General features: G+C 68.7%; 54 protein-coding genes, 3 tRNA genes and 1 riboswitch (1 of these 58 running past the window's edge). Of the genes, 22 read left to right on the forward strand and 35 right to left on the reverse strand.

Annotated elements, in window-relative coordinates; all coding sequences use genetic code 11:
• The 3 genes from SPI01S_RS04080 to SPI01S_RS04090 all read left to right on the forward strand — a co-directional run.
• A protein-coding gene (locus tag SPI01S_RS04080; RefSeq protein ID WP_066718495.1) for a serine hydrolase domain-containing protein crosses the window boundary here: on the forward strand, positions 1–188 show its 3' portion. 1213 nt of this gene lie to the left of the window's left edge; only the last 188 of its 1401 coding nucleotides appear in the window; its start codon lies beyond the left edge, outside the window; the stop codon is at positions 186–188.
• The gene (locus SPI01S_RS04085) at positions 185–826 is read left to right on the forward strand and encodes a hypothetical protein (RefSeq protein ID WP_066718498.1); all 642 of its coding nucleotides are present in this window, start codon (positions 185–187) and stop codon (positions 824–826) included. Before SPI01S_RS04080 ends, SPI01S_RS04085 begins: the two co-directional genes overlap by 4 nt.
• Before the next feature lie 82 nt (positions 827–908).
• On the forward strand, positions 909–2303 hold the full coding sequence (locus tag SPI01S_RS04090; protein ID WP_066718501.1) for a leucyl aminopeptidase family protein: 1395 nt from the start codon (positions 909–911) through the stop codon (positions 2301–2303).
• Here SPI01S_RS04090 and SPI01S_RS04095 read toward each other — a convergent pair.
• On the reverse strand, positions 2281–4149 hold the full coding sequence (locus SPI01S_RS04095; protein ID WP_245653461.1) for a putative bifunctional diguanylate cyclase/phosphodiesterase: 1869 nt from the start codon (positions 4147–4149) through the stop codon (positions 2281–2283). The two genes, SPI01S_RS04090 and SPI01S_RS04095, sit on opposite strands and share 23 nt — an antisense overlap.
• Positions 4150–4282: 133 nt before the next feature.
• On the reverse strand, positions 4283–5038 hold the full coding sequence (gene tpiA / locus SPI01S_RS04100) for a triose-phosphate isomerase (protein WP_066718504.1): 756 nt from the start codon (positions 5036–5038) through the stop codon (positions 4283–4285).
• A 118-nt stretch (positions 5039–5156) separates the two neighbouring features.
• On the opposite strand from tpiA, the gene SPI01S_RS04105 reads away from it, so the two are divergent.
• Together SPI01S_RS04105 and SPI01S_RS04110 are read left to right on the forward strand one after the other, a co-directional pair.
• Entirely contained in the window at positions 5157–7100 is a 1944-nt protein-coding gene (locus tag SPI01S_RS04105) for a peptidylprolyl isomerase (RefSeq protein WP_066718512.1), read from the forward strand.
• Complete coding sequence (locus tag SPI01S_RS04110; protein WP_066718515.1) at positions 7097–8584, forward strand: anthranilate synthase component I family protein; 1488 nt, start codon at positions 7097–7099, stop codon at positions 8582–8584. The genes SPI01S_RS04105 and SPI01S_RS04110 overlap by 4 nt, the downstream gene beginning before the upstream one ends.
• 164 nt (positions 8585–8748) lie before the next feature.
• On the opposite strand, the gene SPI01S_RS04115 is transcribed toward SPI01S_RS04110, so the two are convergent.
• Positions 8749–9159 (reverse strand): hypothetical protein, encoded by a 411-nt coding sequence (locus tag SPI01S_RS04115; protein ID WP_066718518.1) that lies wholly within the window; start codon positions 9157–9159, stop codon positions 8749–8751.
• Between the two features lie 113 nt (positions 9160–9272).
• Between SPI01S_RS04115 and SPI01S_RS04120 the strand changes: the two genes are divergently transcribed.
• The 11 genes from SPI01S_RS04120 (at position 9273) to SPI01S_RS04170 (ending at position 17622) form a co-directional block, all read left to right on the forward strand.
• Positions 9273–9857, forward strand: coding sequence for an anthranilate synthase component II (locus SPI01S_RS04120; protein WP_066718521.1), 585 nt, complete (start codon positions 9273–9275; stop codon positions 9855–9857).
• A 45-nt stretch (positions 9858–9902) separates the two neighbouring features.
• On the forward strand, positions 9903–10307 hold the full coding sequence (locus SPI01S_RS04125) for a hypothetical protein (RefSeq protein ID WP_066718524.1): 405 nt from the start codon (positions 9903–9905) through the stop codon (positions 10305–10307).
• Between the two features lie 55 nt (positions 10308–10362).
• Positions 10363–11358 carry an anthranilate phosphoribosyltransferase gene (trpD, locus tag SPI01S_RS04130; protein ID WP_066718526.1) on the forward strand — a complete coding sequence of 332 codons (996 nt, stop codon included), beginning with the start codon at positions 10363–10365 and terminating at the stop codon, positions 11356–11358.
• Complete coding sequence (trpC, locus tag SPI01S_RS04135; protein ID WP_066718528.1) at positions 11355–12125, forward strand: indole-3-glycerol phosphate synthase TrpC; 771 nt, start codon at positions 11355–11357, stop codon at positions 12123–12125. The genes trpD and trpC overlap by 4 nt, the downstream gene beginning before the upstream one ends.
• Positions 12122–12595 (forward strand): cyclic pyranopterin monophosphate synthase MoaC, encoded by a 474-nt coding sequence (gene moaC / locus SPI01S_RS04140; protein ID WP_066718529.1) that lies wholly within the window; start codon positions 12122–12124, stop codon positions 12593–12595. Before trpC ends, moaC begins: the two co-directional genes overlap by 4 nt.
• A gap of 77 nt (positions 12596–12672) precedes the next feature.
• A complete protein-coding gene (cobA, locus tag SPI01S_RS04145) occupies positions 12673–13470 on the forward strand; it encodes a uroporphyrinogen-III C-methyltransferase (protein WP_066718970.1) in 798 nt (265 codons plus the stop codon).
• Entirely contained in the window at positions 13467–13763 is a 297-nt protein-coding gene (locus tag SPI01S_RS04150; RefSeq protein ID WP_066718533.1) for a DUF2849 domain-containing protein, read from the forward strand. Before cobA ends, SPI01S_RS04150 begins: the two co-directional genes overlap by 4 nt.
• 3 nt (positions 13764–13766) lie before the next feature.
• On the forward strand, positions 13767–15401 hold the full coding sequence (locus SPI01S_RS04155; RefSeq protein ID WP_066718536.1) for a nitrite/sulfite reductase: 1635 nt from the start codon (positions 13767–13769) through the stop codon (positions 15399–15401).
• Positions 15394–15819, forward strand: coding sequence for a DUF934 domain-containing protein (locus SPI01S_RS04160; protein ID WP_066718539.1), 426 nt, complete (start codon positions 15394–15396; stop codon positions 15817–15819). Before SPI01S_RS04155 ends, SPI01S_RS04160 begins: the two co-directional genes overlap by 8 nt.
• Complete coding sequence (locus tag SPI01S_RS04165) at positions 15812–16576, forward strand: phosphoadenylyl-sulfate reductase (protein ID WP_066718549.1); 765 nt, start codon at positions 15812–15814, stop codon at positions 16574–16576. Before SPI01S_RS04160 ends, SPI01S_RS04165 begins: the two co-directional genes overlap by 8 nt.
• A gap of 242 nt (positions 16577–16818) precedes the next feature.
• Positions 16819–17622 (forward strand): fructosamine kinase family protein, encoded by an 804-nt coding sequence (locus tag SPI01S_RS04170; protein WP_066718550.1) that lies wholly within the window; start codon positions 16819–16821, stop codon positions 17620–17622.
• 1 nt (position 17623) lies between these two features.
• Here SPI01S_RS04170 and SPI01S_RS04175 read toward each other — a convergent pair whose 3' ends face one another.
• From SPI01S_RS04175 to SPI01S_RS04225, 11 genes are all read right to left on the reverse strand, one after another.
• A complete protein-coding gene (locus tag SPI01S_RS04175) occupies positions 17624–19516 on the reverse strand; it encodes an XrtA/PEP-CTERM system amidotransferase (protein ID WP_066718553.1) in 1893 nt (630 codons plus the stop codon).
• 33 nt (positions 19517–19549) lie between these two features.
• On the reverse strand, positions 19550–20806 hold the full coding sequence (locus tag SPI01S_RS04180) for a TIGR03087 family PEP-CTERM/XrtA system glycosyltransferase (protein ID WP_084253245.1): 1257 nt from the start codon (positions 20804–20806) through the stop codon (positions 19550–19552).
• Complete coding sequence (locus tag SPI01S_RS04185) at positions 20806–21855, reverse strand: FemAB family XrtA/PEP-CTERM system-associated protein (RefSeq protein ID WP_066718554.1); 1050 nt, start codon at positions 21853–21855, stop codon at positions 20806–20808. Before SPI01S_RS04185 ends, SPI01S_RS04180 begins: the two co-directional genes overlap by 1 nt.
• Positions 21852–22697, reverse strand: a complete 846-nt coding sequence (locus SPI01S_RS04190) for an XrtA system polysaccharide deacetylase (RefSeq protein ID WP_066718557.1) — start codon at positions 22695–22697, stop codon at positions 21852–21854. The genes SPI01S_RS04185 and SPI01S_RS04190 overlap by 4 nt, the downstream gene beginning before the upstream one ends.
• A gap of 3 nt (positions 22698–22700) precedes the next feature.
• Positions 22701–23771, reverse strand: a complete 1071-nt coding sequence (locus SPI01S_RS04195) for an AAA family ATPase (protein ID WP_066718560.1) — start codon at positions 23769–23771, stop codon at positions 22701–22703.
• 12 nt (positions 23772–23783) lie between these two features.
• Positions 23784–25370: a hypothetical protein gene (locus tag SPI01S_RS04200; RefSeq protein ID WP_066718562.1), complete on the reverse strand. Its 1587-nt coding sequence runs from the start codon at positions 25368–25370 to the stop codon at positions 23784–23786.
• Positions 25367–26221 carry an AAA family ATPase gene (locus SPI01S_RS04205; RefSeq protein WP_066718564.1) on the reverse strand — a complete coding sequence of 285 codons (855 nt, stop codon included), beginning with the start codon at positions 26219–26221 and terminating at the stop codon, positions 25367–25369. The genes SPI01S_RS04200 and SPI01S_RS04205 overlap by 4 nt, the downstream gene beginning before the upstream one ends.
• A gap of 3 nt (positions 26222–26224) precedes the next feature.
• Positions 26225–27745 carry an XrtA system polysaccharide chain length determinant gene (locus SPI01S_RS04210; protein ID WP_066718570.1) on the reverse strand — a complete coding sequence of 507 codons (1521 nt, stop codon included), beginning with the start codon at positions 27743–27745 and terminating at the stop codon, positions 26225–26227.
• The gene (locus SPI01S_RS04215; protein ID WP_157084559.1) at positions 27745–28341 is read right to left on the reverse strand and encodes an XrtA/PEP-CTERM system exopolysaccharide export protein; all 597 of its coding nucleotides are present in this window, start codon (positions 28339–28341) and stop codon (positions 27745–27747) included. Before SPI01S_RS04215 ends, SPI01S_RS04210 begins: the two co-directional genes overlap by 1 nt.
• Before the next feature lie 139 nt (positions 28342–28480).
• Positions 28481–29692: a pyridoxal-dependent decarboxylase, exosortase A system-associated gene (locus SPI01S_RS04220; protein WP_066718575.1), complete on the reverse strand. Its 1212-nt coding sequence runs from the start codon at positions 29690–29692 to the stop codon at positions 28481–28483.
• A complete protein-coding gene (locus SPI01S_RS04225) occupies positions 29689–31176 on the reverse strand; it encodes an acyl-CoA ligase (AMP-forming), exosortase A system-associated (protein ID WP_066718578.1) in 1488 nt (495 codons plus the stop codon). The genes SPI01S_RS04220 and SPI01S_RS04225 overlap by 4 nt, the downstream gene beginning before the upstream one ends.
• 88 nt (positions 31177–31264) lie before the next feature.
• Here SPI01S_RS04225 and SPI01S_RS04230 point away from each other — a divergent pair, with 88 nt between their 5' ends.
• The 3 genes from SPI01S_RS04230 to SPI01S_RS04240 are packed head-to-tail and all read left to right on the forward strand — an operon-like array spanning position 31265 to position 32894.
• Positions 31265–31522, forward strand: a complete 258-nt coding sequence (locus SPI01S_RS04230) for an acyl carrier protein (protein ID WP_157084549.1) — start codon at positions 31265–31267, stop codon at positions 31520–31522.
• Positions 31519–32160: a hypothetical protein gene (locus tag SPI01S_RS04235; RefSeq protein WP_066718590.1), complete on the forward strand. Its 642-nt coding sequence runs from the start codon at positions 31519–31521 to the stop codon at positions 32158–32160. Before SPI01S_RS04230 ends, SPI01S_RS04235 begins: the two co-directional genes overlap by 4 nt.
• Positions 32148–32894, forward strand: coding sequence for a serine aminopeptidase domain-containing protein (locus SPI01S_RS04240; protein ID WP_169804450.1), 747 nt, complete (start codon positions 32148–32150; stop codon positions 32892–32894). The genes SPI01S_RS04235 and SPI01S_RS04240 overlap by 13 nt, the downstream gene beginning before the upstream one ends.
• 8 nt (positions 32895–32902) lie before the next feature.
• On the opposite strand, the gene trxB is transcribed toward SPI01S_RS04240, so the two are convergent.
• The 7 genes from trxB to SPI01S_RS04270 all read right to left on the reverse strand — a co-directional run bounded on the left by trxB (position 32903) and on the right by SPI01S_RS04270 (position 39164).
• Positions 32903–33874: a thioredoxin-disulfide reductase gene (trxB, locus tag SPI01S_RS04245; protein ID WP_066718592.1), complete on the reverse strand. Its 972-nt coding sequence runs from the start codon at positions 33872–33874 to the stop codon at positions 32903–32905.
• 139 nt (positions 33875–34013) lie between these two features.
• The gene (locus SPI01S_RS22110) at positions 34014–34151 is read right to left on the reverse strand and encodes a hypothetical protein (protein ID WP_157084550.1); all 138 of its coding nucleotides are present in this window, start codon (positions 34149–34151) and stop codon (positions 34014–34016) included.
• Positions 34152–34233: 82 nt separating this feature from the next.
• The gene (locus SPI01S_RS04250) at positions 34234–35466 is read right to left on the reverse strand and encodes an HD-GYP domain-containing protein (RefSeq protein ID WP_084253246.1); all 1233 of its coding nucleotides are present in this window, start codon (positions 35464–35466) and stop codon (positions 34234–34236) included.
• Positions 35467–35953: 487 nt separating this feature from the next.
• Positions 35954–36030 (reverse strand) — tRNA-Met (locus SPI01S_RS04255).
• A 42-nt stretch (positions 36031–36072) separates the two neighbouring features.
• Positions 36073–36576 carry a 2'-5' RNA ligase family protein gene (locus tag SPI01S_RS04260; protein WP_066718975.1) on the reverse strand — a complete coding sequence of 168 codons (504 nt, stop codon included), beginning with the start codon at positions 36574–36576 and terminating at the stop codon, positions 36073–36075.
• 17 nt (positions 36577–36593) lie between these two features.
• Positions 36594–38525, reverse strand: a complete 1932-nt coding sequence (locus tag SPI01S_RS04265) for a potassium transporter Kup (protein ID WP_066718977.1) — start codon at positions 38523–38525, stop codon at positions 36594–36596.
• A gap of 168 nt (positions 38526–38693) precedes the next feature.
• Positions 38694–39164 carry an Lrp/AsnC family transcriptional regulator gene (locus SPI01S_RS04270; protein ID WP_066718597.1) on the reverse strand — a complete coding sequence of 157 codons (471 nt, stop codon included), beginning with the start codon at positions 39162–39164 and terminating at the stop codon, positions 38694–38696.
• A gap of 134 nt (positions 39165–39298) precedes the next feature.
• Between SPI01S_RS04270 and ald the strand changes: the two genes are divergently transcribed.
• The gene (ald, locus tag SPI01S_RS04275; RefSeq protein ID WP_066718599.1) at positions 39299–40405 is read left to right on the forward strand and encodes an alanine dehydrogenase; all 1107 of its coding nucleotides are present in this window, start codon (positions 39299–39301) and stop codon (positions 40403–40405) included.
• 237 nt (positions 40406–40642) lie between these two features.
• Here ald and SPI01S_RS04280 read toward each other — a convergent pair whose 3' ends face one another.
• From SPI01S_RS04280 to ccmC, 7 genes are read right to left on the reverse strand one after another with little or no spacing between them, the layout of a single operon-like run.
• Entirely contained in the window at positions 40643–41311 is a 669-nt protein-coding gene (locus SPI01S_RS04280; protein WP_066718605.1) for a tetratricopeptide repeat protein, read from the reverse strand.
• Positions 41308–41715, reverse strand: a complete 408-nt coding sequence (locus tag SPI01S_RS04285; RefSeq protein WP_066718608.1) for a cytochrome c-type biogenesis protein — start codon at positions 41713–41715, stop codon at positions 41308–41310. Before SPI01S_RS04285 ends, SPI01S_RS04280 begins: the two co-directional genes overlap by 4 nt.
• The gene (locus tag SPI01S_RS04290; protein WP_066718979.1) at positions 41712–42239 is read right to left on the reverse strand and encodes a redoxin family protein; all 528 of its coding nucleotides are present in this window, start codon (positions 42237–42239) and stop codon (positions 41712–41714) included. The genes SPI01S_RS04285 and SPI01S_RS04290 overlap by 4 nt, the downstream gene beginning before the upstream one ends.
• Positions 42236–44164 carry a heme lyase CcmF/NrfE family subunit gene (locus tag SPI01S_RS04295; protein ID WP_066718610.1) on the reverse strand — a complete coding sequence of 643 codons (1929 nt, stop codon included), beginning with the start codon at positions 44162–44164 and terminating at the stop codon, positions 42236–42238. The genes SPI01S_RS04290 and SPI01S_RS04295 overlap by 4 nt, the downstream gene beginning before the upstream one ends.
• On the reverse strand, positions 44161–44595 hold the full coding sequence (gene ccmE / locus SPI01S_RS04300; protein WP_066718611.1) for a cytochrome c maturation protein CcmE: 435 nt from the start codon (positions 44593–44595) through the stop codon (positions 44161–44163). Before ccmE ends, SPI01S_RS04295 begins: the two co-directional genes overlap by 4 nt.
• Complete coding sequence (locus tag SPI01S_RS23210; protein WP_281179420.1) at positions 44592–44723, reverse strand: hypothetical protein; 132 nt, start codon at positions 44721–44723, stop codon at positions 44592–44594. The genes ccmE and SPI01S_RS23210 overlap by 4 nt, the downstream gene beginning before the upstream one ends.
• Positions 44720–45439: a heme ABC transporter permease CcmC gene (gene ccmC, locus SPI01S_RS04305; protein ID WP_174539071.1), complete on the reverse strand. Its 720-nt coding sequence runs from the start codon at positions 45437–45439 to the stop codon at positions 44720–44722. The genes SPI01S_RS23210 and ccmC overlap by 4 nt, the downstream gene beginning before the upstream one ends.
• 111 nt (positions 45440–45550) lie before the next feature.
• A riboswitch (yybP-ykoY riboswitch) is annotated at positions 45551–45734 on the forward strand.
• A gap of 10 nt (positions 45735–45744) precedes the next feature.
• On the opposite strand from ccmC, the gene SPI01S_RS04310 reads away from it, so the two are divergent.
• Entirely contained in the window at positions 45745–46317 is a 573-nt protein-coding gene (locus tag SPI01S_RS04310; RefSeq protein WP_066718613.1) for a TMEM165/GDT1 family protein, read from the forward strand.
• Positions 46318–46500: 183 nt separating this feature from the next.
• Here SPI01S_RS04310 and SPI01S_RS04315 read toward each other — a convergent pair whose 3' ends face one another.
• The 3 genes from SPI01S_RS04315 to SPI01S_RS04325 form a co-directional block, all read right to left on the reverse strand.
• Positions 46501–47550 carry a Glu/Leu/Phe/Val family dehydrogenase gene (locus SPI01S_RS04315; protein WP_066718614.1) on the reverse strand — a complete coding sequence of 350 codons (1050 nt, stop codon included), beginning with the start codon at positions 47548–47550 and terminating at the stop codon, positions 46501–46503.
• A gap of 36 nt (positions 47551–47586) precedes the next feature.
• A tRNA-His gene (locus SPI01S_RS04320) sits at positions 47587–47663 on the reverse strand.
• A gap of 55 nt (positions 47664–47718) precedes the next feature.
• Positions 47719–48891, reverse strand: coding sequence for an ATPase, T2SS/T4P/T4SS family (locus tag SPI01S_RS04325; RefSeq protein WP_066718617.1), 1173 nt, complete (start codon positions 48889–48891; stop codon positions 47719–47721).
• A gap of 121 nt (positions 48892–49012) precedes the next feature.
• Between SPI01S_RS04325 and SPI01S_RS04330 the strand changes: the two genes are divergently transcribed.
• Positions 49013–49678, forward strand: a complete 666-nt coding sequence (locus SPI01S_RS04330; protein ID WP_066718620.1) for a prolyl hydroxylase family protein — start codon at positions 49013–49015, stop codon at positions 49676–49678.
• A gap of 49 nt (positions 49679–49727) precedes the next feature.
• Here SPI01S_RS04330 and SPI01S_RS04335 read toward each other — a convergent pair whose 3' ends face one another.
• The 4 genes from SPI01S_RS04335 to SPI01S_RS04350 all read right to left on the reverse strand — a co-directional run bounded on the left by SPI01S_RS04335 (position 49728) and on the right by SPI01S_RS04350 (position 55479).
• The gene (locus SPI01S_RS04335) at positions 49728–52505 is read right to left on the reverse strand and encodes a TonB-dependent receptor domain-containing protein (RefSeq protein WP_066718621.1); all 2778 of its coding nucleotides are present in this window, start codon (positions 52503–52505) and stop codon (positions 49728–49730) included.
• Between the two features lie 86 nt (positions 52506–52591).
• Positions 52592–54193, reverse strand: coding sequence for a beta-helix domain-containing protein (locus tag SPI01S_RS04340; RefSeq protein ID WP_066718624.1), 1602 nt, complete (start codon positions 54191–54193; stop codon positions 52592–52594).
• A 186-nt stretch (positions 54194–54379) separates the two neighbouring features.
• The gene (locus SPI01S_RS04345; protein WP_066718628.1) at positions 54380–55270 is read right to left on the reverse strand and encodes a DMT family transporter; all 891 of its coding nucleotides are present in this window, start codon (positions 55268–55270) and stop codon (positions 54380–54382) included.
• 134 nt (positions 55271–55404) lie between these two features.
• Positions 55405–55479, reverse strand: a tRNA-Val gene (locus SPI01S_RS04350).
• Positions 55480–55499: the final 20 nt, after the last annotated feature.

The following is a 55499-nucleotide window of genomic DNA, read 5'->3' on the forward strand; positions in this document are numbered from 1 at the left end:
ATCGCGCCAGCCTTGCCCCGCTCGGCGAGCCGCTGGCGTTCGAGCCTCTGGGCAAGGCGCGGCTGCGCGGCGGCTTCGTCAACCGCAATTACCGGATCCGCTACCAGGGACGCCAGCTGATCGCGGTGACCTATGCCGAGCCCGGCGCCGACGGCAAGTTCGAGCAGTTCCTGGTGATGCCGCGATGAGTGACGAAGCCGACAGCCGCGCCAAGGAACGCGCCGAAGCCGCAAAGGTGCGGCGTCGCTGGGTCACGCTCGGCGAAGTCCTGGGCGTCGCCGCCGTGCTGATCTCCGGCCTGACGCTCTGGAACAACTGGAGCGATCGGCAGGAAACCAAGGCAGAACAGGCGGCGACGGAGCAGCGTGCGTCGGCAAAGGCCGCGAAGCTGGTGCTGGTGGCGACCGGTGGCGGCAAGCAGACGCTCACGCTCAAGCCCGCCGCATCCGAGCAGTCGGTGCAAAGCCAGACGATCCTGTTTCCGAGCGCACTGGGCGTTTCGCCCGCCGCTACCACGGGAGAGCCACGCATCGAAGGCGCCTGGTTCGACCATGCATTGGTCAAGGCGCGCGAAGCTGCCGGCATGCCCGACAATAGCCGCGGCGACGAACGGATGCCGGTGGTGATCATCACCCAGTTCCTCGCAGATGGCAGCCCGCACGAGGATGTAGCGCTGTACGACGTGGGCTACACGATCTCGGGCAAGTTCCTCGCCGGCCACAGCATCGGCCTGCGCGGCATCTCGCTCGTCGCGAAGGTGCAGCGCGCCCAGGCACAGGCGAAGCTCGACGCGCGGTGGAAGACGCGGCTGCCCGCGGCCAAGTGACCGCGCCGGCCAAGGCCCCTGCCCAAAAATCCATGCTGCGGCGGACTAGGCGCGGGCGCTCGCGCGTCCTAGATCAAGAGCTATGACGGATCTCAACACGCTCGTTCAGCCCGATCGCGGCCAAGCCGCTCGCACCATCCACCTGATCGACGCCAAGGGCTATGACGCCTGGCTCGCTGCACAGCCGCCGCGCCACCGCGCCGCCGCCGCCGCGCAGAAGCTCAGCGGCTCGGCCAACTCGAGCGCGATTCTGCCCGGCGATGCGCCCGAGGACTGGTCCGTCGTCAGCGTCGTCGCCAATGTCGAGAAGCTCACCCCCTGGTGCATCGCCAAGCTGGCCGAGACGCTGCCCGAGGGCAGCTATCGCGTGGAAGGCGTCGAGCCCGGCAAGGCGATCTATGGCTGGCTCGTCGCGCAGTACAAGTTCGACCGCTATCGCAAGGCCGATCCCAAGGCGCAGGGCCCGCGCGTGCTGCTCACCGGCGATCCGGTGAAGATGGAAGAGGCGGTGCGCATGGCCGCCGTTACCTTCAAGCTGCGCGACCGGATCAACACCGGCGCGAACGACATGAGCCCGGCCGATCTCGAAACGGCCGGTGCGGACCTCGCCAAGGCGTACAGCGCCACCTTCTCGGTGGTGAAGGGCGATGAACTCGCGCAGGGCTATGGCCTGCTCCACGCCGTCGGCCAGGCCGCCGGCAAGGGCCGCGAGCCGCGCCTGATCGAACTCGAATGGGGCAACCCCGAGCATCCGCGCATCGCCATCATCGGCAAGGGCGTTTGCTTCGACAGCGGCGGGCTCGACATCAAGCCGGCCAGCGGCATGCGGCTGATGAAGAAGGACATGGGCGGCGCCGCCCACGCCCTCGCGCTCGCCGAACTGGTGATGCAGAACAAGCTGCCGGTGCGGCTGCACATGCTCGTCCCCGCGGTCGAGAACTCGATCTCTGGTGAGGCGACTCGGCCGGGCGACGTGATGATCTCGCGCAAGGGCATCACCGTCGAGAACAGCAACACCGACGCCGAGGGCCGGCTGATCCTGGCCGACGCACTGACCAAGGCCGAGGAGAAGAACCCCGAGCTGGTCTTCGACTTCGCGACGCTCACCGGCGCCGCGCGCGTCGCGCTGGGCGCCGACCTGCAGGCGCTGTTCGCCAATGACGACACGCTGGCGGCCGAAATCCTGGCCGCGGGCGAGGAAGAGGCCGACCCGATCTGGCGGATGCCCCTCTACGATCCGTACAAGGATCTGCTGAAGTCCGACGTGGCGGACATGGTCAACGCGGCCGAGGGTCCGTTCGGCGGCGCGATCACGGCGGCCCTGTTCCTCAAGGAATTCGTGTCGAGCAAGGCCCAGTGGGCGCATTTCGACATCTTCTGCTGGAACGGCAGCGCCAAGCCGGGCCGCCCCAAGGGCGCCGAGGCGGTAAGCCTGCGCGCCACCTGGAAGGTGCTCAAGGACCGGTACGGCGGATAAGCGCTGCGGCCGCCGGCGGCATCACGCCGTCGGCGAGCCAGCGCTCGACTTCTTCCTTGTCCATGGGACGACCGAACAGATAGCCCTGCCCCTGCGCGCAGCCCAGCGCGCGGAGCATCTCGGCCGTCTCGAGCGTCTCGATGCCCTCGGCGACGACCGGTAGCTCCAGCGTGCTGGCCAAACCCAGGATCGCACGAACGATGCGCAGCTTCTCTGCGCTCTCGCTCAGCGATTCGACGAACGAGCGATCGATCTTGATCTTGTCGAACGGCAGCATGCGGAGATGCTGGATCGAGGCATAGCCGGTGCCGAAATCGTCGAGCGCCAGCTGCACCCCCTGGTTCTTCAGCGACTCGATGGCGTGGTGCGCCTTCTCGGCATCGACGATCAGCGCATTCTCGGTGATCTCCACCGTCAGCCGCTGCGGCTGAAAGCCGGTGCGCGCGAGCACCGACAGGATCTTGTGGCTCAGCCACTCGTCACGCAGCTGGCCGGGCGAGATGTTGATTGCGATGCTGGCCGGCACCGGCCAGTCGCGCGTCTCCGAACAGGCACGATCGAGCAGGTCGAGCATCAGCGTGTTGAGCAGGCCGCACTCTTCCGCGATCGGAATGAACTGGTCGGGCCCGATCTCGGCATCCTCGCGCCGCCAGCGGGCGAGCAGTTCGAAGCCGGTGACGCGACCGGTGCGGAGATCGACGATCGGCTGGTAGCGCGGGTAGAACAGGCCCTGGGTCAGCCCGTCGCGCATTTCCGCCTCGATGGTCGAGCGACGGCGGATCTCGGCGTCCATCTGGGTTGCGAAGGCGCAGTAGCAGCCGCGCCCCGCTTCCTTGGCCTGGTACAGCGCGACGTCGGCGCGACGCATCAGCGTATCGGCGTCGAGTGCGTCCTCGGGATAGAGGGCAATGCCTACGCTGGCGCCGATATGGTGCATCCGCTCGTCGATCAGGAAGGGCCGCGCCACTTCGCGGACGATCGCATGGGCCACGCTGCGCACCCGATCGAGGGCGTCGCCGTCGAACGGCAGGGTGATGGCGAATTCGTCGCCGCCCAGCCGGTAGCTGCGGCCGGCTTCGCCCACCACCCAGCTCAACCTGCCGGCGACCGCGCGGAGCAGCTGGTCGCCGATGGGATGGCCGTGCACGTCGTTGATCGACTTGAAACGATCGAGATCGACCAGCATCAGCCCGAAGCGGTGCGGTTCGGCGCTCCGCAGATATTCGGTGAGGGCGCGACGGTTGGGCAGTCCGGTCAACGGGTCGTGATAGGCGAGCTGGTGGGCGCGCTGCTCGGCAAGGCGGGCGCGGCGTTGTCCCGCCGCCATTTCCGCCCGCGAGGCAAGCACCTCGACGAACCCCGCATGGGTCGCCCCGAACATCCGCAGCACCACCGCAGAGACGAGGATGATGTTGATCCCCAGCCCGATCAGAAACCGGTCGCCCGACACGATCAGGCAGACGATCACCGGTGATGCGCCGCAAGCCATCACCAGCCATGCCGCGATCGGGAAGGTCTGCAGGCAGTAGCAGCAGGTAATCGCGCCGATGAAGATATACAGCGCGATGCAGGTGCGCCGCGCCAGGTCCGCCTCGACGAACAGTGCCAGTGCCCAACCGCCGAATGCCAGGCTAAGTACTGCCGCCGCGACGATCGTCCCGACAAGATACCCTCGTATCCGCCGGAGGCTGGGGACGACGTCGCTTCGGCGAGTGACCCAAAGGAGACTGCGAATCGCGGCCGCGATACCGAGCAGGATCGGCGCGATGACGCTGAGTTCGACCGAAACCGAACCGTAGGAAGCAAAGCCGAGGAACACGGCGTCCAGGAAGACGAGCGTGTACATCAACGGAATCTGCTGACCCAGCACCCTATACTGTTCGGTCAGGATTGCTCGGTCGAGCTTGGTCCTTCCCGAACGTACGAGGTGAATCCGCTGCAGCATGGGAGCCTTGTAGCGCGAGACCCCCGACAACAGGTTAATCCGCTAGTGCAATCTTGGCCGCAGCTTCGATGATCGGCACGAACTTCTCCGCGGTGAGGCTCGCTCCGCCGACCAGCGCACCGTCGACATCGTCCACCGCGAGGATCGCCTCGGCATTGGCGCCGCTCACCGAGCCGCCGTACAGGATGCGCATGTCGTTGGCAGAGGGGCCGATCATGCCCCGCAGCTTGGCACGCAAGATCGCGTGCATCGTGGCGATCTCGTCGAGAGTCGGCGTCTTGCCGGTGCCGATCGCCCAGCGCGGTTCATAGGCGATGGTCAGCCAATCGGGGGCGGCACCATCCGGCAGCGACTTCTCGATCTGGGATTGGACGATGCGTTCGGCGCGACCCGCATCATGCTCGGCCTCGGTTTCGCCGCAGCACAGGATCACGTTCAGCCCCTGGCGGCGAGCGGCGGCGGCCTTGGCCCAGGCGTGGTGGCTGGTCTCGGCCTGATCGGCACGGCGCTCCGAATGACCGACGATCACGACCTTCGCTCCCGCCTCCACCAGCATCGGCGCTGAGACGTTGCCTGTGTGTGCGCCATAGTCGTTCTCGTGCACGTCCTGCGCGCCGATGGTGAAGTCCGGCGCAATCTCCGCGGCTGCGGCGATCAGCGTAAAGGGTACGCAGAGCAGCGCATCGATTTGCGGATGCGCCTTGGCAGCGGCGGCGATTGCCGACACCTCGCGAAGGTGCGACCGCATGCCGTGCATCTTCCAGTTTCCTGCGACCAGCTTCCGGCGCATTCATCACTCCCCTTTGGTTTCGGCACAGTCGATACCGATTGCGTCGCGCGGCACAAGCTTGAAGGCGCGCCATACCGGCCCTAAAGCGGGCCCAAATTCCTCGAACGAACGGCTCTCCATGCTCAACGCCTTCCGGAACTTCACCAAGTCGCGCTACGGCCTGATCATCGTCTTCATCTTCCTGGGCCTGCTCGCGATCGCCTTTGCGGCGAGTGACGTCACCGGCATGCGCCAGGGGATCAGCGGCGCGAACAGCGGCACGCTGGCGACGGTGGCCGGCAAGGACGTGACGGAGCGCCACGTCCGCGAGACGCTGGAGCGCTATATTCGCGCCGCGCAGGCGCAGGGCCAGAACATCACCATGGCGCAAGTGCTCGCGCAGGGCGGGTTCGAGGCCGCGCTGAACGACGCCGTCAACACCGCCGCGATCGAGGCGTTCGCCAATCAGAACGGCATGGCGGTCGGCAAGAAGCTGGTCGATACCGACATCGTCAACAATCCGCAGTTCGCCGGCATGGACGGCAAGTTCAGCCAGCAGACCTTCGAGCAGCTGCTCGCGCAGAATCGACTGACCCCGGCGCAGTTCCGCGAAGGCATGACCACCCAGCGCTACGCCGCATGGCTGGTCGGCCCGGTTGCACTGCGCGCCCCCGCCCCCGCCGGCGTGGTGACGCCGTATGTCGCGACGCTGCTGGAGCGCCGCACCGGCATCGTCGGCTTCGTCCAGTCGCTGGCCATGGATCCGGGCCCGGCGCCGGACGCCAACACGCTCGCCGGCTATTATGCGCAGAACCGCAGCCGCTATCAGGTGCCGGAGCGCCGCATCGTGCGCTACGCCCTTGCCCAGCCCGACGCGCTGAAGGCCCAGGCGACGCCGACCGACGCCGAGATCGCCGCTGCCTACAAGAAGGATGCCGCCAAGTACGCCGCCAGCGAGAAGCGCGGCGTAGAGCTGGTCCAGGCGATCAGCCAGTCGGTCGCCGCCAAGGTGGCTGCCGCCGCCAAGGGCGGGGACCTGACCGGCGCCGCCAAGGCAGCCGGCCTCGAGGCCCGCGTGATCGATGCAAGCGACAAGGCCGCGCTCGGCAAGCAGGTTTCCGCCGCCTTCGCCGATGCCGCCTTCGCCGCGCCGGCGACCGGGCTGCAGGGCCCCGTCCAGCTCGGCGGCGCCTGGTTCGTCTACCGCGTGAGCAAGGTCGAGAAGATCGCCGCACGCACGCTGGAGCAGGTCCGCGCCGAGCTCCTCGAGGAAGCGAGCAAGCGCAAGCTCGCCGCACTGCTGGCGGATTCGCGCCAGGCGATCGAAGATGCCATCGGCGACGGCTCGACCTTCGACGAAGCAGTGGCCAAGGCGAAGCTGACCGCGGTGCGTAGCCCGGCGCTGATCGCCAACGGCACGGATCCGGACAACGCCGCCTACCAGCCCGACGCCACCGCCACCGCGGTAATGAAGGCCGGCTTCGGCTTCGAACAGGCCGGCGACGAGCCGCAGGTGATCCCGATCGGGCAGGACGGCAGCTTCGCACTCGTCTCGCTGGAAAAGATCGTGCCGGCGGCCCCGCGCCCGCTCGCCCAGATCACCGAGAAGGTAAAGGCCGACTATCTGCTCGACCAGGCGCTCGCCAAGGCGCGCACCGCCGCCACGGCGATGCTGCCCAAGCTGCAGAAGGGCATGCCGATGGCGCAGGCGCTGGCCGAAGCCGGTGCGACCAAGGGCGCCCCGCCCAAGCCGTTCGACTTCAAGCGCAGCGAACTGCGCGGCAAGGAGAACTTCATCCAGATGGCGTTCGACATGCCGGCCAAGACCGCCCGCCTGGTCGAGGCGCCGAACCGCGCCGGCTATTATGTGGTCTATGTCGACACCATCCAGGCGGGGACCATCGCGGGGGATCCGCAGGGCCCGCAGATGCTGCAGTCGATCACCCAGGCGTTGGGGCAGATGGGTGCGCAGGAATATGAGCGGCAGTTCGCCGCCTCGCTGGTGAGTGCGCTCAAGGTCCGCCGCAACGAAGCCGCGATCGCCCGCCTCCGCGCCGACCTGCAGCGCAACGGCGCCCAGTGATCCAAGGTATCGATGCCGCTCGCGCCGCGCTGGCCGAAGGCCGCCCGGCCCTGCTGTGGTGCCGGCAGGTCGCGGATACGGAAACGCCGGTCGCGGCCGCGCTCAAGCTGATCGAGGCGGGGCGGGGCGATTTCCTGCTGGAGTCGGTCGAGGGTGGGTCGGTCCGCGGCCGGCACAGCCTGATCGGCCTCGCACCGGACCTGGTGTTCCGCGCGACCGGCACGGAGGCAGAGCTCAACCGCCACTGGCTGACCGACCGCGACGCGTTCGAGCCGCTTTCCGACGATCCGCTGGCGGCGCTGCGTGCGCTCGTCGCCGATTGCCGGATGGAGGTGCCGGCGGAACTGCCGCGCGCGCTTGCCTGCCTGGTCGGCTATTTCAGCTACGAGACGGTGGGCCTTGTCGAGAGACTGCCCCGACCGCCGCAGAGCCCGCTCGGCGTGCCGGACATGATCTTCGTGCGGCCGACGGTGCTGCTGGTCTTCGACCGGCTGGCCGATACACTGTTCTTCGTCGCCCCGGTGTGGCCCGGTGCCGATCCGGAAGCGGCGGCCGAGCGCATCGATGCAGTCGCCGCGCAACTCGCCAGCGCCCCGCTGCCCGCGCCGGTACGCGCCGATCCGCTCGCGATCCAGCCGACGCCGGTGCTGCGGCAAGGCCGCTATGGCGAGATGGTCGCGGCCGCGAAGGAATATATTGCGGCGGGGGACATCTTCCAGGTGGTGCTCGCCCAGCGCTTCAGCGCCCCCTTCCCGCTGCCGCCGTTCGAGCTGTATCGCGCGCTGCGGCGGATCAACCCTTCGCCTTTCCTCTACCATCTCGACCTGCCGGGCTTCGCGCTCACCGGATCGAGTCCGGAGATCCTGGTACGGGCGCGCGACGGCGAGATCACCATTCGCCCGATCGCCGGCACCCGCCCGCGCGGCCGCACCGCTGCCGAGGACGAGGCCAATCGCACGTCGCTGCTCGCCGACCCCAAGGAGCGGGCCGAGCATCTGATGCTGCTCGACCTCGGTCGCAACGATGTCGGCCGTGCCGCCGCACCCGGCAGCGTGCGGGTGACGGACAGCTATACCGTGGAATTCTACAGCCACGTGATGCACATCGTGTCGAACGTGGTCGGCCGGCTGCGCGACGATGCCGATGCGATCGACGCACTGTTCGCCGGCTTCCCTGCCGGCACGGTGAGCGGCGCGCCGAAGGTGCGCGCTTGCGAGATCATCGCCGAGCTGGAGGCAGAAACGCGCGGGCCCTATGCCGGGGGCGTCGGCTATTTCTCGCCCGATGGTTCGATGGATTCGTGCATCGTCCTGCGCACCGCGCTGGTGAAGGACGGGGTGATGCACGTGCAGGCAGGCGCCGGCATCGTCGCCGATTCCGACCCTGCCTATGAGCAGCGTGAATGCGAAGCCAAGTCGGGCGCCTTGTTCGCCGCTGCGCGCGAGGCGATCGCGCGGGCCAGCGAGGCGGGCTTCGGCCAATAGGCCGGCCCGCTTACCCTCCGCAGATTCCCTCGATCCTGATCGTCATCCCGGCGAAAGCCGGGATCCAGCCGCCTCTCGGCCGCAGCAAGAGCCGCAACAGAGACCCCAATGGATTCCGGCTTTCGCCGGGATGACGAATGAGGGAGCGGTACGGCCCCCGACAATCAGGGAACCCGCGCGCCCTTCACTTCGCGGTCGAGCTTGTCCTGATACCATTGCTGGAGCAGCTGCCGGCTGCAGCCGGTCTGGCCGCCGGTGCCCACCGCGGAGCAGCTGTTGGGCATGCCGGCGCGGTTGAAATCCTCCACCACTTCCATCCGGCGGGACCAGCTGGTCGAGGGCGCGTCTTCCTTGGGCTGGTCGCGGAAGCGCTTGGGGATGCGATAGGGCGAATCACCCGCGTTCGAGCAGACGACGATCTCGTCGGGGTTCGCCGGCTTCGGGCAGCTTTCCTGGCCATAGAGCAGGATGCTGCGGACGCGCTTGGGCGGCCCGTCCGGCGTGGGCTGGTCCTGGCTGTGGGCAAGCGCCGGCGCGGCGAGCAGGGCGGTGGCGATCATCAAGCGGGCAAGCATCCGGTAAACTCCTTGGGTGATACGACGTCCCTGCCCTGCCAGCGGTGCCGCTGCACTGTGGCCGTCGCATGGCCGGATTGTGCTGGCACGCGGGAGCGCCTAGGTCTGCGGCCATGATCCTCGTTCTCGACAATTACGACAGCTTTACCTGGAACCTCGTCCATTACCTGATGGAGCTGGGCGTGGAGGTGCAGGTGGTGCGCAACGATGCACTGACGGCGAACGAGGCGATCGCCAGCAATGCGCAGGGCTTCCTGATCTCGCCCGGCCCGTGCACACCGAACGAGGCCGGGATCAGCCTAGATCTCGTCGCCGCCTGCGCCGATCTCGGCAAGCCGCTGCTTGGCGTATGCCTGGGGCATCAGTCCATCGGCCAGCATTTCGGCGGCAGCGTGGTGCGCGGCGGGCTGATGCATGGAAAAACGTCGCCGGTGTCGCATGATGGTACCGGGCTGTTCGCCGAACTCCCCTCGCCCTTCACCGCCACGCGCTACCACTCGCTGATCGTGACGGACATTCCCGACAGCCTGGTGGTCAACGCGACGGCTGAAGACGGATCTGTGATGGGCTTCCGCCACCGGACTCTGCCCATTCACAGCGTGCAGTTCCACCCGGAAAGCATCGCCACCGAACATGGCCACGCCATGCTTGCCAATTTCCTGCGGCTCGCCGGGATCGAGGCCAAGGCTACGGCCTGACCCTCTTCAGCCTCGGTTCATCGCAGCATCTGTAGGAGGAATGCCATGAAACCGATCTTCGTCACCCTGCTCGCCGGCGCCGCGCTGCTCGCGGCCCCCATTGCCAATGCGCGCGACCGGGATACGCCCGAGCAGCAGCTCGCAAAGCTGCTCAAGGGCCGAGTCGCCGGCAAGCCGGTCGATTGCATCAGCCTTGTCCGGACGGGCTCGAGCCAGATCATCGAGGGCAAGGCGATCGTCTATTCCGACGGCAATACCCTCTATGTGAACGAGCCCCGCGGCGGCGCCGAGCAGCTCGACGACAACTCCATCCTGGTGACCAATACCTTCGGCTCGCAGCTGTGCAGCATCGATGCGGTGCGACTGATCGACCGCAGCTCGTTCTTCCCGCGTGGTTTCGTGTCGCTGGGCCAGTTCGTGCCCTACGCCAAGCCGAAGAAGAGCAACTGAGGCGCCCAAGCAGGATTTGCTCGACAGGCTGGCCGCGCCCCGGAATAGAGGCGGCGTGACCAGCCTAAGCCTGCTTCCCGATCCGTCCTCCCCGCTTGCCCGCGAAACCGCCGCGCAGGCCTTTGCCGACATCCTGGACGGCACCGCGCCGGAATCGGAGATCGAGGCGTTCCTGATCGCGCTTTCCGTGCGCGGCGAGACCAGCATCGAGATTGCCGAGGCCGCCCGCGCGCTGCGGGCACGGCTGATCCCCGTCACCGCGCCCGAAGGGGCAATCGACGTCTGCGGCACCGGCGGCGACGGGCATCATACGCTCAACGTCTCGACGGCGGTCAGTCTGGTGGTGGCCGCTGCCGGCGTGCCGGTGGCGAAGCACGGCAACCGCGCTGCGTCGTCCAAGGCAGGCGCGGCGGACACGCTGGAAGCGCTGGGGCTCAATCTGGATCGTGCGGCCGCACGCGCCGAGGAGAGCCTGCACGAGATCGGCATCGCCTTCCTCTACGCGCAGCACCATCATCCGTCACTGGGCCGCATCGCGCCGATCCGGCGGCGGATCGGGCGGCGGACGATCTTCAACCTGATGGGGCCGCTCGCCAACCCCGCCCATGTCCGCCACCAGCTGATCGGCATCGCGCGGCCCGATTATGCGCCGGTCTATGCCGAGGCGCTGGAGCAGCTTGGCGTCGAAGCCGCCGCCGTCGTCTCCGGGGAGGATGCGCTGGACGAGCTTTCCACCGAAACGGCGAGCATCGTCGTGAATGTCGGCCGCGCGAGGCTGCCGACCCGTATCACGCCTGAGGATGCCGGGCTCCCCCGCCATCCGCTGGCCGCGATCCGCGGCGGCGATCCTGCGTACAACGCGCTCGCGCTGCGCCGCCTGCTGCAGGGGGAGGAAGGCGCCTATCGCGACGCGGTGCTGCTCAACGCCGCCGCCGCGCTCATGGTCGCGGGCCGCGCCGATGACCTGCGGGACGGGGTGGAGGAAGCCGCCGAAATGCTCGACAACGGGCTTGCAAACGCCCTTCTCGACTGCTGGATCGCCTTCGCATGAGCACCATCCTCGACACCATCCTCGAAACCAAGCGCGCCGAAGTCGCGGCGCGCAAGGCCGCCCCGCGCGCCTGGCCGACCCCCACGGCGCCGCGCGGCTTCAAGGCGGCGCTCGATGCGCGCGCGGCAGCCGGCGGCTATGGCCTGATCGCCGAGATCAAGAAGGCGAGCCCGTCCAAGGGCCTGATCCGTGCCGATTTCGATCCCCCCGCCCATGCCCGCGCCTATGCCGCCGGCGGTGCGGCGTGCCTGTCGGTGCTGACCGACCATGACTATTTCCAGGGCCATGAAGACTATTTCGTCGCCGCCCGCGCGGCCTGCGACCTCCCCGCGATCCGCAAGGACTTCCTGATCGACCCCTGGCAGGTCGCGGAATCGCGGGCAATGGGCGCGGATGCGATCCTGATCATCGTATCGGCGCTCGACGACGGCCAGATGGCCGAGATCGAAGCCGCCGCGATCGAGCACGACATGGACGCGCTGGTCGAGGTTCACGATGCCGACGAGCTGGAGCGCGCGCTCAAGCTCAAATCGCGGCTGATCGGGGTGAACAACCGCAATCTCAAGACGTTCGAGGTCGACGTACAGAAGACCTACGAACTCGTCGCCCACGCGCCCAAGGACTGCACCTTCGTCGCCGAATCCGGCCTCAACACCCGCGCGGACCTCGACGCGATGGCCGCGCACGACATTCGCTGCTTTCTCATCGGCGAGTCGCTGATGCGCCAGGCGGATGTGGAAGCCGCGACGCGCGCGCTGGTCGGATGAGCGGGCTCACCCATCTCGACGAGACCGGCGCGGCGCACATGGTAGATGTCGGCGGCAAGGCGGTCACCGCGCGCGAGGCGGTGGCGCAGGGCCGCATCAACATGTCGGCGGAAGCCGCCACGGCGATCCGCGACGGCAGCGTAAAGAAGGGCGACGTGCTCGCCACCGCGCGCATCGCCGGCATTATGGCGGCAAAGAGGACGTCCGAGCTGATCCCGCTCTGCCACCCGCTGCCCCTCACCCGCGTCGCGATCGACCTCGATCTCGACGACAGCGGGGTCACCGCCACGGCGACCGCCGCGACCGAGGGCAAGACGGGCGTCGAGATGGAGGCGCTCACCGCGGTGTCGGTGACGCTGCTGACGCTGTACGACATGGCCAAGGCGCTGGATAAGGGCATGGTGCTTGGCGACATCCGCCTGCTGGCCAAGACCGGCGGCAAATCGGGCGACTGGCACGCCAAGGGCTGATCGCCCATAGTTTCCCTACCCCTAGGCCAAACGATCCTCCATTGCTCCGCCGCCGGCATCGGGCCATGTGCGGCACCATGGCATCGCTACTCGATCCCCTTTCGCGCGGCCGCGTGATCCTCGTCGGCGCCGGTCCCGGCGACCCCGGCCTCCTCACCGTCCGCGCCGTCGAGGCGCTCAAGGCGTGCGATGTGCTCGTCCATGACGGGCTGGTCGACGACCGCGTGCTCGACCTTGCGCCCCAGGCCCACCGCATCTCGGTCGCCAAGCGCCGATCGAAGCACACGCTGCCGCAGGAAGCGATCAACGCGCTGATCGTCGCGCATGTGAAGACCGGCGCGGTCGTCGTCCGCCTCAAGGGCGGCGATCCGTTCATCTTCGGGCGCGGCGGCGAGGAAGTCGAAGCGGTGCGCGAAGCCGGGCTGCCGGTGGAAGTGATCCCCGGCGTCTCCGCAGCACTCGGCGCCGCCGCCGAGGCGATGCTGCCGCTCACCCATCGCGACTGGTCGAGCGCGGTCAGCTTCGTCGCCGGCCAGTGCAAGGGGCTGACCGACCAGGACTGGTCGGGCCTCGCCGGCAAGGGCCGCACGCTGGTGATCTATATGGGCGTCGCCACCGCCTCCGCCATCGCCGACAAGCTGATGGCCGATGGCGTCGCACCCGACATGCCCGTCGCGGTGCTGGAACGCGCCACGCTGGAAGGCCACCGCGCGCTGCGCACGCTGCTCGCCGACCTGGGCCCGATGGTCGAGCAGGAAGACGTGAAGAGCCCGGCGATCATCGTCGTGGGCGAAGTGGTGCTGCTGGCCGATGCGCAGGACCGGCTGTCCCGCTGGGCGCGCACGGCCGAGATTTTGGGGGAAGAACAGGCATGAAGCTGCTGACAGGAAACGACCTTCCCACCGGCGATGTGGTCTGGTGGACCGGCGAGGGTTGGTCGCGCCATGTCGCCGAGGCGGCGGACGTGGGCGACAAGGGCGACCTGATCGCCGCGACCGAAGCCGCCGCGCGACGGGTGAACGTGCCCTATGTCATCGATGCCGAGGCCACGCCCGAGGGGCCCCGCCCCGCGCATATCAAGGACCGCATCCGCGCGCTCGGCCCCACCGTCCGCACGGACCTGACCCTCAAGCCCGCCGACCCGCAGGCCGGAAGCTGGGTGATCTGAACCATGTACAAGTACGACGAATATGACGCCTCGATCGTCGCAGCGCGCGTCGAGGAATTTCGCGACCAGGTGCAGCGCCGTCTCGCCGGCCACCTGACCGAGGACCAGTTCAAGCCGCTGCGGCTGATGAACGGGCTCTATCTGCAGCTGCACGCGTACATGCTGCGCGTCGCGGTGCCCTATGGCACGCTCGACAGCCGCCAGATGCACATGCTCGCCCACATCGCGCGCAAGTATGATCGCGGCTATGGCCATTTCACCACCCGCCAGAACCTCCAGTACAACTGGATCAAGCTGGAGGACGCACCCGACATCCTCGCCGAGCTGGCGACGGTGGAGATGCACGCGATCCAGACCAGCGGCAACTGCATCCGCAACATCAGCTCGGACCAGTTCGCCGGTGCTGCCGCCGACGAGATCACCGATCCGCGCCCCTGGGCCGAGCTGCTCCGCCAGTGGAGCAGCTTCCACCCGGAATTCAGCTACCTGCCGCGCAAGTTCAAGATCGCGGTGATCGCCAGCGACAGCGATCGCGCGGCGATGCGGCTGCACGACATCGGCATCCAGATCGTGCGTAACGACGCTGGCGAACTGGGCGCGCGCATCTATGCCGGCGGCGGCATGGGGCGCACCCCGATGATCGCGCATCTGATCAAGGACTTCGTGCCCTTCGCCGATTTCGTCAGCTATCTGGAGGCGTGCCTGCGCGTCTACAATCGCCACGGTCGGCGCGACAATATCTACAAGGCGCGGATCAAGATCCTCATCCATGCCCTTGGCGCAGAAGAATATGCGCGGCAGGTGGAGGAGGAGTTCCAGGCGGTGAAGGCGCTGGGCATCGATCCGCCCCAGGCAGAGTTCGACCGCATCGCCGCCTATTTCGCGCCGCCGCCGTTCGAGGCCGACGCCGTCGATACCGTGGACCGCAGCGACCCCGATTTCGCGGTCTGGCTCGACCAGAATGTCCACGCCCACAAGGCGCCGGGCTATGCGGTGGTCACGATCAGCCTCAAGCCGATCGGCGGCATCCCCGGCGATGCCTCGGCCGACCAGATCGACGCGATGGCCGATCTCGCCCAGCGCTACAGCTTCGACGAGCTGCGCGTCACCCATGCCCAGAACATCGTGCTGCCGCACGTCCGCAAGGCCGATCTCTACGCGGTCTGGACCGCGCTGCGCGAGGCGGGCCTCGCCGAGGCCAATCTCGACCTGATCAGCGACATCATCGCCTGCCCGGGCCTCGATTATTGCAGCCTCGCCAACGCCCGCTCGATCCCGCTGGCGCAGAAGATCAGCGAACGCTTCGGCGATCCGGCCCGCCAGCGCGACCTGGGCGAGCTCAAGCTCAAGATCTCGGGCTGCATCAACGCCTGCGGCCACCACCATGCCGGCCATATCGGCATCCTCGGCGTCGACCGGAAAGGCACCGAGAACTACCAGTTGCTGCTCGGCGGATCTGGCGCGGAGGATGTCAGCCTGGCCGATATCACCGGTCCCGGCTTCAGCGAGGACGGCGTGGTCGACGCGATCGAGCGCGCCACCGACGTATATGTCCGCGAGCGCACGCCCGGCGAGCGCTTCGTCGACACCTATCGCCGCATCGGCATGGCACCGTTCAAGGAGGCCATTTATGGTTGAGTTCCTGCGTTACCGCGACGACGAGGCGCATGACGAGCCGGCCGTCACGCTCGACAGCTTTTTCGGCCAGTCCAACGCCACCGCGGTTCGGATCGAATCGGGGGAGGATGCGCGCGCACTGCTTCCCTATCTCGATCGCATTGCGCTGGTGGAGGTGAGCTTCCCCAGCTTCCGCGACGGCCGCGGCTATTCCACCGCGCGTATCCTGCGCGAGGCGGGCTACCAGGGCGAGCTGCGCGCGCAGGGCGACGTGCTGGTCGACCAGATCCCGCTGATGCGCCGCTGCGGCTTCGACAGCTTCGCGCCGAACGCGCCGATCGACGAAGCAACGCTGGAGGCCGCGCTGAACCGCTACGACTTCCGCTATCAGGCGGCTGCCGACCCGATCGTGCCGGTGTGGAAGCTGCGGCATGGCTGAGCCCGCGCGCCATATCGACCGGATCGACGTGGCGCCGCGCTTCACCGAGGCCGATGCGGTGCAGCTCAACACCCGCTTTCTCGGCGTCCCCACGCTGGAGATGCTGCGCACCGTGCTGGCGGAGAAGCTGACGGGGGAAACCGCGATCGTCTCCTCCTTCGGTGCGGAGTCGGCGGCGCTGCTGCACCTCGTCGCCAGCGTCGATCCTTCGGTGCCGGTGCTGTTTCTCGATACCGGCAAGCACTTCCCCGAGACGCTCGCCTATCGCGACCTGCTCGTCGAGCGGCTCGGCCTCACCGATTTCCGCAACCTGCGCCCCAATGCCGCGCTGCTGGCCAAGCGCGACGCGACCGAGCTGCGCTGGTCCTATGATCCGGACGGCTGCTGCGAGATCCGCAAGGTTCTGCCATTGGAGGCGGGCCTGGCCGGCTTCGACGCGACGATCACCGGCCGGAAGGCGTTCCAGGCGAGCACCCGCGCCGCCCTCCCCCGCTTCGAACTCGATGGCGAGCGGCTGAAGATCAATCCGCTGGCGGATTGGACCAAGGCCGATCTCGACACCTATTTCGCGGCGCACGACCTGCCGGTGCATCCGCTGGTGGCGCAGGGCTATCCCTCGATCGGCTGCGCGCCGTGCACCAGCATGGTCAAGCCCGGCGAGGATCCGCGCGCCGGCCGCTGGCGCGGCTGGGACAAGACCGAGTGCGGCATTCACACGCCGACCAGCGACGACGACGCCAACCAGCCGGTGTTCTGAGCCGCCTCGGAATCCACCGTACAGCCGCAGCGCGCGCCGTCCAGGCCGATACTGGAGGGCGACCGCGCGGCAGCTGGCGTTGGCCTGCGGGGAGGCGCTCGACGGCTGCATCACCGAGGTGATGACAATCATATCTGCGAGCATATGCTCAAGGCGGATGCCGCCCCGACGGCCCCATGGTAGAGGCGACCGAACAACTGGTTGCCATCGTGCATCGCTATCTGACCTGAAGGGAACAGCCCATGCAGACCAGCCTTGCCGATCGCGCCACTGCGTTGCTCGGCACCCGCGTCTCGGCCGCCGCGGCCCTGTCGGGCGGGGACCTGTCCGCCGTGCATCGGCTGCGGCTGGAGAATGGCGGCAGCGCCATCGCCAAACAGGGACCGCTGGTCTCGGAGGAAGCCGAAATGCTCGCTGCGATCGCGGCGAGCGGCGCGCCGGCACCGCGGGTCCTCGCCGTGACCGAGGACCTTCTGCTGATGGAGGAGATGCCGAACGACGGCCATCTCGCCGCCAGCTGGGACAGCGTGGCGGCGGCACTTCGCACGCTCCACGCGTCCATTGGGCGCGCTTATGGCTGGCACGCGGACTACGCGTTCGGGCGCGTTGCCATTCCGAACGGCGCGAGCGCAGACTGGCCGGACTTCTGGGCCGAGCGTCGGCTGCGTTGCCATGTGCCGCACGTGCCCGCATCGCTCGCGCGGCGGCTGGAGCGGCTCGCCGCCCGCCTTCCGGAGCTGCTGCCGGCGCATCCGCCGCCGGCCCTGCTGCACGGCGACCTGTGGGGCGGCAATGTGCTGGTGGCGACGGGTCGGGTCACCGCGCTGATCGATCCCGCCTGCTACCACGGCGACCATGAGGTCGATGCTGCGATGCTGACGTTGTTCGACGCGCCCCCGGCCCGCTTCTTCGATTCGCTGGCGCTGGCGCCAGGCTGGCAGGCGCGGCAGCCCATCTATCGGCTGTGGCCGCTGCTCGTGCACCTGCGGCTGTTCGGCAGCAGCTATGCCGGGGCGGTGGAGACCGCGCTGGCGGCAGTGGAGTAGCTCAGCCGAACAACCGCGCGAGGCTGCGCTCCAGCATCACCAGCTGCCACAGCGTCCGACCGTGCTCGGCGCGACCGGCGCGATGCTCTTCGGCCAGGCGGGCAATGGTGCGCGGCTCGAACCAGCCGCTCTGAAGGAGCAACGGCGAGCGGGCGAGCGCCGCCGCCTCGTCGGCCAGCGCATGGCGGAACCAGGCGCTGATCGGCGTCACGAACCCCATTTTCGGGCGATAGAGGATCTCGCGCGGCAACCAGGGTTCGAGCGCCTTCTTCATCAGCCACTTGCCCTGCCCGCCCCGGATCCGCAGCGCGGGCGGCAGCGACGCTTCGAACTCCACCAGCCGGTGGTCGAGCAACGGTTCGCGCGCCTCCAGGCCCACCGCCATGCTGGTACGATCGACCTTGGTCAGGATGTCGCTCGGCAGCCAGTGGCGGATATCGGCATATTGCGCCCGATCGATCGGGTCCCGCGCCGGGGCGGCCCGCATCGTCGCGACATAGCGTGCCTCCGCCCGGTAGCCGTCGAGCGCAGCGCGGGCGGTGTCGCTGTAGAGCTGGTCGCGCAGCGCCGCCGTGGTAACGCCGACGGCCCTCGCATAGCCCTCCGCGCCATCCTCGGCGAGCGCGAGCAGCGTGGTCTTGGCGCGGAACGGGCGCGGCGCCCAGTCCGCCTTGGGATAGAGCGCCCCCAGCCGACCGAAGATCCGCGCGCGCAACGCCGGGGACAGCAGGCCGCGCACCCGCTCCTCCGCCGCGAAGAAGCGGTGGCGGCGATAGCCTGCCAGCGCTTCGTCCGCCCCGTCGCCGGACAGGGCAACGGTCACGCCCTCGCGCGCAAGCTGGCAGACGCGATAGGTCGGCAGGGCCGAGGCATCGCCAAAAGGCTCGTCAAAGGCGGCAACCAGCGTGTCGATCAGGCCATAATCCTGCGCACCGACCGTGCGGGTGCGATGGCTGGTGGCGAAACGCTCGGCCACCTTGGCGGCGTGGGCGGTTTCGTCCAAGCCGGCCTCGTCGAAGCCGATCGTGCAGGTCTTCACCGCGGCCTTGCTGCCCTCTGCCATCAGCGCGACCACCGCAGAGCTGTCGACACCGCCGGAGAGGAAGGCGCCCAGCGGCACGTCCGCGACCATGCGTGAGCGCACGGCGGTGCGCATCCGCTCGACCAGCTCCGCCTTCAGGTCGCGGGTGCTGCCGGCGGCGCGACGGCTGAAATCGATGTCCCACCAGCGCACCGGTTGCGGCACCGGCTGCCCGCGCCTGAGGCGCAGGAAATGCCCGGCCGGGAGTTTCCGGACGCCAGCGACGATGCAGGTGTCGTCGGGCACATAGCCCAGGCCCAGATAATCCTCGACCGCGTGGAAATCGGCGGCGCGGCGGAGCAGCGGATGGGCCAGCAGCCCCTTCAGTTCGGACGCGAAGGCGACCGCGCCGTCGGCCAGCTCGGCATAATGAAGCGGCTTCACGCCAAACCGGTCGCGCGCGAGAAACAGGCTCTGGGAAGCGGCATCGTAGAGCGCGAAGGCGAACATCCCGTTCAGCCGGGCGAGCAGGTCCGCCCCCCAGACGCGCCAGCCGTGCAGCAGCACTTCGGTGTCGCTGTCGGTCACGAAGCGGGCGCCGAGCGCCACCAGCTCCGCGCGGACCTCGCGGAAATTGTAGATTTCGCCGTTGAAGGTCACCGCGAGGCTCTGGTCCGGCAGCGCCATCGGCTGCACGCCGCCTTCGAGGTCGATGATCGCGAGCCGCCGATGGCCAAGTCCCACGCCGGCAACGCACCAGACGCCGGAGCCGTCGGGCCCGCGATGCGCCTGCGCATCGCTCATCGCGACAATCCGGGCGGGATCGATCGGCTTGGGGAGCCCGGGATAGAACAGGCCGGCGATGCCGCACATCAGCGCACGCCCTCTCGCTCGCCCATCGCTGCCCTATCTTCGCCGTTCATGATCCGCATCGTAGCGGCCCGGTACCAAGCGATCGTCCCGCACGCCACCCCGGCGGTGCCGGGGCGCTGCCAGCAGCGCGTCGAGCGGTGCCAGGCGTGCATCCCAGCTGTAGCGGGCGATCACCCGCTCGCGGGCTGCAGATCCCAGCGCGGCGCCGATCTCCGGTTCGGCGAGCAAGCTCAGTACGGCGTCGCCGAAGGCTTCTGGCCCATCTGCGACACGGAGCGTGCCGGCATGGTCGATGCCCTCCGCAGCGGCCGGGGAGGCGACGACCGGCCGCGCCATCGCCATGCCCTCCAGCACCTTGTTCTGGATCCCCCGCGCAAGCTGGAGCGGCGCCACCACCAGCGCGGCGGCGGCGAGCCAGTCGCGCACGTCCGGCACGGCGCCAGTGACGAGCACGCCCGGCCGCTCCGCAAGCGCCTGCACGGCCGCGGTCGGCGCTCGACCGACGATGGCGAAACGCGCCTCGGGGTGGTGTTGGCGGACGCGTGGGAACACGCGGTCGGCGAACCAGGTGACCGCCGCGACATTGGGGCGATAGTCCATCTGCCCGGTGAAGACGATCAGCGGGCCCGCGCCGGCCACGGGCTCGAACCGCTGCGCGGGATCGTAGAAGACCGTGTCGATGCCGTTCTCGATCGCATGGACGCGGGTCGCCGCGGTCCGCGCGCGAAACAGCGCCGCCTCCGCGTCGCTGACGAACAGGCTGGCGTCGGCGTCGCGGGCGACGCGCTGCTCGTGGCGGAGCAGCAGGGCTGCTTCCCGCCGATGGACCCACCCCATCGGCCCGCGCGCGTCCTCGGCATAGGCGGCGAACTTGGCCGAATCCATGTCGACAAAGTCCATGATCACTCGCTGCCGCGGTCGTGTCGGCAGGTACTGGGCCATCTGGCTGGAATAGAGGAAGAGCGTGTCGATAGGATGCGCATCGAGCAGCACGCCTACGGTGCGGCGGACGACAGGGTCGGCGAATGCGGCCAGTGACACCGGGCGGCGCTGCAGCACCGCGCGCAGGCCCGTCCATGCGGTGGGCGGCTTCCGCCAGAAGATTTCCCGCGTTGCCGTATAGGGGACGAGGCCGTCCTTGCGCTGCAGATCCGCCGGATCATCGGCAAACGCGACCAGGTGGACCCGGTGGGAACGAGCGAGATGGCGCAGCAGGTGATAGGCCCGGATCTTGTCGCCCCGGTCCGGCGGATAGGGGATCCGGTGTGCGAGGAACAGGATCTCGCCCATCAGCCTAGCCCCCGCGAAATCCACGGCCCGATGCGGTTGGCCGCCCAGAGCGGCAGGCGTTTCCACGCCGCGACCTGCAGCCGGTATTTGGGATCCAGCGGATTGATGCTGCGCGGTGCCGCTCCTTCGGCATGGCGGGAGAAATAGACCAGCGGCTCGGGTGCGAAGCCCCAGTTCTTCTTGAACGCCGCCGCACCGGTGCCGAGCTTCGAGCGCCCGAAATCAAACCGCGAACAGCCCCGGGTGCGCGCATGTGCCATCAGCGCGAAATACATCCGGTCGTTGGCGCGCAAGCTTCGCGCCGCTGCGGTGCCGCCGCCCCAATAGGGATAGACGGTACCGCGCCAGTAGAGGCTGAGGACGCTCGCGACGGCGCGGCCCTGGTGCCAAACGGTGAGGATGTCCGCCTCTGCCCCGAACGCCTCCAGCACCGCGCCGAACAGCGCCGCCGGGAAGACCGGCGTGCCGAGGTTGCGGACGCTTTCCGCGTAAACGGCGTGATGAGCGCGCCGCGCGACCCGGTCCGCCCCGATCTCGACCGCCAGATCGGCGGCAAGCGCCTTGCGCACTTCGGCGCGCTGCTTGCGGGGGATGGCGAGCAGTTCGGCCTCGTCGTCCGCAGCGAGGCGGCGAACGAAGCCGACATATGTCGCGTCGTCCCGGTGCCAGTCCTCGCCCGGGCAGGACCCGCCGCGCAGATCGAGGCTCGGGCAGCGCACGTCGATCGCGCGCTGCCAGGCCGCCTGTGCGAGCGCGGCGACCGCCCTCCCCTCCTGGGCGAGAATGCCGCCGGCGACGCCGAACCCGGTAGACACCAGCGCCCGGCCGAACAGCGGCGACGCGACTTCGGTGAGCGGCAGAATGCCGGCGATCCCGCTCTGCCCCTCTGCCACCAGATAGCGACTCCGCTGTCGGCAGCCCTTGGCCACCGCCATGCTCCACTCCGGCAGATGGAACGGCGTACTGTCGGGATGCCCGTCGACCCATGCCGCAAGACGCCCGCGCTCGGCCCTGTCCTGCAGGTCGGCGCACCGGACCGAGATCGTCACGCCAGCCGCTCCGCTGCCCGCGCGGCGACTGCATCCACCCGGCCCCAGGCATGCGCGGCGAGCAATGTCTGCAGCTTGCCCGTCATTGCGCCCAGCCGGGCATAGTGGCGCAGGCGGGACTTGAACGGGGCCGAGCGCACACGTGGCTGGCCGGGATCGATCTCCCATGGATGGAAGTAGAACATCGCGGCCTCTCCATTCGCATTGGCGGCCCGGATCGCGCGATCCGTCACCCCCTGCGGCAGCAGCCGGAAGAAGCCGCCGCCGGCGGTGACCTCGCGGCCGAGGACCCGCGCAATGGTGATCGGCAGCTCGACCAGCGCCGCATCGGGCAGCGGCCGGAACGGCGTGCGCGGCGCATCGGACCAGCCATAGTGGTCGTGCGCGATCGGGGCGATGCTCGAGGAATAGCAATAGCCCGCCTCCGCCAGCACCGCATGCGCCCAGGGCGTGCGGCGATCGATCGAGAAGCTCGGCGCGCGGTAGCCGTTGACCGCGACGCCCGCCGCATCCTCCAGCACGGCGCGGGCGCGGGCGAGGTCGGCGCGGAACTGGTCGGGCGTCAGCGTGAAGACGCGGGCGTGGTCCCAGCCATGGCTGGCGACTTCGTGCCCCGCCTCGGCGATGCGGCGGATCAGCTGCGGATGCCGCTCGGCCACCCAGCCGAGCGTGAAGAAGGTGCCTTTCGCCCCCGCCGCCTCGAACAGCGCGAGCACGCGATCGGTGTTCGCCTCGACGCGCCGCTCCAGCCCGTCCCAGTCGCCGCGCGCGATGGTGGTTTCGAACGCGCCGACCTGGAACCAGTCCTCCACATCGACCGACAGGCCGTTCCGCACGCCCATGGCTCAGGCCGCGCTGCCGCGCAGGGTATCCAGGTCGATGCCGCTGCGGCCATCGTCCTTCTCCACCCACTCGACCAGCAGCGAGAGCACGCGGCGCAGCGCATCCGATTGCGAGGCGACCTGCGCCTCCAGTTCCGCCACCCGCCGCTCCAGCGCGCGTGTCCCGGCGGCGCCGGCCGGCGCGGCACGCAGTTCCGCGACGCGGCTGGGCAGCACGCGCTCGGGTTCGAGCGCCGGCGCCTGCACCGGCGCCGGTTCGATCACGTCCTCCTGCTCGATATCCTCGATCACGGCGGCGATGTCGGGGGCGCCGAAATTCTCGATCTGCTCGACCGCGCCGTACAGCAGCACCCGGCTCGCCAGCTGGTTCAGCCGGCGCGGGATGCCGCCCGACCAGCGGTGCATCGCCGCCAGTGCATCGGCGGTGAAGCGCGGCCGCCCCTGCCAGCCGACAAGGGTCAGCCGGTGCATGAGGTAGGATTCTACCTCCTCCACCTCCATGGGTGCGAGGTGATGCATCGCGATCACCCGCTGGCGCAGTTGTTCGAAGGCGGGCTGCTGCAGCACCAGCCGGAACTCGGGCTGGCCGAGCAGGAAGATCTGCAGCAGCGGATAGCCGCCGGCCTGGAAGTTGGAGAGCATGCGCAGCTCGTCGAGGCTCTCGCCCGGCAGCGCCTGCGCTTCGTCCACCACCAGCAGCGTGCGACGCCCGGCGCGGGCGATGTCGTGCAGGCCGCGCTCGATCGCGAGCAGCAGCGAGGCCTTGGACAGGTCGTCCCCCGGCAGCCCCAGCCCCTGCGCCACCAGCCGCAGCAGATCGTCGGCGCGCAGATGGGTGGAGACGATCTTGATCACGTTCAGCCGCTCGCCGTCGAGCTCGGCGAGCAGATGGCCCAGTAGCGTGGTCTTGCCCGCGCCCGGATCGCCGGTGATCACGACAAAGCCCTCGCCCTGACTGAGGCCGTAGCCGAGATAGGCCATCGCCTTGCCGTGCGTGGCGGTATCGAACCAGAAGCGCGGATCGGGGGTCAGCTGGAACGGCCGGCCGCGCAGCCCGTAATGATCGTCCATCATGCGTGCAGTCTCTCAAAAACCATAGCGGGCCCCGATCAGCGCCTGTGCCGATGCCTGGTCGGCCCCATCGCGCAGCGATCCGTAGATGCCTGCCGTTGCGGTCAGGCTCAGCTGGCCGAGCCGGTGGGTGTAGGCGGCGTTCGCTCCCCAGCCGAACACCGCGGTGCTGCCGGGAATGTCGCCGTCATACTGGCTGGCGAGCAGGCTGACGCCGATCGTCCCGTCGCGGCCGGCGGCGAGCGCAGCGAAGGCCTGGGCGTAGAAGCTCTCGTCCCAGCTGCCGCCGGTGGCGTTGGCGCCGACCGGCGTGAGGAAATCGCGCCGCGCGAAGCCGCCGCCCACGCCGAGGCGCGTCGTTCCGCGGCTCCACACCGCATTGGCGGTCAGCCCGCGCCCGCGATAGGCCGCCGTCGCCGCCGAGGAGAAGGCGCCGGCGATGCACCCGCCGGCCGCCGCGCCGCTGGTGCCGTAGATGCAGGCACCGGCCTGGGCGCCGAACGGATCGGCGGTGGTGACGAAGCCTACCGGCAGCGCCGCGAGGCTGCCGCCGACCTGCTGGCCATAGGTCTCGACGGTGTCGTACACCGCCACCTGGATCCCGCTGCCGCTGCTCCGCTGGAAGGTGAAGCTGCCGGTGTAGCGCATTGCGCCGTAGCGACGCCCAATCCGCACCTCAAGCGCCGTCCGGCGGCTGGGCCGCCAGAGCACGCCGCCGTCCCAGAACAGCCCGTCGAAATCATAGGCGAGCCGCGCGGGCGAGGTCGGATCGGTGACATACCGCCCCGCCCCGTCAACCACCGGCTGGCCGCCGGCGGAAAGCAGCGGATCGCGCTGGCGCACGGTAATCCGCTCATAGCCCGCCCCGCCGACCAGCGCGACGGTGCGGCTGACCGGCATGATCGCATCGCCGCGGCCCGAGCTGCTGGCGAAGCGCTGGTCGAGCTGGCTGGCATTTTCGCGGACCAGCCCGGCGGTGACGCTCAGCCCGATCGGCAGCACCGCGCCCGGCTTGGCTCCGACGCTGGCGTTGACCGCGTGCGAGGTCGAATGATCGAACCGGTCGACCTGCGGCAGGGTTGGTGCGACGCCGGTCGCCCCTCCGTCGTCGACCTTGGTGAAGCCGAAGCGATAGGCACCCTGCACGAACAGCGCCGCGGCATGGGTGTCGAGCTTGGGGCCGACAGTGCCCGAATAGAGCTGGCTGAGGTTGCGGGCATTGGCGGCGTTGCTGGTCAGCGCATCGCCGCGGGCATCGGTGCGAGTCCGCGTCGCGACCGCGCCGGCTTCCAGCGTCAGCCCGCGCGCGGCGACGATGCGCGCTTGGGCGAGGCCGTTGTGGCTGTCGCCCGATTGCAGGCTGCCCTGCTCGGTGAAGCGATGCTGGTACTGATAGCTGACCTGGACCTGCATCCGGCGGGTGCGAATGCTGCCGTCCAGCCCGGCGCCGAGCTGCGAATAGGTCAGCGTCTCGCCGCCGTTCAGCTCGGCGGTGGCGACCTGGCTTAGCTCGATATAGGGGGTGACGGTCGCGCGGCGCTGGGCCGCCGCGGGCACGATCGCGGCGGCGCATAGGGCCAGCACGATCGCGCCACGGATCACCGGCCCGCCTGCGCGTAATAGCTGCCGAAGCGCCGGCCCGAGGGCTGGAACGACACCGCGTTGAGCACCAGCTGGATATGCTCGCACCCGTCGAGCGCGGCGACGGCGGCGCGGAGGTCCTCCTCGCTGGTGCGATCGGCGCGGACCACCATCATCGTCTGGCCGACGTGCAGCGCCAGCACCGAGGCGGGCGACGCGGCGAGCGCCGGGGGGGAATCGAAGATCACGATGCGACGCGGATTGGCCGCCGCGAGTCCGTCGAGCATCGCCCGCGCGCCGTCGCTGGCGAGCAGCTCGGTATCGCTCACGCTGCGGGTGCCGGCGGGGAGGATCGCCAGCTGCGCCACGTCGGTGTCTACGATGCAGGCCTCTACATCGATCTGGCCGGCCAGCGCGTCGAGCAGGCCAGGCCCGTCGCCCACGCCCAGCCGCTTCGACACGTCGGGCTTGGCGAAATCGGCATCGACCAGCAGGATCTCGACGTCCTTCTCGGCCGCCATCGAAAGCGCGAGGTTGATCGCGCAGAAGGTCTTGCCCTCGTCGGGCTGCGCCGAGCAGACCAGGATCATCCGCGCGCGATCGGCATCGACGCCCGCGAGGCCGCGCGCGGTGAGCAGCAGCTGCCGCTTCACCATGCGGAATTCCTCGGCGAGCGGCGTGATCGGGCCGCCGGGCACCAGCATGCCGGCGGCGGCCAGACGGCTGCGATCGATCGGCACCATCGGGCGATCACAGGCGGGCAGGTCCGCCGGCGCCTTTGAAGGGGCTTCCTCGGCCGGCAGCCCCGGCATCATCGCCACCGCCCGTTGGATCAGCGAGCCGGTGAAGCGCTTTGGGGTGTGTTCGTTCATCGCTCAGGCCCCCGCACCATGGTGGAGCATGCCGACCAGCAGGATCGCGGCATAGGCAGCCCCCAACCCCGCCGCGCCGCCGAGGAAATGCTGCAGCTGCCGGCGACGGCGCGCGCGCTGGCGGGGCGTGACCACCTCGCCGATCGAACCGATCACCGGCATGCCGCTGGCGCGTTCGAGCCGGGTCGCGGTGTCGAAGGTCGTGCGCAGCTTGGACAGCAGGAACGCCGCCGCCACGCCTGCGCCCAGCCCCGCGACCAGCACTGCGGTGAGCAGCATAGGCCGGTTGGGCGAACTGGGGGTGCGCGGCTGGGTCGGTGGATCGATGATGCTGAACTTCACCGCATCGGTCTGGCGCTGCGCCTGGCTGCTGATTTGCAGCTGCTCGCGGTCGGTAAGGAGCTTCGCGTACTGATCCTTCAGCACCTGATAGTCGCGGTCGATCTGCCCCTGTTCGGAGGCGGCCTGCGGCGCCTGGGTGAGCTTGGCGCTGATCGCGGCGAGATCGCCCTGGATCTGCGCGCGGCGCTGGCTGAGCGCGGCGACCTGCGCGGCCTTGTCCGCCTGCATCGCGCGCAGGCTGAGATAGAGCGGGTTGGCGAAACTGCCGCCGCCGCTGGCGCCGGTCGACTCGCGCGCCGCGGCCGCCTGGGCACCGGCGATCTGCCGCTTGAGCGCGACCACGTCCGGATGCGCCTCGGTAAAGCCGCGCGCGCGGGCATCGGAAAGCTGGCCCTGCAGGTCCGCGAGCCGCGCGCGTGCCGGCCCGGTGCCGCTCACGACGCCGCCTTGCCCGGCCACGCTCGCCGGCGTGCCCGCCATCTGCGCGTTGACGGCGCTGAGGCCGCTCTGCGCCGCCGCGAGGTCGCTTTCGATCTGCTGGAGCTGCTGCTGCGCCGCGCCGATCCGGTCGTCGAGCGAGCCGGTGCCCGGCAGGGCGCCCAGGAAGCGCGACTGGAAGTCGGCGCGCTTGGCCTCGGCCGCCTGCAGCGCCTGCTGGCGCTCGGCGAGTTGCTGGTCGAGAAAGGCGAGCGACTGGCTGCTTGCGTCGCGGCTGTCGGCAAGATTGTTGTCGCGGAACAGCGCAATCAGCTTCTCCACCACCTGGCGGCAGATCGCCGGATCGGCGCCGGTCACCGCGATCTCGAACAGATTGTCCTGCTGGGCGGTGAGCTTGATCGCCTTTTGCAGCCCCGCGATGCGCGCGGCCAGATCGGCGGGCTTGGTGATCGTCCTGGCGAGATCGGTGCCGCGGACCACCTTTTCGAGGTTCACCGCGCTGGTCAGCGTCTGGCGAATGCGGTCGATGTCCTGCTGCTGGCCCGCCGCGACGACGCCGCCGTCACTGGGGAGCATCTGGCGCAGCTCCACCAGCACCCGCGCCCTGGATTCATAGCTGTCGGGGATGCGCGACACGGCGACCCAGCCCAGCACACAGACCGCCCAGGCGATCGCCAGCGCCAGCGTGCGGCGCATCCATACCGCGTGGATGGCGCTGCGGAGCTCGTCGAACAGGCTCCCCATCAGAACATGCTCTGCGGTATGATGATCACGTCGCCCGGCTCCAGCCGGACATTGGCCGAGGTGTCGCCGTTCTTGAGCAGGTCGGCGAGGCGCAGCTTGTATTCGCGCTGCCTGCCGGTCTGCGGATCGTAGCGCACCAGCCGCGCGCGGTTGCCCGCCGCGAATTCGTTGAGGCCGCCCACCGCGATCATCGCATCGAGGATCGACATGCTGGCGCGATAGGGCAGCGAGGCCGGCTTCTCGGTCGCACCGACCACGCGCACCTGCTGGCTGAACGTCCCCGAGAAATTCTCGACGATCACCGAGACGATCGGGTCCTTGATATACTCGCTGAGCGCGAGCTTCAGGTCGTCGGCGAGCATCGCGGGCGTCTTGCCCACGGCGGGCATGTCGTTGATCAGCGGCGTGGTGATACGGCCGTCGGGGCGCACCTGGACCTTGGTGGAGATCTCCGGGTTCCGCCACACGAAGATGTTAAGCTGGTCGAGCGGGCCGATGACATATTCGTCGCTGGGCGCTTCCTTGGCGCCGACAAAGCCGGCGGCGGGCAGCTCGGGGCGCGGGCCGCCGCCGCCGCACGCCGATAGCTGCGCCATCAGCGCCAGCGTCGCCGCCGCCTTCACCCCGAACGAACCCGCCATTGCCGTGCCTCCAAGCGGCAGCAAGGCGGCGTTGTCGCGCGCCCGTGCCGGACGACCGGCTATGGCGCAGGACGCGTAAATTTAGCGTTAGGCGTCAGCTTCCTGCCAGAACCTCGCGGACCGGCGGGTGGCCGAGGAACGCCTGCGGGCTGGCGCTGGCGCCGTACGCCCCCGAAGCGAAGATGGCGATCAGGTCGCCGACCTCGGCGCGCGGGAGGGCGACACGGTCCGCCAGCCGATCGAGCGGCGTGCACAGCGGCCCGACGATCGTCACGACCTCCTCGGCCGCATCCGCCATCCGGTGCGCGACCGCGACGGGGTAGTTGCGGCGCACGACGGTGCCGAAATTCCCCGTCGCGGCAAGGTGGTGGTGGAGCCCGCCATCGACGACGAGGAACGTCTCCCCCTGGCTTTCCTTGCGATCGATCACGCGCGCCAGATAGATACCCGCCTCGCCCACCAGCCAGCGGCCGAGCTCGATCGCATAGCGGGTGTCGAGCCGGTCCAGCGCGCCCGCCAGCGCCGCGCCTACTGCCTCCACGTCGAGCGGGACATCGCCCGGGAAGTACGGGATGCCGAAGCCGCCGCCGAGATTGACCAGCGGCGGCAGCGCCCCCGCCTCGTCCGCCAGCCGCGCGGCGAGGCCGATCGTTGCCGCCTGGGTCTCGATCACTGCCTCCGCCGACAGCGCCTGCGAGCCGGCATAGATATGGAAGCCACGCCAGTCGGCGCCGGCCATGACCAGTCGCCGGACCAGCGCCGGCACGCGCGCCGCGTCGATGCCGAAGGGCGAGGCACGCCCGCCCATCTTCATGCCCGAGCCGCGCAGCTCGAAATCGGGGTTCACCCGCACCGCGAGGCGAGGCGTGATGCCCAGCCGATCGCCGATCGCCAGTGCGCGTTCGGCCTCGCCTTCGGATTCGAGGTTGAGCGTCACCCCCGCCCGGACCGCCGCTTCCAGCTCGACATCCCGCTTGCCCGGCCCGGCAAAGCTGATGTCCGCGGGGCGCATCACGGCCAGCGCCTTGTCCATCTCGCCTGCCGACGCGACGTCGATCCCGTCGACCTGGGCCGCGATGGCAGCGATCAGCGGCGGAAACGGATTGCCCTTGATGGCGTAGTGCAGCGCCACGCGTGCGGGCATCGCGGTGCGAAAGCGGGCGATCCGCGCGGCCACGACGCCGAAATCATACAGGTACAGCGGGGTCCCCGCCTCGGCCCACGCACTCGCGCTACGCCCGGCGACGTGCAGCACCGGCTGCCCGGCATAGTCCGGGGGAATGGGCCCGATCGGCTTCGCGTTCATAGGATCTCCGTCTTCAGCCCGGACCGGTCGAGCTTGCCATTGGCGTTGCGCGGCAGGCTTTCCCGCCAGATGTAGCGCGCCGGCTGCTGGAAGCTCGGCAAGTCCCGCCGCAGCCGTGCGCGCAGTTCGTCCTCGCGGCTGCCGTCGCCACGCGCGACCACCAGGATCGCCTGGCCCAGCCTCGGATCGGGCGCCCCGAACGCCACCGCCTCGCTGGTCTCGCCGCCGGCGACCACCGCTTCCTCGATCTCGGTCGGGCTGATGCGATTGCCCGAGGATTTGATCATCTCGTCGTCGCGGCCGACGAAGCGCAGCAGCCCGGCAGCATCCTCGGCGACCGTGTCGCCCGACCAGACCGCCATGCCCTGATGCTCGGCGTAGGCCGGCGCGGGGCGGAAGCGCAGCGCGGTCCGCTCCGGGTCGCGCCAATAGCCCTTGGCGACCAGCGGCCCGGCATGGACCAGCTCGCCCTGGTTGGCGCGCTGCCCGGCGGCATCGACGATCAGGATTTCGGCGAACGGAATGGCGCGGCCGATCGACTCCGGATAGGCATCGACCAGCGCGGGATCGAGATAGGTCGAGCGGAACGCTTCGGTGAGCCCGTACATCGGGTACAGGTCCGCCCCGGGGAAGCGGGTGCGCAGCCCCTGCACCAGCGGCCGGGTGAGCGCGCCGCCCGAGTTGGTCAGCCGCCGCAGCTTCGCCGCGGTTTCCGCCGGCCACTCGGCTTCGAGCAGCTGCACCCAGAGCGGCGGCACCCCCGCCAGCGTGGTGATGCCGAAGCGCGCCACCGCCTTCACCACGTCGCGCGGCGTGAGATAATCCAGCGGCACCACCCGTGCGCCCGCCGCCCAGGTGGAGAGCAGCTGGTTCTGGCCATAGTCGAAGCTCAGCGGCAGCACGCCGAGCACCCGGTCCTCCGACGCGAGCTTCAGATAATGCGCGACGCTGATCGCGCCGAGCCACAGATTGGCGTGGCTGAGCATCACGCCCTTGGGACGCCCGGTCGAGCCCGAGGTGTAGAGGATCGCCGCCAGCGCATCGGGATCGCCGCTCGCCGGTGGCAGAACGTCGGCGCCAGCAAGTTCCTCCTCGGTGACGATGCAGCAATCGGCCGGCACATCGCCGGGTTCCAGCGCCGCCAGCCGCGCCTTTTGCGTCACCAGCAGCCGCGCGCCGCTGTCCGCCAGGATATGCGCGACCTGCGCGCGCTTGAGTGCAGGGTTGATCGGCACGTGCACCAGGCCGGCACGCGGCCCCGCCAGCGGCAACAGGCAGGCGGCGCGGGTCTTGGGCAGCCAGCTCGCCACCCGCTCGCCGGCGGCCAGGCCGTGTACCAAGAGCGCATGCGCCATGCCGCCGACCGCCGCTTCCAGCTCCGCATAGCTCAGCGTGCCGGCCTTGTCTTGCAGAGCAATGGCGTCCGGCGCGCCACGCAGCGGCAACGCGTCTATAAGATGCGGGGCAGGATCCAGCACGATCATGCCACCACCCATAGTCTTGGCAGCGCCGCCGCCAAGCCTTACGGAAGCGCAAAATTCTTGCAGGGGATCCCCATTGCGGCCTGAAGGCATGCTCGAAGTCGAAACCACGGTGCGCGGCGTGTTGCGCGACGTCCTCGGATTGAGCGACGATCGCGTCGCTGCGTTCGAGGAAAACACACCGTTGTTCGGCGCCCTGCCCGAGCTCGACTCCCTCGCCGTCGCCGGTGTGCTGACCGAGATCGAGGATCGACTGGGGATCCTGATCGAGGACGACGAGGTGGATGGGGAGATGCTGGAGAGCTTCGGCACGCTCACCCGCTTCGCCGCCCGGAAGGTATTGGGGTGATCGAACCCTATGACTGGTCGGGCGGTCGGGAAGCGATGTTGCGCTTCGGTCCCGGCAGCGGCCCGGTCGTCATAGCTGCCCTTCCCCTGTTCGACGAGGCGAACCGCATGCGCGCATTCGCCGTCACGGTCCTCCGCACCCTGGCGGAAACGCATGGCATCGCCGGCGTGCTGCCGGAACTTCCCGGCACCGGCGAAAGCCTGGTCCCCAGCGAGCGCATCGCCATTTCGGACTTGCGCGCCGGCTTTGCCGCGGCGGCACGCACTGCCGGCGGCCGCGCCTATTCGATGGGCATGCGCAGCGGCGCGCTGCTCGACGGCAGCGTCGTCATCCGTCACCGCTGGCACTTCGCGCCCCAGCCCGGCGACGCGTTGCTCCGCGCACTCCGGCGCATTCATCGCACCGGCGACGCCCCCGGCTATGGTGGGCACCGGCTGCCCGACACCTTTCTCGACGAGCTGGCCGACTGTCATGTCGAGCCGGCGCGGACACTCCGGCTGGAGGGGGACACGCGCCCGGCCGATCGCCTGGTGGCGGGCAGCGCCTTGTGGCGGGAGCCGGCGCCAGCAAACGATCTCGCGCTCGCCGCGCTGCTCGCCGATGATCTCGCTGGCTGGGTGCGCGCGTGCGAAGCCTGATCGGCTTCCCCTGCCTGGGCGCGATGCTGGTCGGCACGCTGGACAGCGCCTCGGGCGATACCGGCCTGCTGATCGTGTCCGGCGGGAATGAGGTGCGCAGCGGCCCGCATCGCAGCATGGGGCAGCTCGCCCACCGTATCGCGGCCGCAGGCTATCCGGTGTTCCGCTTCGATCGACGGGGCGTCGGTGATTCGGGCGGAAGCAACGCCGGCTTCCTGGAAAGCGCGCCGGATATCATCGCCGCCGCCGGCATCTTCCGGCGCGAGGCAAAGCTGCGCCGCGTGGTCGCCTTCGGTATCGGCGACGGTGCCACTGCGCTCGCGCTGTTCCACGCCCAGGCACGGATCCATTCGCTGTTGCTCGCCAATCCGGTGGTGGTCGGGCCGCCCCCGTCTCCGCCCGAGGATGGCGTAGCGCCCGAGGCGCGCGGCTGGATGCGGCAGATGATCGGCCGGGTCGGGACCCGCAAGGCGGACACCCCGCCCAGCATCGCCGCGGAACTCGCAGCCGCGCTGACGCAAGCGGAGGTGCCGGTGACCGTCCTGCTCGCGACGCGCGACGAGACGGCGGCGGCCTTCGCCGACTTCCTGCACAGGCCGGCCTTCGCCGCCGCCGGCACCCGCGTCCGCCGCAAGCAGTTCGATACCGCCAGCCACGTCTTCGCCGGCACCGCCGACAAGGCCTGGCTCTACGAACGGGTGATCGAGGCGCTCGCCGAACAGCGAGCGCCCTGACCTTCTCCTTATTCGGCCGCCTGGGCCACCGTTTCGAAATCGGCCGCCGCCAGGAAGCGCTCGGCATCGAGCGCGGCCATGCAGCCGGTACCCGCGGCGGTGATCGCCTGGCGGTAATGCTTGTCCATCACGTCGCCGCAGGCGAACACGCCCGGCACGCTGGTGTTGGTCGTGCCCTTCTCGACCTGGATATAGCCGTCGTCGTCCAGCGCGATGTGGCCGCGGAACAGTTCGGTGGCCGGATGATGCCCGATCGCCACGAAGCCGCCATCGACCTCGATCGTCGACAGCGCGCCGGTCACCGTGTCCTTCAGCTCGATGCCGACCAGGCCCTCGGGCTGGCCGCCGCCGATGAAGCGGACGACTTCCTTGTTCCACGCCATGGTGATCCGCTCGTTGGCGAACAGGCGCTGCTGGAGGATCTTCTCGGCGCGAAGGCTGTCGCGGCGGTGGATCAGCGTCACGTCATGGCTGTGGTTGGTGAGGTACAGCGCCTCCTCGACCGCGGTGTTGCCGCCGCCGATCACCGCCACCTTCTTGCCGCGGAAGAAGAACCCGTCGCAGGTCGCGCAGGCGCTGACGCCCTTGCCCTTCAGCAGCTCTTCGGAATCGAGGCCCAGCCAGCGCGCCTGCGCGCCGGTGGCGATCACCAGCGTGTCGCCGGTGTAGACGGTGCCGCTGTCGCCCACCATGCGGAACGGGCGCTGGGTCACGTCGATCTCGACGATCGTGTCCCACATCATCTGCGCGCCGACATGCTCGGCCTGGGCCTGCATCTCCTGCATCAGCCACGGGCCCTGGATGACCTCACGAAAACCGGGATAGTTCTCGACGTCCGTGGTGGTCGTCAGCTGTCCACCGGGCTGGATGCCCTGGACGACGATGGGCGCGAGCCCGGCGCGCGCGCCGTAGATGGCGGCCGAGAGGCCGGCGGGGCCCGAGCCCAGGATCAACATGCGGGTAGAATGGGTGGCGGTCATGCTCTGCTTTCCGACGAATCTTCGATGCCGCTTCTAGAGACAGGGCATCGCCGGAAGCAACATGGCGTCGCGGGCCATATCTGCAACGCCGTGCCGGAACGGAAAAGCTGTTCCGGCACCTAGGCGAACTTGGGTGCGATCAGCGCAGGATCCAAACGGCGACGCTCGCCCAGAACAACACGCTTCCCATCGCCATGATCAACAGGCTGCGCGATGCGGCGGGATCGACACCCCGGCCTTCGACCTGCTCCGGCGGCAAATCATGTAATGCACGCATTTTACGCGACTCCGTTCAAGCGACCCTCTTCCTGCTGTTCGTTATAGACGATCGGAGAAACCGTACCGTTCCGGTATTATGCCTAATTTGTCACAGACTGCGGCGGATACAAGTCCAGATCAGGAACTGCCACCGGCGACGCCGCGGGCTCGACAAATCCGACGACCGCATCGTCGCTCCCCGCACCCGTGAGTACCAGCAGCGTCGGGTCCAGCGCGGCCGCGTCGGCGAAGGAGTAGAAAACCAGCAACCGGGTCCGCGTCGCGCGGGCGCCATTGTGGAGGACCAGCGCAAGGCGTTCGGAAGCGAGGCGCACGAGGAGCCCGGGCGGATACAGGTTGATGCTCCGCATGAACTGGAACAGCAGTTGCTGGTCGAAATGCCCTGCCCAGCTCCACATCGCGCCCAGCGCGCGCGCCGGCAGCCAGGCCCGCTTGTACGAACGATGCGAGGTCAGCGCATCATAGACGTCGCAGATCGCGCCCATCCGCGCCGGGACGCTGATCGCCTCCGCCTTCAGCCCGTGCGGATAGCCGGTGCCGTCCCAGCGTTCATGGTGATGCAGGCACACTTCCTTGGCCAGCGCGGGCATGGTGGGATCCTCCCGCAGCAGCGCCAGGCCTCGCTCGGGATGCTCCCGCACCAGGGCAAACTCCTCGGCAGACAGGCGGCCCGGCTTGTCCAGCACGGCTTCGGGAATCGCCATCTTGCCGACATCGTGGAGCAGTCCTGCCAGACCGAGCGCGCGAACCGTCTCGTCGTCCATCCGCAAGTGCCGCGCGAAGTTGACCATCAGCGTGCAGACGGCGACGGAATGGAGATAGGTATATTGATGCTTGCTCTTCAGCTGGAGCACGCGGAGCAGTGCCGAGGCGTTGCGATCGAGTTGCCCGGCAATGTCGTCAACCAGGGAGGCAACCTTCTCCTGAGCGACGGCACGCCCGAGCCGGACATCGTCGAACGTGCTCCGCACCGTCTCGAAAGCGCCCGCGACGACAGCGGCGGCCTTGGCCTGTTCCACCGAGAAGCTCGCCCGCAGCGGGGCCGCAGGCGCCGCGTCAGCAGCCGGAGGGGGCAAGGCGGTCGCCGGAGCATCGGTCGAGGCAGTATCCGCCGTGGCCGATGCGGTTGCCTGCGACTTGGCGACATCGATGATGACGCCGCCGCGAAACGCACGAAGCCTCTGCAGGTCCTGGAGATCGGTCAGGAGGAATCGCGTGCGCCAGAAGGGATGCTCCCACCACGAGCCTTCGAAGCCATGGATGAACATTCCCAGCCGAACGTCGGATGAGGGAACCGTCTTCAGCGGCGCCATCGCCTGCGCTCCCCCTTCTCCGATTGCCCCTTCTCCGATTGCGGCGCCCCGAAAGAGCGCCCCTCCCCTGACACGTCGCCCAGCCTCCCGAAAGCCTGCACCTGCGGTCCAGCCTAGGATCAGGTGCCTAATCGACCATGTTCGAAGAGCGTTAGCGAAACACTAATCGGCCAACGCCTGCCGTTCCAGACCGACTCAGGTTGCTAATGCATATCGGTCTCAACGCGATCAGGCCGTCACGGGCATATGGGAAGTGCATCAAGCCCCACGCGCGAACATTCCCGCGAAGATCGGCGACGCACCTCGGTGCCATGCTGGCGAAACTGGATAGGACAGATATTCAGGGACGGGAGCAGGCGGACAAGCGCACGCAAGGGTGCTGCTGTGCGTGAGAAAGCGGGCCGCACTACGTCGCTCGCCTGGGGCCTTAAGAGCCGATGACACCGTTCGCCGATGCGGCTGGCAAGTGCCATGGCACGCTTGGGGATGGTAGCGGAGGAGGGACTTGAACCCCCGACACGCGGATTATGATTCCGCTGCTCTAACCAACTGAGCTACTCCGCCCCGAAGCGAGAGCGGGCCATCTATGTCGGTGCGCGCGATCCGTCAAGCGAACATGTGGCGAGAATGCAATTCCCACGGGCCGCCGCGATACCACCAGCTCGCAAGTCCCGCTATTTCAATGGTTTTCGGTGTGAAATCCGCTTCCAGCGCGCGCAGCAGCGCCTTGGCGAGCACCGGGCGCACCTTGTTCTGCACGGTCACATGAGGCCGCCAGCGACCCGCGTCCTGCGGCGTCAGCAGTCCCGCGAACGCCTCCAGCAGGCCGGCGCGAATCGCATCGAGTTCGGGCGCCTCGATGCGGTAGGCCACCCCCTGCCCCAGCGCCATCAAGCCGCTCACCCGCGCACGCGGCGCGCGTACGCCGCGCGTCTCCTGCGACAGGCGGCGTTTCAGCTCTTCTGCCACCGACGGCGGCAGATGGTGAAACAGGGTGAGATGCGCGTCGAGCTGGTTCCGCTCCGGCGGGAAGTGCGCGCGGCGCAGCGAATCGAACCACGCCTGATCCTGGCGTCCGAACAGCGCGGTGACGATCAGGGGAGCAGACAGCGGGGCCGGAACCCCGCTCAAATCTCCACCTGGCTGCCCAGCTCGACGACGCGGTTGGTCGGCAGGCGGAAGAACTCCATCGCGCTTTCCGCGTTGCGCAGCATCCAGGCGAACAGCTTCTCGCGCCAGATCATCATCCCCGGCCGCGACGATGGCAGCAGCGTCTGGCGCGCCAGAAAGAAGCTGGTCTCCATCATCTTGAACTCGGCGCCACAGGCATCGACCGCCTTGAGCGCCGCCGGCACGTCTGCCTCCTGCATGAAGCCATAATAGAGGATCATACGGTGGAAGCCCTTGCCGAGATCCTCCACCACCATGCGCTTCTCCTCGGGCACATAGGGCACGTCGCTGATCTTCACGGTCAGCAGGATCACGCGGTCGTGCAGCACCTTGTTGTGCTTGAGGTTGTGGAGCAGCGCGTGCGGCACGCCGTCCGGCGTCGAGGTCATGAACACCGCGGTGCCGCGCACCCGGGTGGCGGCATTGGCGGCCGATTCGATGAAGATCTGGATCGGCATCGCGCTCTCGCGCAGCCGGGCGATCATCAGCTTGCGGCCCTTGGCCCAAGTGGTCAGCAGCGTGAAAACGATGAAGCCGACCATCAGCGGGAACCAGCCGCCATCGGGCACCTTGGTGAGGTTCGCCGCGAAATAGGCCAGGTCGACCGTGAAGAAGATCGCCAGCAGCGGGATCGCGTAGCGCTTCTTCCAGTGCCACAGGTTGAACAGCACCACCGCCAGCAGGCAGTTGTCGATCAGCATCGCGCCGGTAACGGCGATGCCGTACGCCGCCGTCAGGTTCGACGAGGTCTGGAAGGTGAGCACCAGCAGGATCACCATGATCATCAGCGCCCAGTTGATGATCGGGATATAGATCTGCCCGGCGGTGGCTGCGCTGGTGTGGTCGATCCGCAGGCGCGGCACGAAGCCGAGCTGGATCGCCTGCTGCGTGACCGAGAAGGCGCCGGAAATCACGGCCTGCGAGGCAATGATCGCGGCGGCGGTGGCGACGAAGACCAGCGGCAGCCGCAGCGCCTCGGGCGCGAGCAGATAGAAGGGGCTGCGCAGCGCCTCGGCGTCGCGGATCAGCAGCGCACCCTGGCCCATATAGTTGATCATCAGCGCGGGCAGGACGAACCACAGCCACGAGACGCGGATCGGGTTGCGGCCGAAATGGCCCATGTCGGCATAGAGGGCCTCCGCGCCGGTCACCGCCAGCACGATCGAGCCGAGCGCCAGGAAGGCCCGCAGCGGATCGAGCGTGAAGAAGTGCACCGCGTGGTGCGGCGAGAGCGCCTGCAGGATGTGCGGCGTCTGCACCATGCTGACCACGCCCAGCGTCGCGATGACGAGGAAGTAGAAGATCATCACCGGCCCGAAGAACGCGCCCACGCGCGCGGTGCCGGTCCGCTGGATCGAGAACAGCATGACCAGGATGACGACGGCAATCGGCACCACCAGGCGGTGGAAGCCCGGCGCGGCGACGGCAAGGCCCTCGACCGCCGACAATACCGAAACTGCCGGGGTGATCATCGAATCGCCGTAGAAGAGCGCGGTGGCGAACACGCCCAGCAGCACGATGCCCTGGGTCCAGCGGCGCTGCCCGCCCCGGCCCGAGATCAGCGCGAGGAGCGCCAGGCTGCCGCCTTCGCCCTTGTTGTCCGCCCGCATGATGATCGTGACGTATTTCAGCGTCACCACCACCATCATCGACCAGAACATCAGGCTGATCGCGCCCAGCACGTGCGGCGTGTCGAGCGGCAGTTCGTGATGCTCGTTCGCGAAGGTCTCGCGAAACGCATAGAGCGGACTGGTGCCGATATCGCCGAACACGATGCCGATGGCACCGAGCGCGAGTTTCCACGTCGGGTCCTGGCCGTGGCCATGACCGTCATGCGGTTCCGAATCGGGGAGGAGCGCGGCAGCGTCTCCGGTCGCGGCGGTGTTCACCACTGCGACTGACGCTGAAGGGAGCGAACCGACCTGGCCATAGAGACCTGTGTTCTCATCATTATCAGGATGCGGGCCGTTAGCATGCGCAACATGCCCTATCAACAAGCGTGTCCAGGGGCGGTAGACGCATCAGCCTGCAGCCCGTTCCAACAGCCACGAAGATAGTCATCGCGCCCCCCCGAACAAGGCGTCGCCTTCGCCGCGAGTCGGCACCTCGCGCAAGACGAAGCTGCTGTTGATCGTCACCACGCCGGGTAGCCTGCCGAGATGCTCGCGGTGGAGACGCTCGTAATCGTCGAGATCACGGCACAGGATCTTCAACCGGTAATCCTGGCCGCCCGATACCAGCGCGCACTCCACCACGCCGTCGATCCGCCCGACCGCATCCTCGAACTGGGCGAGGTCCTCCTCGACCTGTGTGCCGAGCGTGATGTCGACCAGCGCCGTGACCCGGAAGCCGATCCGGCGATGGTCGAGTCGCGCGCCATAGCCACGAATCAGCCCACCGGCTTCCAGCGCCTGGATCCGCCGCGTGCACGCCGATTGCGACAACCCGACCGCTGCCGCGACCTGACTGACGGGGGCGCGCGCTTCCGCCGCGAGCAGTTTGAGAATAGCTGTGTCGATTCGGTCCATCTCGCATGAATTTTGCGCCGATCGGCAAAATTCGCAAGATGCATGCACAGCCACGCGCGGAAGATGCTCCGCTTTGCAGGGATTTGCGGCGGCGCTTCGCGGTATGAACGACCATCAAACCTAGGAGAGTTCCCATGCGCATCGGCGTGCCCAAGGAAATCAAGAACCACGAATATCGCGTCGGCCTTACCCCCGCTTCGGTTGCGGAGCTGGTCCATGCCGGCCACCAGGTGCTCGTCGAGACCCAGGCGGGCATGGGCATCGATTTCGACGATTCGGCCTATACCGCGGTTGGCGCCCAGATCGCGCCCGATGCGAAGACGGTTTTCGCCAATTCGGACATGATCGTGAAGGTGAAGGAGCCGCAGGCGCAGGAAATCGCGCTGCTCGAGCCGCGCCACCTGCTGTTCACCTATCTCCACCTCGCCGCCGACAAGCCGCAGGCCGAGGGTCTCATCAAGTCCGGCGCCACCTGCATCGCCTATGAGACGGTGACCTCGAACTCGGGCGCCCTCCCCCTGCTCAAGCCGATGAGCGAAGTCGCCGGCCGCATGTCGGTGCAGGTCGCCTCGCACTATCTCGAGAAGGAACAGGGCGGCCGCGGCGAGCTGCTCGGCGGCGTGCCGGGCGTGGCGCCGTGCAAGGTCGCGATCCTCGGCGGCGGCGTCTCGGGCATCAATGCCGCGCAGATGGCGACCGGCCAGCGCGCCGACGTGACGATCTACGACATCAACAACGAGCGTCTTGCCGAACTGGACATGCATTTCGGCAGCCAGATCAAGACCGCCTATGCCAGCAAGTCCGCGATCGCCGAGGCGGTGCGGACGTCGCAGGTCGTCATCGGCGCCGTGCTGGTGCCGGGCGCGGCGGCGCCGAAGCTCGTCACCCGCGACATGCTCAAGACGATGATGCGCGGATCGGTGCTGGTCGACATCGCCATCGACCAGGGCGGCTGCTTCGAGACCAGCCGTGCGACCACGCATGACGATCCCGTGTTCGAGATCGACGGCGTGATCCATTATTGCGTCGCGAACATGCCGGGCGCGGTTGCCCGCACTTCGGCCTTTGCGCTCAACAACGCGACGCTGCCGTTCGTGCTCAAGCTCGCCAACCAGGGTGCGGAAGCCGCGATGAAGGCCGACCGGCACCTCGCCAACGGCCTCAACGTCTCGGGGGGCAAGATCCGTCACCAGGCGGTGGCCGATGCGCTCGACCTGCCGTTCGAGGCTTGGGCGGGCTGATACCGGTCCTGTCTCGCCCGGGCGCGTGCTCGGGCGAGATGGCGGGCCCAGGCCGCTTGGGCCGCCTGCTCGGGCAGATGGTCGACGAGATTGCCCGGAATCACGGGTGCCGCGGCAGAGCAGTTCGTGCGTTTGCATCAACAGCATCGCATTGGCCCTGTTACGGAATCGTCCCGCTGGAAGAGTGGCACCGCGCTCGAGCGATGCCCGTACCAATATCGAAGGGATCACGAGCCGTTAGCGGCGGACCCGCGGATTTGGCGGAGCCGTGGTTGCGGAACGTGCCGCGGCGGCAAGGCCGGGGTCCAGCTTCAGCATCACGCTGACCATGCCGTCGCGGTAGCTCGCATCCTTGGGCACCAGCTGCAGCGCCTTGCCCCATTCGCTACGCGCCGCTTCCACGTCGCCCGAGCGTGCAAGCGCGATGCCCCGGTAGAAGAGCGGCCCGGGATGGCCCGGGTTCAGTTCCACCGCCTTGGCGAAGGCGTAGCGCGCCGCGGGTGAAAGCTGGTCGCCGTCATGCTCGGCGAGCGCGAGCCCCAGTCCGGCCCACAGCCCCGGATCCCCCGGCGCCTTGCGCACCGCGCCCAGCATCACCGTCGCGGCGAGCTGCGGTGCCCCCGCCCGCGTCATCGCGTCGGCCGCCATGAAATAGCTGTAGTCGAAGTTGAACCGGCCGAAGAGGCCTTCGCGCACCGCGATCAGGTCCGGATCCAGCGGGCGGACGGCAGTGACGCCTTGCGCCGGACGATCGGGCAGGCCGGGCTGCCCCTGCCACGCATAGCCCGCACCCGCCAGCATCACCGCCATCGCCGGCAGCGTCCAGAGCCGCCTCGGAAAGCGAATGAGTAGCAATAGCGCAGTCGCCACCAGCGAAAGTCCGCAAAATACCAGCCAGCCGGTCATGCCGTCCTCCGTCGGAACAGGCGCCGCGCGATCAATAGGCCGATGCCGAGCAGCGCGAGCGGTGCGATCCACAGCGGCGCGGTGATCCAGCTGAGCGGCGGGTCATAGGTGACATAGTCGCCATAGCGTTCCATCAGCCATTTGCGGACCCGGGCCGGGGGTTCCCCGGCGGCGATCCGCTGGCGGACGAGCGCGCGCATTTCCCCGGCCATGTCGGCGTCGCTGTCGGCGATGCTCTGGCCCTGGCAGACGAGGCAGCGCAATGTCTCCATCAGCGCCTTGGCCTGCGCCTCCTGGTCGGGATCGGGCAGCTGGGTATAGGCGAGCGGCGACGCGGGCAGGCTTGAGTCCGCCTGCGCCACGCCGGTCAGCAACAACGCGATCGGCAGCAGCGCCCGCCTCACCTGGCTTTCTCCAGCGCTGCCAGCAGCTTCGGCACGTCCTCGGCACGAATATCGCCGACATGCTGGTCGACGATCACGCCGCGCCCGTCGATCACGAAGGTTTCCGGCACGCCCGAAGAGCCGAGCGAGAGCTGGGCCCGCATCGCAGAGTCGTCCCCGATCCGCGCATAGGGGTCGCCATTGCGGGCAAGGAAGGCCTGCACCGCGGGCGCCGTATCCCGCACGGCGATCGCGTCGATCTGCGCGCCCGCCCGTTTCAGCTTCAGCAGCTGCGGCGCCTCGGCCACGCAGGGGATGCACCAGCTGGCAAAGACGTTGAGCAGCCGCGGCTTGCCTTTGGGCCAGATCGCGGTGTCGATGCCGGGCTTGCCGTCGACGATCGCGGGCAACTGCATCGCCGGCAGCGGCTTGCCGATCATCGCCGAGCGGACGATGCGGTCGCTGGGCTCGATCAGTCCGTTCACCACCAGCGCGAAGACCAGCAGGAACAGTCCGAGCGGCAGCCAGATCAGCAGCTTCTTCATGCCCATTCCTCCAGCGCGCGCGCATCCCGGCGGGCGCGAAGCACCCGGCCCGACAGGGAAAGGATGCCGCCCAGCGCGATCAGGCCGCCGCCTGCCCAGATCAAGGTCACGAACGGCTTCCACCAAAGGCGAAGTTGCCAGCGCCCGGCGCCGTCCGCTGCGCCGAGCACGGTATAGACCTGGCCGTCCCACAGCGTGGCGATCGCGGCCTCGCTGGTGTTGGTCGGCGGGTTGGCGAAGAAACGCTGCTGGGGCACCAGCTCGAACGGCGCGCCCGACCCACGCTGCACCTGCAGCCGCGCCTCCATCGCCGACCAGTTCGGACCGACGGTCGGCCGAACCTCGGTCAAGGTCACCTTGAAGGGCCCTACGGTGAGGTTGTCGCCGATGGCCACCGCCGCGAGCCGCTCCTGCTTGAACAGCGTGTCGGCTGCCATGCCGGCAAGGCTCACCGCGACGCCGAGATGCGCAACGACCATGCCGTAGATCGGCAGCGGCGTGCGGCGGAGCTTGCGCTTCCACAAGGGCGCGACACTGGCGGCTGCCAGCCCGAAGGCGAACGCCAGCACCAGCACCGCGATCGGCGAGGCGAAGCCGGACAGCGCGAAGAACAGCGCGAACGTCACGCCGGCCACCGCGACGGGGATGGTAAGGCGGGAGAGCAGCGCCTGCGCCGAATCCTTGCGCCAGCGCAGCAGCGGCCCCGCCGCGGTTCCCGCCACCAGGAACAGCGCGATCGGCACCGCGGTCTTCTCGAAGAACGGCGCGCCGATCGAGAGCTGCACGCCCATCGCCTGCGCCACCAGCGGATAGAGCGTGCCGATCAGCACGATTCCGAGGATAACGCTGAGCAGCAGGTTGTTGAGCACCAGCGCCGCCTCGCGGCTGACCAGCTGGAAGGTCGAACCTTGCGTCACCGTGCCCACCCGCGCGCCGAACAGCACCAGCGCCCCGCCGATGTAGAGGCCGAGCAGCACCAGCAGGAAGGTGCCGCGCGTCGGGTCCACCGCAAAGGCATGGACGCTCACCAGGATGCCCGAACGGACCAGGAAGGTGCCGACCATCGACATCGAGAAGGCGACCACCGCCAGCATCAGCGTCCAGGCACGCAGCCCGTCGCGCGTCGCCAGCACGTTGACCGAATGGAGCAAAGCCGTCGCCGCCAGCCACGGCATCAGCGAGGCATTCTCCACCGGATCCCAGAACCACCAGCCGCCCCAGCCGAGTTCGTAATAGGCCCAGTAGCTGCCCGCCGTGATGCCGATCGTCAGGAAGATCCAGGCGGCGAGCACCCAGGGCCGCATCGCCTTGGCGAAGGCCGGGCCGACGTCGCGCATCAGCAGCGCGGCCACCGCGAAGCTGAACGCGACCGAGAGCCCGACATAGCCGAGATAGAGCGTCGGCGGATGGAAGGCGAGGCCGGGATCCTGGAGCAGCGGGTTGAGCCCCTGCCCGTCCGCGGGTGCCGGGTTCAGCCGGGCGAAGGGGTTCGAGGCGAAGGCAAGGAAGGCATAGAAGCCGATCGCGATCGCCGCCTGCGCGGCCAGCGTCGCCGAGAGCGTCTCCGCCACCAGTCGCCGCTCGAACAGCGCGACGCCCGCGCCGGCGACCGCGAGGACGGTAACCCAGAGCAGCATCGAGCCTTCGTGGTTCCCCCAGGCGCCGGCGACCTTGTAGAGCATCGGCTTTAGCGAATGGCTGTTCTCCGCCACCAGCAGCACCGACATGTCCGACGTGACGAACAGCCAGATCAGGATCAGGAACGCCGCCAGCGCGAACAATGCCTGGACAAGCGCGATCCTGCGCACCCCCGGCAGCATCGCCGACGGATCGGGCGCACGCGCGGCGGCGGCGCCCAGCATCAGCTGCGCGATGGCGAAGGTGGTGGCAAGCCACAGCGCCGCGAGTCCGGCTTCGGCGATCATGGCTCCAGCGACTCGCTCTTGTGCATCTTCCCCGCCATCTGCGGCGGCATATAGCGCTCGTCATGCTTGGCGAGCAGATTGTCGGCGGCGAAGCTGCCGTCGGGCTGGAACTGCCCCTCGGCGACCACGCCCGACCCTTCGCGGAACAGGTCCGGGGTCACGCCGCGAAAACGCACCGGCACCACCGCCTTGCCGTCGGTGACCTTGAAGCCGATCGAGACGCCGTCGCTCGCGCGGGTGATCGATCCCTTCTCGACCATGCCGCCCAGCCGCACCGCCTTGCCCAGCGGCAGCGGCTTCCCCGCCACGTCGCCGGGGGCATAGAAGAACGCCGCCTGGTCCTTGAGCGCAGAGAGCGCGAGCAGCGCCGCGCCGATGATGGCCGCCACCGCCAGCAACGCCAGCGTCAGCCGTTGATGCTTTGCCTTCACGCCCGGCGTCCCAGCGCTTCCGCCGTCGCTTCCGCACGCAGCATCGCCCACCAGCTGGCAGCGGCGAGCCCGCCGGTGCCGAGCGCCGCCACGGCATACGCCGCGGTCACGAACCACCAATGATTCATTGCGCCGCCCTCCGCCGCAGCCGCGCTTCGACCTTCTGTCGGGCGAGCAGCGCGCGCATCCGCATCAGCACGATCGCGCCGAACAACAGGCTGAAGCCGGACAGGGTGAACCAGAGCGGCCAGAGCATGGAGGCATCGATGCTGCTGCGGGTAAGCCCGATGCTCTCCCCCTGGTGCAGCGTGTTCCACCACACCACCGAATAGCGAATGATTGGCAACAGCACCGTTCCTGCAACCCCGAACAGCGCCGGAATGCGCCCGTCGCCGCTGCGCTCGGCATCGGCGCGGGCGAGCGCGATCCAGGCGATGTAGACGAAGAAGAGCAGCAGCATGCTGGTCAGCCGCCCGTCCCATTCCCACCAGGTGCCCCAGGTCGGGCGACCCCAGATCGATCCGGTGATCAGGCAGAGCGCGGCGAACACTGCCCCTGCCGGCGCGATGGCCCGCGCGGCGACGATCGCCAGCGGGTGCCGCCAGATCAGATAGCCGAGGCACGCCAGCGCGAGGCTGCTCCACCCACCCATGCCCAGCCAGGCGGTGGGCACATGGATGTAGAGGATGCGGACGCTGTCCTTCTGCAGATAGTCGGCCGGCGTCTGGGTCAGCCCAGCCCAGGCGCCGAACAGCGTCAGCGCCAGGCCGACCCAGAACAGGGCCGGCGTCAGCGGCCGGGCGATCTTGAGGAAGCGCGCCGGGTTGGCGAGGGCGTGAAGCATCGGCACGCAGGGAGGATTAGCCGGGTTTCTCCCCCGATTCCAAGCAGCGATTGCAGTGCCCCGCCCTTCCTTGCGCATAGGGTTGCGGTGCCGCGCAGGTTCGGCTACCCGAGCCCGGTCATCTGGGGAGTAGCCAGCCGGTGCCGCGCGCACCGGGCGCTTGCGTCAACATACTTGGTCGAGAGGCCATGGCGCAGGCGGAGCCGCAAGGTTCGGGCGAGACCAATGGCGTCGCATCTCCGCTCGTGCCGGGCGGGGAGATGCGATGTCGTTGGATTCGCATCCGCCCGGCCCCGGAGATTTCCTTGGAAGCCCTGCTCACCTCGACCGCCGTGGTCGCGCTCGCCGAAATCGGCGACAAGACCCAGCTGCTCGCGATCCTGCTCGCGACGCGCTTCAAGCGGCCGGTGCCGATCATCTGCGGCATCTTCGTCGCGACGATCGCCAACCATTTCCTCGCGGCGCTGGTGGGTGCCGAAGTCGCCGGGCTGCTCGACAGCATGTGGTTCCGCTATGCGATCGCGGCGTCGTTCGTGGCGATGGGCCTGTGGACGCTGATCCCGGACAAGCTAGATGAAGAGGAAAGCGCGAAACCCGCGCGGTTCGGCGCGTTCCTCACCACCGCGATCGCCTTCTTCCTGGTCGAGATGGGCGACAAGACCCAGGTCGCCACCGTCGCGCTCGGCGCGCGCTTTCACGCGGTGCTGCCGGTGACGGCGGGAACGACGCTGGGGATGATGCTCGCCAATGTGCCGGCGGTGTTCCTCGGCAAGGCGGTGATCGACCGCGTGCCGCTGACGACGGTGCACCGCATCGCCGCGCTGCTGTTCGTCGCGATCGGCCTGTGGCTCGCAGCGCAGACGGCGGGGTGGCTGTAAGGGTACAAACTCCTCCCCGGCATGGGGAGGGGGACCGCGCGGCGCCAGCCGCGTGGTGGAGGGGCCGCCGCGGCACGCGGCGGTTGCCCCTCAAACGCGAAAGACCGCGCCTCGCGGCGCGGCCCCTCCACCATTTGCTGGCGCAAATGGTCCCCCTCCCCGTTCCGGGGAGGATCTGAAAAATTACCGCCCGATCAGGCGCTGGGCGATGCGGTCGGCGACTTCGCTCGACGGATCGCCGGTCGCGGCGCTTTCGTCCCACACCTGGTCGAGACGAACCGGGATCTTCTCGACCCGCGCATCGACCTCGGAGCGGTCGCCCTGCCCCAGATATTCGAGCGCGACGTTGATGATGCCGCCGGCGTTGATCACGTAATCCGGCGCATAGACGATGCCGCGCGCGTGCAGGCGGTGGCCGTCCTCGCGCGTGGCGAGCTGGTTGTTCGCACCGCCGGCGACGACACGTACCTTCAGCGCCGCGATCGACTGCTCGGTGAGGATCGCACCCAGTGCGCAAGGGCTGAGGATGTCCGCCTCGTGCGTCAGGATCGCATCGGCGTCGATCGCCTCCGCGCCCAGTTCCGCCGCCAGCGCCTTCGCGCGATCGCCATGCACATCGGCCAGCGTCAGCTTCGCGCCGTCCGCGGCCAGCAGCCGGGCGAGCCCGCCGCCGACCGAGCCGACGCCCTGGATCGCCACGCGCACGCCGGCCATCGACTCGACGCCCAGCCCCCGCTTCGCCGCCGCCTTGACGCCGAGATAGACGCCGCGCGCCGTTACCGGGCCCGGATCGCCGCCCGCGCTGCCCGCCGCCACCGGCAGGCCGGAGACGTGCTTGGTCTGCGTCGCGACGACCTTCATCCGCGCTTCGGACATGCCGACATCCTCGGCGGTCACATAGCGACCGTGGAGCGATTCGACCGCGCGGCCGAATGCCTCGAGCTGCGCCTGGGTGACTTCGGCACCCGGCTTGTCGGCGAGGATCACGCCCTTGCCGCCGCCCATCGGCAGATCGGCCATCGCGTTCTTGTAGCTCATCCCGCGCGAGAGGCGCAGCGCATCGGTGATCGCGGCGCGGTGATCGGCATAATGCCAGAAGCGCACCCCGCCCGCAGCGGCACCCAGTGCCGTCGAGTGGACGGCGATGATCGCGCTAAGGCCAGACGCCCGATCCGAGAAGAGGTGAACGCCCTCGTGGTCGTCGAAATCGGGAAAGCCCCAGTCGGTGATCATGGATGGATCCGCGCTGTGAGAGATATGGGGAGAAAGTGGGGCGACCAACGGGAATTGAACCCGCAACCTCTGGTACCACAAACCAGCGCTCTAACCGATTGAGCTATGGTCGCCGTGAAGGAGTGCGCGCTTAGCGGGCTCCGAAGCGGAGCGCAAGAACCTTGCGCGTCATCCGCGCGAAATTCTCACAGCCTCCTCCGGCGTCGTCATCCCTGCCCTCGCCAGCGCCCGCGCGGCGGACCCGAGATTGGGTGTGCGGACAAAAGCATGTCGCGCGAGAATCGCCGCATCGCCCCCGTCGTTCACCAGCCGCCGAATCGTCGCGTCGCCACGGATCGATTCGAACACGCCGATCTGGCCGACGAAGCCGGTGCCTTCGCACGCCGCGCACCCGGCCGACGCATAGACGATCGCTCCAGGATCGAAGCCGAGCAGCGCCGAAACCGATCCCGTGGCCTGTACCGGCTCCCGGCAGTCGGCACACAGCCGCCGGACGAGGCGCTGCGCCAGCACCAGGCCCAGCGCGGAGGCGAGGTGGAATGCCTCCACACGCCACTGCCGCATCTGCTGGATTGCCGCCACGGCATCTCCGGCCTCCACGCCGGCCAGTACCAGCCGCCCCGCCTGGGCCGCCTGCACGGCGGCGGCAGCGCCAGCACGATCCTCCAGCGAATCGATCATCAGCACGTCGAAATCCTGGTCGATCCCCGCCCGCAGCGCTTCGCCGGCGGGCACCGCCCCCGCATCGGCCCAGGTCACGCCGAGCATGTCGGGCGTGACTCCGGTCGCCAGCGCCAGTCCCGGCCGGGTGCGGGACACCGCGAGCGTCAGCAAAGTCCGCAGCGTGGTGCTGCGGCCATGGCCTGCGGGAGCGGCTACCAGTACCAGCCCCGAGCGCTCCAACACCGCGCGCGCATCGTTCGCCAGCACCGCGCTCATCCCGAGCGCTTCGAGCTCGCGATGTCCCGGCTGGCGCGGCGAGCGGCGAAGAACGACGCGATGCCCCCGCACCACCGGCAGCAGGAACACGTCGAGCAGCTCACCGGCCCAGCGCAGCGTGCCGTGTTGTACCGTGGGCGCGGAAGTCGACAGCCCGGCAGCGGCCGCGACTTGCGCGAGCAACGCATCGCCTTCGCCAGGCGATAGTTCACGAAAGGGATGGATAAGCCCGGAAGCGCGGAAGAAGAGCGAGGCGCCGTGCGCGCTTGGCTCGATATGCAGGTGCGATACCTCGAGCTGCGCCGCTTCTGCGAGCAGGGCATCGAGATCCAGCGACCCGCATTTTCCCGCACGCATGGCGTCACCCGCCGTCCGGGCATGCTGTTCGACGGTGATGGGCATTACCGGTCCCCCCTGCTGGACGCTATCGCGCTACGCAGGCTTTGTGACGTTCGACCTGCAGATTTGTGACGGTCGTGCGTCATGCTGGCGCAGTTCGCCCTGTTTTGGCAGAAGCGCCGCCATGCATGCGTCTATTCTTCCCTCGCTGGGCAGCGGCCATCCATCCGAACCCGTGGTACAGCGCATCCTTTCCTTCCCCGGCGTGCAGAAAGTGCCAAGTCCGAAGGTAACGCTGTTCATGGTCCGCAGCTTCCTCGATGCGGCGCAGTGCCAGGCGCTGATGGCGCGGATCGACGAGCAGCGGCGGCCCTCCACGCTCGCCAATGCCGGCGACGATTATGCCTTCCGCACCAGCGAGACCTGCGACCTGGCAGCGGACGACCCGCTGGCGATCGACCTCAAGGCCAGGATCCTTGCCTTTATCGGCCTCGATCCCGCCCATGCCGAACCCATGCAGGGCCAGCGCTATGCCGTCGGCCAGGAATTCAAGGCACATACCGACTATTTCGATCCGGGCAGCGCCGACTTCGACAAATATTGCAGTGTTGCGGGCCAGCGCACCTGGACGGTGATGCTGTACCTGAACGCGGTGGAAGCGGGCGGAGCGACGCGCTTCAAGGCGATCGACAAGCTCATCCAGCCCGAGGCGGGCAAGCTGCTCGCCTGGAACAATCTGCGGCCCGACGGCAGCGTGAACCCGGCGACGATCCACCACGCAATGAAGGTGCGTGCCGGCACGAAATACGTCATCACCCAGTGGTTCCGCGAGCGCCCCTGGGGCTGGTGAAGCCCGGAGGACATCGCCTCCGGGCCAGAACCGGGCAGCACCCGCGGGATCAGAAGGTCGTGCTCAGCCCGATGCTCAGGGTGCGCCCCTGGATATAGCGGTTGGCATAGACGATCTTGCCGCTGTCGAAGGTCTGGCGTTCGTTGAAGCGGGTGCGGGTGAGGTTTCGTCCCTCCAGCTTCAGCTCGAACGCCGCACCGCCGATCTCGAAACCCTGCCGCGCCACGATGTCGAAGCGGATGCCCGGCCGCTCGATCACGTCCGGCTGGAAGCCGGTGCCCGAAAGGTTCGAGGGGCCGCGATTGGTCACGCGGTCGCTCGCATAGTTGAACAGGAAGGTCAGCTGCGACAGCCGGGTGGTATCCTCCAGGCTGAGCTGCAGGTTCAGCAGGTGATCCGACTGGCCGGTCAGCGGCGCGCCGTCGCGGAACTGCAGCGCGGCCGGGCCGAAGCCCGCGGGGCAGGCGCCGATCGTCTGGTTGAGCACGTTCGGCGCGCAGCTGCCGTCGGCGGTGATCTTCGAATGGGTATAGGTGTAGTTGGCGATCGCGGTGATCCGGCGATTGGCGAAGAAATCGCCCTTCAGCCCCTGCAGCGGGATGTGCTTCTGCACCTCCACCTCGCCGCCGTACAGCGTCGCCTTGGGCAGGTTGGTGAAGCCGGTCTGCAGCCGGTCGTCGGCGCCGGTGTAGAAGCCGACCTGCTCGATCGGGTTCAGGATGCGCTTGTAGAAGCCGGCCAGCGTGAAGCGCTGATCGCGCGCGAAGAACCATTCGTAGCGCGCCTCGAGATTGTCGAGCTTCGAATCGCGCAGCAGCGGGTTGCCGAAGAACAGGCGGTCCGAATCCGGATCGCGGAACTGCTGCGGCGCCAGCTCGCGGAACTGCGGGCGCGAGATCGTCTTGGCGTAGCTGCCGCGCAGCTGCATGTCCGGCGCGAAATTCCAGGTGAGCGTGAGCGCCGGCAGCCAGTAATCGTTGTTCAGGCGGGTACCGGTGGTACCGATCGGCGTGACCGACTGCCTGGCCTTTTCATACCGGACGCCGCCGACCACCCGCAGGCTGTCGATCGCGCTGGTTTCGGCCTGCAGATACCCCGCATGGATGCGCAGCCCGGCATCATAGGCATAGGCACCCAGCGGCGTGTTGAACTGCAGCTGAATGGTGCACGCGCCGGTGCCGACCTGCGGACAGGCATTGTTCACCACGTCCGGGCTCAGCAGATAGTCCGGGCGCAGCAGGTTGTAGGGATAACCCGGCGCGGTGCCGCCGCCGACGCTGGTCTGATAGTTGAACTGGAGCCGCCGCGAGAAGCGCTTCGTGTCCGAATAATAATAGCCGGTCGAAAGCGTCAGCGGGATCGCGTCGGGCAGCGTGTAGGTCAGGTCGCCCTGCCCGGTCCACAGGTTCTCGTTGAGGTCCGAGAAGATGATCGATGCGAAGGGCGAGAAGCGCTGCGTCACCTGATAGGCGCCGTCGCACTGGAATCCGGTCGCGCCGTTGCCGCCGTCATAGCTGATCGGCTGGCCGGTGGTGGTGCGGTTGGAGCAGAGATAGTCGAACTGGCGCTCATAGGGCGCGTTGCGCTTCGAATTGGCATAGGCGCCGCGCAGGTCCAGCTTCACGCCGTCCAGCGGGCGGAACTCGCCCACCGCCTGGGTCTCGAACAGCTCGCGCTGGAACCAGTTGGTGTTCTGCTGGAAGCGCAGGCCGCTGGCATTGTTGTACACCTCGGCCGCCGAACCGCGCCCCTGCTTCAGCACGTCGCGGATATAGACGTTGGTGAGCCGGATCGTGTTCTCGCCAAAGGCATAGCCCAGGCCGAGCAGCGCATTGCCGACGACGCGGTTGTCGGTGAGCAGCGTGCGATAGTCGTTGCGCAGGTCCCCCTGCGCGTTGACGCTGTCCTGCTGCGTGATCAGGCGCGTGCGCCAGGTGTTGCTGTACCCGACCGAGGCGACCAGCCCGAGCTGGTCCGAACCGAAATCGAGCGCGCCGCCGCCGCTGATCTCCGCCGACCAGTTTGCCGGCAGCTGCGCATTGCGCTGGAGCAGCGTGGTCGATGCGTTGGACAGCTGCAGCACCTGCTCGGCCGGGATGATCCCCGAGCCGCCCGGCGCGGCGCGGATGAAATCGGGCACCGTGCGCGTGCCGTCGTCGAAGCCCAGCCAGTCGTGCTTGCCGCCATAATAGGTGTAGCCGAGTTCGCTCGTCGTCATGTCGTCGGCCGCCAGCGAGCCGCCGAAAGTGAGGAAGTCCTTCTTCGGGATCGCCTTGGTGGTCAGATTGATCACGCCGCCGCCGAACTCGCCCGGATAGTTCACCGAATAGGTCTTCTGGACGAGCGCCGAGCCGACGATCGTGGTCGGGAAGATGTCGAGCGGCACGGAGCGGCGGAGCGGCTCCGGGCTCGGCAGCGGCGAGCCGTTGAGCAACGACGAGGAGTAGCGGTCGCCGAGGCCGCGGACATAGACGAAGCCGCCGCCGACGACGCTGAGGCCGGTCACGCGGCTGAGCGCGCCGGCAATGTCGCCCTCGCCGGTGCGGGCGATGTCGTCGCTCGACAGGACGGAGACGACCTGCGGCGTCGCGCGCACCACGTTCGGGATATGGCGGCCGGTGACGACGATCTCCGCCGGCACCTGGCCGTCGAAGCCGGGCGCCGAGACCTCCACCGGCGGCTGCGCGTCCTGCGCCGGCGCCGTCTCCTGCGCAGCGGGTCCGGGCGTGGTCGGCGTCGGCGCGGCGTTGCTCTGGGCGAGCGCCGCGGCCGGCACCAGCTGGGACGTCAGAAGAAGAAGCGTGGCATAGGCGTGGCGTCGCTGCATGGCCGTGTCATCCAGTCTAGAAGTACGTGCGATGCCGGGGCGGTGGCGCGCACCACCCCGGCACGGGTTCGCGTGCGTCGGCGGCCTCAGCGGCCGTTGCAGGCGAAGAACACCGAGTTGAACACCGGCGGGCCCTGGTCCTGCAGCGCGTCGTTCTTCGCCCGGATGGTCGAACGGTCGGTCGCGCTCGTCTCGCCCGCGATCAGGTTGACGCAGGCAACGCCCGACGGCGTCTTCACCACGCCGTTGACGAAGGTCATGTCGGCACCGCCGCGCAGGCGGATCGCGGCCGGTGCGATCGCCGTCTGGAGGAAGGTGAAGTTGGCGTAGCGGCCCCAGGTGCGCGGCAGCAGATCCTCGGCGTTGTTCGAGTCGATCTCGGTCGAGAAGGAGTCGGCGGTCGCGCCCGACACCTTCTGCGCCGCGATCATGAACTGCATGAAACCGCGCCAGCCATTGTCGACGTCGAAGCCGTCATCGTCCGCGCCGGTCACCGCGATATACTTGATGTTCGCGGCGCCGCCGAAGATCTCGATGCCGTCATCGGCCGAGTTGTGGCTCTGGATGTGATCGAGCACCGTGCCCGAGCCGACGCCGCCCAGCGTCAGGCCCTGCAGCTCGTTGCCGTCCGAGATGGCGATGCCCGAATAGCGGATCTGGACATAGGACATCTGGCCGCTGTTATCGGCATCGTCGGTCCCGCCATAGAAGCGGCCGGTGACGCCTTCGATCGCCTGCTGGCACGGCGTCGGGTTGCTGCCGCCCGTGCCGGTGGCGCAAACCGCCGTGCGTGCGCGGCCGAGCAGGATGATGCCGCCCCACTGGCCCTGGGTCGCATCGCTGACGCCGTTGTTCGCCAGATTCTGCTGCGAGGTGAAGACGATCGGCGCGTCGCGGGTGCCGACCGCCTGGATCTTCGAACCGCGATTGACGAGCAGCAGGTCGTTGGTCGATTCGCTCGAGTCCGCGGCGATGACCACGCCGGCGGCGATCGTCAGCGTCACCCCGGCACCGCCGGTCGCGCCCTGATCGGTGCCGACCTCGGTCTGGCCGCGCAGGCGATAGAAGACGCCCGCGATCTTCGGCAGCGAAAGATCGGTGGTGATCGCGGCAGGCAGGCGGCAGGCGCGGAAGGTCTGGACCAGGCCGTCATCGATCGTGCCCGTCGGGCAGGTCGCGGTCGAACCGCCGGTGCCGACCGCCGGCACAGCGGTGCAGGCCGCGCCGGTGCCGCCGAAGTTCGCGGTGGTGGAGTTGCAGGTCCACTGCTGGAAGGACGTGTCGGTCGGGCCGTTCAGCGCACCGACATAGTTGGTGCTGGTGAAGAAGCTGCCCAGCGACGAGGGATCGAGCGCCGTCGTCAGCGACGTCGCGCTCGCCGGGAACAGGCCGCTGAGGCCGGTGCTTGTGCCGTTCACGTTGTTGTTGGTGCCGGCCTTCACCAGCGCGAGCTGTTCGTCCGCGGTGATCGCGATGCCGTTGACGGTCGTCTGCGCCGCGAACTGCGCGGCGGTGATGTCGGCCGTGGGTGCCGGGGTCGGCACGGGGGTCGGCGTCGGCGTCGGCGCGACGATCACGACGCTGCCCGCGCCCGGCGATGCCACATTGTCCGCGCCGTTGCAGGCGGAGAGAGCCGCAGTGGCGGCGGTCGTCAGGAACAGTTGGCCGTAGCGCTTGAAGCTCGCCATCGCGCAATATCTCCCGTCATTCGTTGCAAAGCGGGCGCTTGGCGATGCGTTGCGATGCCCCTCTTGCGCCCGAGCCGGGCCCTAGACGGCGGAAATGACTCGATCATGCGGTTACGATGACAAGTGCGCGACAGGTTTATAGCAGTTTGATGACAGTGCAGGCCTGCGCCCTGCTTTCCCCTGCCGTCACAGCCCGGCGGTAAGGACCACGCCGATGCATACCGCCAGCCCGGCGATGGCCTGGCGCAGGCTCAGCGCTTCGCGGAACAGGCGGTGCCCGGCCACCGCGGCAATCGGCATCTCGATCACACCCAGCGACCGGACCGCCGCCGCCGGCGCCAGGTTGAGCGCGAAGAACCAGCCGGAGGAAGCCAGCGCGCCGAACAGGCCGGCACCAAGCGATCCGCGCCAGCCGGCGATCACCGCCCGCAGCGCCGCGGGATCGCGCCAGAGAAGGAAGGCGACAAGGCCCACCGTCTGTACCGCCTGCACCAGCGTGACGCTGGTCATCGCCGCGAAGAAGGGATGGGCCGGCTCCAGCGCGAGACCGGCATGACGAAAGCCGTTGAGCGCGAGGCCGAAGAGCAGGCCGGACAGCGTGCCGAACACCACACCGGGCCACAGCCGCCCCTCCCCGCCGACGTCGCGCGGCCAGACCAGCACTGCCAGGCCGGCCGTGGTCACCCCGACTCCCAGCCAGCCGAGCGGGCTGAGCGTGTCGCCGAACACCAGCAGGCCGGCCAGCGCGGCGAGCGGTACCGAGCTCTGCTGCAGCGCGGTTCCCACCGCGAAGCCGGCATGGTGCATGGCCTGGAGCAGCGCGGCGGTAGCCAGCACCTGCGCCAGCGCGCCGAGCAGCGCCGGCCACCAGAACGCCCAGCCGAGTTGCGGGTGCAGGTGATCGGGGCCGACGGCAAGGATGGCGCCGAGCATCAGCGCGGTCGAGAAGGGCAGGCCGAACAGGAAGCGTACCAGCGTCGCGCCCCAGGGCCCGCTCGATGCCATCATGCCGCGCTGGAAGGCGTTGCGCGCCACCTGGAATGCCGCCGCCGCAACCGTCGCCCCTGCCCACAACATCGCTACCGTCTCCTCCGCGCCCCTGCACGGCGACCAGCGAGACCGGCAATCGGGATGGGCGTGCGCCTATCCCGCGCCGGCGCGTCGGGCAACGAAAAAGCCCGCCGGACCGGGGTCCGACGGGCTTCTCTACATGGTGGGCGCGGCTGGGATTGAACCAGCGACCCCTGCGGTGTGAACACAGTGCTCTACCACTGAGCTACGCGCCCATTGGCCTGTGGGTGAAACC

This window comes from Sphingomonas pituitosa NBRC 102491 (assembly GCF_001598435.1).
Lineage (GTDB): Bacteria > Pseudomonadota > Alphaproteobacteria > Sphingomonadales > Sphingomonadaceae > Sphingomonas > Sphingomonas pituitosa.

Bases quoted from the DNA above. Each gene is read 5' to 3' on its own strand.
- SPI01S_RS04085 (WP_066718498.1), top strand. From the start codon at position 185: ATGAGTGACGAAGCCGACAGCCGCGCCAAGGAACGCGCCGAAGCCGCA.
- SPI01S_RS04090 (WP_066718501.1), top strand. From the start codon at position 909: ATGACGGATCTCAACACGCTCGTTCAGCCCGATCGCGGCCAAGCCGCT.
- SPI01S_RS04095 (WP_245653461.1), bottom strand. From the start codon at position 4,149: ATGTACACGCTCGTCTTCCTGGACGCCGTGTTCCTCGGCTTTGCTTCC.
- tpiA (WP_066718504.1), bottom strand. From the start codon at position 5,038: ATGCGCCGGAAGCTGGTCGCAGGAAACTGGAAGATGCACGGCATGCGG.
- SPI01S_RS04105 (WP_066718512.1), top strand. From the start codon at position 5,157: ATGCTCAACGCCTTCCGGAACTTCACCAAGTCGCGCTACGGCCTGATC.
- SPI01S_RS04115 (WP_066718518.1), bottom strand. From the start codon at position 9,159: ATGCTTGCCCGCTTGATGATCGCCACCGCCCTGCTCGCCGCGCCGGCG.
- SPI01S_RS04120 (WP_066718521.1), top strand. From the start codon at position 9,273: ATGATCCTCGTTCTCGACAATTACGACAGCTTTACCTGGAACCTCGTC.
- SPI01S_RS04125 (WP_066718524.1), top strand. From the start codon at position 9,903: ATGAAACCGATCTTCGTCACCCTGCTCGCCGGCGCCGCGCTGCTCGCG.
- trpC (WP_066718528.1), top strand. From the start codon at position 11,355: ATGAGCACCATCCTCGACACCATCCTCGAAACCAAGCGCGCCGAAGTC.
- moaC (WP_066718529.1), top strand. From the start codon at position 12,122: ATGAGCGGGCTCACCCATCTCGACGAGACCGGCGCGGCGCACATGGTA.
- cobA (WP_066718970.1), top strand. From the start codon at position 12,673: ATGGCATCGCTACTCGATCCCCTTTCGCGCGGCCGCGTGATCCTCGTC.
- SPI01S_RS04150 (WP_066718533.1), top strand. From the start codon at position 13,467: ATGAAGCTGCTGACAGGAAACGACCTTCCCACCGGCGATGTGGTCTGG.
- SPI01S_RS04155 (WP_066718536.1), top strand. From the start codon at position 13,767: ATGTACAAGTACGACGAATATGACGCCTCGATCGTCGCAGCGCGCGTC.
- SPI01S_RS04160 (WP_066718539.1), top strand. From the start codon at position 15,394: ATGGTTGAGTTCCTGCGTTACCGCGACGACGAGGCGCATGACGAGCCG.
- SPI01S_RS04165 (WP_066718549.1), top strand. From the start codon at position 15,812: ATGGCTGAGCCCGCGCGCCATATCGACCGGATCGACGTGGCGCCGCGC.
- SPI01S_RS04170 (WP_066718550.1), top strand. From the start codon at position 16,819: ATGCAGACCAGCCTTGCCGATCGCGCCACTGCGTTGCTCGGCACCCGC.
- SPI01S_RS04175 (WP_066718553.1), bottom strand. From the start codon at position 19,516: ATGTGCGGCATCGCCGGCCTGTTCTATCCCGGGCTCCCCAAGCCGATC.
- SPI01S_RS04180 (WP_084253245.1), bottom strand. From the start codon at position 20,806: ATGGGCGAGATCCTGTTCCTCGCACACCGGATCCCCTATCCGCCGGAC.
- SPI01S_RS04190 (WP_066718557.1), bottom strand. From the start codon at position 22,697: ATGGGCGTGCGGAACGGCCTGTCGGTCGATGTGGAGGACTGGTTCCAG.
- SPI01S_RS04195 (WP_066718560.1), bottom strand. From the start codon at position 23,771: ATGATGGACGATCATTACGGGCTGCGCGGCCGGCCGTTCCAGCTGACC.
- SPI01S_RS04205 (WP_066718564.1), bottom strand. From the start codon at position 26,221: ATGAACGAACACACCCCAAAGCGCTTCACCGGCTCGCTGATCCAACGG.
- SPI01S_RS04210 (WP_066718570.1), bottom strand. From the start codon at position 27,745: ATGGGGAGCCTGTTCGACGAGCTCCGCAGCGCCATCCACGCGGTATGG.
- SPI01S_RS04215 (WP_157084559.1), bottom strand. From the start codon at position 28,341: ATGGCGCAGCTATCGGCGTGCGGCGGCGGCGGCCCGCGCCCCGAGCTG.
- SPI01S_RS04220 (WP_066718575.1), bottom strand. From the start codon at position 29,692: ATGAACGCGAAGCCGATCGGGCCCATTCCCCCGGACTATGCCGGGCAG.
- SPI01S_RS04225 (WP_066718578.1), bottom strand. From the start codon at position 31,176: ATGATCGTGCTGGATCCTGCCCCGCATCTTATAGACGCGTTGCCGCTG.
- SPI01S_RS04230 (WP_157084549.1), top strand. From the start codon at position 31,265: ATGCTCGAAGTCGAAACCACGGTGCGCGGCGTGTTGCGCGACGTCCTC.
- trxB (WP_066718592.1), bottom strand. From the start codon at position 33,874: ATGACCGCCACCCATTCTACCCGCATGTTGATCCTGGGCTCGGGCCCC.
- SPI01S_RS22110 (WP_157084550.1), bottom strand. From the start codon at position 34,151: ATGCGTGCATTACATGATTTGCCGCCGGAGCAGGTCGAAGGCCGGGGT.
- SPI01S_RS04250 (WP_084253246.1), bottom strand. From the start codon at position 35,466: ATGGCGCCGCTGAAGACGGTTCCCTCATCCGACGTTCGGCTGGGAATG.
- SPI01S_RS04270 (WP_066718597.1), bottom strand. From the start codon at position 39,164: ATGGACCGAATCGACACAGCTATTCTCAAACTGCTCGCGGCGGAAGCG.
- ald (WP_066718599.1), top strand. From the start codon at position 39,299: ATGCGCATCGGCGTGCCCAAGGAAATCAAGAACCACGAATATCGCGTC.
- SPI01S_RS04280 (WP_066718605.1), bottom strand. From the start codon at position 41,311: ATGACCGGCTGGCTGGTATTTTGCGGACTTTCGCTGGTGGCGACTGCG.
- SPI01S_RS04290 (WP_066718979.1), bottom strand. From the start codon at position 42,239: ATGAAGAAGCTGCTGATCTGGCTGCCGCTCGGACTGTTCCTGCTGGTC.
- SPI01S_RS04295 (WP_066718610.1), bottom strand. From the start codon at position 44,164: ATGATCGCCGAAGCCGGACTCGCGGCGCTGTGGCTTGCCACCACCTTC.
- SPI01S_RS23210 (WP_281179420.1), bottom strand. From the start codon at position 44,723: ATGAATCATTGGTGGTTCGTGACCGCGGCGTATGCCGTGGCGGCGCTC.
- ccmC (WP_174539071.1), bottom strand. From the start codon at position 45,439: ATGCTTCACGCCCTCGCCAACCCGGCGCGCTTCCTCAAGATCGCCCGG.
- SPI01S_RS04315 (WP_066718614.1), bottom strand. From the start codon at position 47,550: ATGATCACCGACTGGGGCTTTCCCGATTTCGACGACCACGAGGGCGTT.
- SPI01S_RS04325 (WP_066718617.1), bottom strand. From the start codon at position 48,891: ATGCCCATCACCGTCGAACAGCATGCCCGGACGGCGGGTGACGCCATG.
- SPI01S_RS04330 (WP_066718620.1), top strand. From the start codon at position 49,013: ATGCATGCGTCTATTCTTCCCTCGCTGGGCAGCGGCCATCCATCCGAA.
- SPI01S_RS04335 (WP_066718621.1), bottom strand. From the start codon at position 52,505: ATGCAGCGACGCCACGCCTATGCCACGCTTCTTCTTCTGACGTCCCAG.
- SPI01S_RS04340 (WP_066718624.1), bottom strand. From the start codon at position 54,193: ATGGCGAGCTTCAAGCGCTACGGCCAACTGTTCCTGACGACCGCCGCC.
- SPI01S_RS04345 (WP_066718628.1), bottom strand. From the start codon at position 55,270: ATGTTGTGGGCAGGGGCGACGGTTGCGGCGGCGGCATTCCAGGTGGCG.